The organism is Chitinophaga jiangningensis (assembly GCF_900142605.1).
Taxonomy (GTDB): domain Bacteria; phylum Bacteroidota; class Bacteroidia; order Chitinophagales; family Chitinophagaceae; genus Chitinophaga; species Chitinophaga jiangningensis.
Genome location: NZ_FRBL01000005.1, coordinates 1 through 57,671, shown reverse-complemented (window position 1 = coordinate 57,671; position 57,671 = coordinate 1). Strand labels below are relative to the sequence as shown.

The 57,671-nt window shown below is 47.1% G+C and carries 50 protein-coding genes and 1 tRNA gene (1 of these 51 running past the window's edge); 19 read left to right on the top strand and 32 right to left on the bottom strand.

The genetic code is table 11. From position 1 onward, the window contains the following. Positions 1-364 carry the 5' portion of a cytochrome d ubiquinol oxidase subunit II gene (gene cydB, locus BUB18_RS13205; RefSeq protein WP_073081555.1) on the bottom strand. 671 nt of this gene lie to the left of the window's left edge, so the window shows 364 of its 1,035 coding nt (coding positions 1-364); its start codon is at positions 362-364; its stop codon lies off the left edge, out of view. A gap of 10 nt (positions 365-374) precedes the next feature. Next, the gene (locus BUB18_RS13200) at positions 375-1,760 is read right to left on the bottom strand and encodes a cytochrome ubiquinol oxidase subunit I (RefSeq protein WP_073081552.1); all 1,386 of its coding nucleotides are present in this window, start codon (positions 1,758-1,760) and stop codon (positions 375-377) included. 551 nt (positions 1,761-2,311) lie between these two features. On the opposite strand from BUB18_RS13200, the gene BUB18_RS13195 reads away from it, so the two are divergent. After that, entirely contained in the window at positions 2,312-2,656 is a 345-nt protein-coding gene (locus tag BUB18_RS13195) for a winged helix-turn-helix transcriptional regulator (protein WP_073081549.1), read from the top strand. A 165-nt stretch (positions 2,657-2,821) separates the two neighbouring features. Here BUB18_RS13195 and BUB18_RS13190 read toward each other — a convergent pair whose 3' ends face one another. The 6 genes from BUB18_RS13190 to BUB18_RS13165 are packed head-to-tail and all read right to left on the bottom strand — an operon-like array spanning position 2,822 to position 10,910. Then, positions 2,822-6,208, bottom strand: coding sequence for an ATP-binding protein (locus BUB18_RS13190; protein ID WP_073081546.1), 3,387 nt, complete (start codon positions 6,206-6,208; stop codon positions 2,822-2,824). Further along, on the bottom strand, positions 6,189-6,779 hold the full coding sequence (locus BUB18_RS13185; protein ID WP_073081543.1) for a DUF4194 domain-containing protein: 591 nt from the start codon (positions 6,777-6,779) through the stop codon (positions 6,189-6,191). The genes BUB18_RS13190 and BUB18_RS13185 overlap by 20 nt, the downstream gene beginning before the upstream one ends. A 5-nt stretch (positions 6,780-6,784) precedes the next feature. Next, positions 6,785-8,248, bottom strand: coding sequence for a DUF3375 domain-containing protein (locus tag BUB18_RS13180; protein WP_073081540.1), 1,464 nt, complete (start codon positions 8,246-8,248; stop codon positions 6,785-6,787). 30 nt (positions 8,249-8,278) lie between these two features. After that, positions 8,279-9,187 (bottom strand): bestrophin family protein, encoded by a 909-nt coding sequence (locus BUB18_RS13175; protein WP_073081537.1) that lies wholly within the window; start codon positions 9,185-9,187, stop codon positions 8,279-8,281. An 8-nt stretch (positions 9,188-9,195) separates the two neighbouring features. Then, positions 9,196-9,897 carry a LytR/AlgR family response regulator transcription factor gene (locus BUB18_RS13170; protein WP_073081524.1) on the bottom strand — a complete coding sequence of 234 codons (702 nt, stop codon included), beginning with the start codon at positions 9,895-9,897 and terminating at the stop codon, positions 9,196-9,198. After that, complete coding sequence (locus BUB18_RS13165; RefSeq protein WP_083549928.1) at positions 9,894-10,910, bottom strand: sensor histidine kinase; 1,017 nt, start codon at positions 10,908-10,910, stop codon at positions 9,894-9,896. Before BUB18_RS13165 ends, BUB18_RS13170 begins: the two co-directional genes overlap by 4 nt. 269 nt (positions 10,911-11,179) lie before the next feature. On the opposite strand from BUB18_RS13165, the gene BUB18_RS13160 reads away from it, so the two are divergent. Next, positions 11,180-11,788, top strand: coding sequence for a redoxin domain-containing protein (locus tag BUB18_RS13160; RefSeq protein ID WP_073081522.1), 609 nt, complete (start codon positions 11,180-11,182; stop codon positions 11,786-11,788). Here the strand turns inward: BUB18_RS13160 and BUB18_RS13155 are convergent. Continuing rightward, the gene (locus BUB18_RS13155; protein WP_073081519.1) at positions 11,785-13,071 is read right to left on the bottom strand and encodes a serine hydrolase domain-containing protein; all 1,287 of its coding nucleotides are present in this window, start codon (positions 13,069-13,071) and stop codon (positions 11,785-11,787) included. The two genes, BUB18_RS13160 and BUB18_RS13155, sit on opposite strands and share 4 nt — an antisense overlap. Before the next feature lie 461 nt (positions 13,072-13,532). Here BUB18_RS13155 and BUB18_RS13150 point away from each other — a divergent pair, with 461 nt between their 5' ends. The 5 genes from BUB18_RS13150 (at position 13,533) to BUB18_RS13130 (ending at position 20,085) form a co-directional block, all read left to right on the top strand. Beyond that, positions 13,533-14,201, top strand: a complete 669-nt coding sequence (locus BUB18_RS13150; RefSeq protein WP_073081517.1) for a LuxR C-terminal-related transcriptional regulator — start codon at positions 13,533-13,535, stop codon at positions 14,199-14,201. Positions 14,202-14,331: 130 nt separating this feature from the next. After that, positions 14,332-14,721 carry a type VI secretion system tube protein TssD gene (gene tssD, locus BUB18_RS13145; RefSeq protein ID WP_073081515.1) on the top strand — a complete coding sequence of 130 codons (390 nt, stop codon included), beginning with the start codon at positions 14,332-14,334 and terminating at the stop codon, positions 14,719-14,721. 9 nt (positions 14,722-14,730) lie between these two features. Then, positions 14,731-16,452 carry a type VI secretion system Vgr family protein gene (locus BUB18_RS13140; RefSeq protein WP_073081512.1) on the top strand — a complete coding sequence of 574 codons (1,722 nt, stop codon included), beginning with the start codon at positions 14,731-14,733 and terminating at the stop codon, positions 16,450-16,452. 29 nt (positions 16,453-16,481) lie between these two features. Next, positions 16,482-19,103, top strand: a complete 2,622-nt coding sequence (locus BUB18_RS13135) for a PAAR-like protein (RefSeq protein ID WP_073081510.1) — start codon at positions 16,482-16,484, stop codon at positions 19,101-19,103. A gap of 202 nt (positions 19,104-19,305) precedes the next feature. Beyond that, positions 19,306-20,085: a hypothetical protein gene (locus tag BUB18_RS13130; protein WP_143159938.1), complete on the top strand. Its 780-nt coding sequence runs from the start codon at positions 19,306-19,308 to the stop codon at positions 20,083-20,085. A gap of 206 nt (positions 20,086-20,291) precedes the next feature. Here the strand turns inward: BUB18_RS13130 and BUB18_RS13125 are convergent, their stop codons facing one another. From BUB18_RS13125 to BUB18_RS13115, 3 genes are all read right to left on the bottom strand, one after another. Next, complete coding sequence (locus BUB18_RS13125; RefSeq protein WP_143159937.1) at positions 20,292-20,834, bottom strand: hypothetical protein; 543 nt, start codon at positions 20,832-20,834, stop codon at positions 20,292-20,294. 163 nt (positions 20,835-20,997) lie between these two features. Then, entirely contained in the window at positions 20,998-21,237 is a 240-nt protein-coding gene (locus BUB18_RS13120; protein ID WP_073081501.1) for a hypothetical protein, read from the bottom strand. Between the two features lie 32 nt (positions 21,238-21,269). Beyond that, positions 21,270-21,791, bottom strand: a complete 522-nt coding sequence (locus tag BUB18_RS13115; RefSeq protein ID WP_073081498.1) for a DUF4142 domain-containing protein — start codon at positions 21,789-21,791, stop codon at positions 21,270-21,272. Positions 21,792-21,932: 141 nt separating this feature from the next. Here BUB18_RS13115 and BUB18_RS13110 point away from each other — a divergent pair, with 141 nt between their 5' ends. Then, on the top strand, positions 21,933-22,352 hold the full coding sequence (locus BUB18_RS13110; protein ID WP_073081496.1) for an SPW repeat domain-containing protein: 420 nt from the start codon (positions 21,933-21,935) through the stop codon (positions 22,350-22,352). 127 nt (positions 22,353-22,479) lie between these two features. Here the strand turns inward: BUB18_RS13110 and BUB18_RS13105 are convergent, their stop codons facing one another. The 6 genes from BUB18_RS13105 to BUB18_RS13080 all read right to left on the bottom strand — a co-directional run bounded on the left by BUB18_RS13105 (position 22,480) and on the right by BUB18_RS13080 (position 27,501). Further along, entirely contained in the window at positions 22,480-23,577 is a 1,098-nt protein-coding gene (locus BUB18_RS13105) for a serine hydrolase domain-containing protein (protein ID WP_073081494.1), read from the bottom strand. 6 nt (positions 23,578-23,583) lie between these two features. Further along, positions 23,584-24,351 (bottom strand): hypothetical protein, encoded by a 768-nt coding sequence (locus BUB18_RS13100; protein WP_073081492.1) that lies wholly within the window; start codon positions 24,349-24,351, stop codon positions 23,584-23,586. 119 nt (positions 24,352-24,470) lie between these two features. After that, positions 24,471-24,983, bottom strand: a complete 513-nt coding sequence (locus BUB18_RS13095) for a serine hydrolase domain-containing protein (protein WP_073081490.1) — start codon at positions 24,981-24,983, stop codon at positions 24,471-24,473. 176 nt (positions 24,984-25,159) lie between these two features. Continuing rightward, positions 25,160-25,603, bottom strand: coding sequence for an NmrA family NAD(P)-binding protein (locus BUB18_RS13090; RefSeq protein WP_262487686.1), 444 nt, complete (start codon positions 25,601-25,603; stop codon positions 25,160-25,162). 168 nt (positions 25,604-25,771) lie between these two features. After that, positions 25,772-26,491, bottom strand: a complete 720-nt coding sequence (locus tag BUB18_RS13085; protein WP_073081487.1) for a LytR/AlgR family response regulator transcription factor — start codon at positions 26,489-26,491, stop codon at positions 25,772-25,774. Continuing rightward, entirely contained in the window at positions 26,485-27,501 is a 1,017-nt protein-coding gene (locus tag BUB18_RS13080; RefSeq protein ID WP_083549925.1) for a sensor histidine kinase, read from the bottom strand. The genes BUB18_RS13085 and BUB18_RS13080 overlap by 7 nt, the downstream gene beginning before the upstream one ends. 171 nt (positions 27,502-27,672) lie before the next feature. Here BUB18_RS13080 and BUB18_RS13075 point away from each other — a divergent pair, with 171 nt between their 5' ends. Then, entirely contained in the window at positions 27,673-28,968 is a 1,296-nt protein-coding gene (locus BUB18_RS13075; RefSeq protein WP_073081481.1) for a hypothetical protein, read from the top strand. Between the two features lie 42 nt (positions 28,969-29,010). Here the strand turns inward: BUB18_RS13075 and BUB18_RS13070 are convergent. From BUB18_RS13070 to BUB18_RS13055, 4 genes are all read right to left on the bottom strand, one after another. Further along, positions 29,011-29,097 (bottom strand) — tRNA-Ser (locus BUB18_RS13070). An 87-nt stretch (positions 29,098-29,184) separates the two neighbouring features. Beyond that, the gene (aqpZ, locus tag BUB18_RS13065; protein WP_073081478.1) at positions 29,185-29,877 is read right to left on the bottom strand and encodes an aquaporin Z; all 693 of its coding nucleotides are present in this window, start codon (positions 29,875-29,877) and stop codon (positions 29,185-29,187) included. A gap of 150 nt (positions 29,878-30,027) precedes the next feature. Then, positions 30,028-31,065, bottom strand: a complete 1,038-nt coding sequence (locus tag BUB18_RS13060) for an asparaginase (protein WP_073081475.1) — start codon at positions 31,063-31,065, stop codon at positions 30,028-30,030. A 44-nt stretch (positions 31,066-31,109) separates the two neighbouring features. Continuing rightward, complete coding sequence (locus tag BUB18_RS13055; RefSeq protein WP_073081472.1) at positions 31,110-31,880, bottom strand: TatD family hydrolase; 771 nt, start codon at positions 31,878-31,880, stop codon at positions 31,110-31,112. Positions 31,881-31,962: 82 nt separating this feature from the next. Here BUB18_RS13055 and BUB18_RS13050 point away from each other — a divergent pair, with 82 nt between their 5' ends. Continuing rightward, a complete protein-coding gene (locus BUB18_RS13050; protein WP_073081470.1) occupies positions 31,963-32,874 on the top strand; it encodes a hypothetical protein in 912 nt (303 codons plus the stop codon). A gap of 62 nt (positions 32,875-32,936) precedes the next feature. Here BUB18_RS13050 and BUB18_RS13045 read toward each other — a convergent pair whose 3' ends face one another. Next, positions 32,937-33,557 (bottom strand): polysaccharide deacetylase family protein, encoded by a 621-nt coding sequence (locus tag BUB18_RS13045; RefSeq protein ID WP_073081467.1) that lies wholly within the window; start codon positions 33,555-33,557, stop codon positions 32,937-32,939. Between the two features lie 134 nt (positions 33,558-33,691). Here BUB18_RS13045 and gltX point away from each other — a divergent pair, with 134 nt between their 5' ends. Next, entirely contained in the window at positions 33,692-35,251 is a 1,560-nt protein-coding gene (gene gltX / locus BUB18_RS13040) for a glutamate--tRNA ligase (RefSeq protein WP_073081465.1), read from the top strand. A gap of 71 nt (positions 35,252-35,322) precedes the next feature. Here gltX and BUB18_RS13035 read toward each other — a convergent pair whose 3' ends face one another. After that, positions 35,323-36,996, bottom strand: coding sequence for a glutamine--tRNA ligase/YqeY domain fusion protein (locus tag BUB18_RS13035; protein WP_073081463.1), 1,674 nt, complete (start codon positions 36,994-36,996; stop codon positions 35,323-35,325). Positions 36,997-37,076: 80 nt separating this feature from the next. Here BUB18_RS13035 and BUB18_RS13030 point away from each other — a divergent pair, with 80 nt between their 5' ends. The 5 genes from BUB18_RS13030 to BUB18_RS13010 all read left to right on the top strand — a co-directional run bounded on the left by BUB18_RS13030 (position 37,077) and on the right by BUB18_RS13010 (position 41,949). Beyond that, positions 37,077-37,496, top strand: a complete 420-nt coding sequence (locus BUB18_RS13030; protein WP_073081460.1) for a cobalamin B12-binding domain-containing protein — start codon at positions 37,077-37,079, stop codon at positions 37,494-37,496. 90 nt (positions 37,497-37,586) lie between these two features. Continuing rightward, positions 37,587-38,426 carry a porin family protein gene (locus BUB18_RS13025; protein ID WP_073081457.1) on the top strand — a complete coding sequence of 280 codons (840 nt, stop codon included), beginning with the start codon at positions 37,587-37,589 and terminating at the stop codon, positions 38,424-38,426. Positions 38,427-38,603: 177 nt separating this feature from the next. After that, a complete protein-coding gene (locus BUB18_RS13020) occupies positions 38,604-39,380 on the top strand; it encodes an enoyl-CoA hydratase/isomerase family protein (protein WP_073081455.1) in 777 nt (258 codons plus the stop codon). A 40-nt stretch (positions 39,381-39,420) separates the two neighbouring features. Then, positions 39,421-40,821: a class II fumarate hydratase gene (fumC, locus tag BUB18_RS13015; protein WP_073081452.1), complete on the top strand. Its 1,401-nt coding sequence runs from the start codon at positions 39,421-39,423 to the stop codon at positions 40,819-40,821. A gap of 132 nt (positions 40,822-40,953) precedes the next feature. After that, the gene (locus BUB18_RS13010) at positions 40,954-41,949 is read left to right on the top strand and encodes a 2-hydroxyacid dehydrogenase (RefSeq protein ID WP_073081450.1); all 996 of its coding nucleotides are present in this window, start codon (positions 40,954-40,956) and stop codon (positions 41,947-41,949) included. A gap of 110 nt (positions 41,950-42,059) precedes the next feature. Here BUB18_RS13010 and BUB18_RS13005 read toward each other — a convergent pair whose 3' ends face one another. The 8 genes from BUB18_RS13005 to BUB18_RS12970 all read right to left on the bottom strand — a co-directional run bounded on the left by BUB18_RS13005 (position 42,060) and on the right by BUB18_RS12970 (position 53,654). Beyond that, on the bottom strand, positions 42,060-44,924 hold the full coding sequence (locus BUB18_RS13005) for a TonB-dependent receptor (protein WP_073081447.1): 2,865 nt from the start codon (positions 44,922-44,924) through the stop codon (positions 42,060-42,062). Positions 44,925-45,128: 204 nt separating this feature from the next. Continuing rightward, on the bottom strand, positions 45,129-45,584 hold the full coding sequence (locus BUB18_RS13000; protein ID WP_073081444.1) for a TlpA family protein disulfide reductase: 456 nt from the start codon (positions 45,582-45,584) through the stop codon (positions 45,129-45,131). Between the two features lie 87 nt (positions 45,585-45,671). Next, positions 45,672-46,334: a lipoprotein signal peptidase gene (locus tag BUB18_RS12995; RefSeq protein WP_073081442.1), complete on the bottom strand. Its 663-nt coding sequence runs from the start codon at positions 46,332-46,334 to the stop codon at positions 45,672-45,674. Between the two features lie 69 nt (positions 46,335-46,403). Further along, positions 46,404-48,890 carry a bifunctional UDP-N-acetylmuramoyl-tripeptide:D-alanyl-D-alanine ligase/alanine racemase gene (locus BUB18_RS12990; protein WP_073082719.1) on the bottom strand — a complete coding sequence of 829 codons (2,487 nt, stop codon included), beginning with the start codon at positions 48,888-48,890 and terminating at the stop codon, positions 46,404-46,406. A gap of 60 nt (positions 48,891-48,950) precedes the next feature. Beyond that, positions 48,951-49,889 (bottom strand): TerC/Alx family metal homeostasis membrane protein, encoded by a 939-nt coding sequence (locus tag BUB18_RS12985; RefSeq protein WP_073081439.1) that lies wholly within the window; start codon positions 49,887-49,889, stop codon positions 48,951-48,953. Between the two features lie 54 nt (positions 49,890-49,943). Beyond that, positions 49,944-51,653 (bottom strand): gliding motility-associated ABC transporter substrate-binding protein GldG, encoded by a 1,710-nt coding sequence (gldG, locus tag BUB18_RS12980; protein WP_073081436.1) that lies wholly within the window; start codon positions 51,651-51,653, stop codon positions 49,944-49,946. A gap of 6 nt (positions 51,654-51,659) precedes the next feature. After that, complete coding sequence (gene gldF, locus BUB18_RS12975; protein ID WP_073081433.1) at positions 51,660-52,400, bottom strand: gliding motility-associated ABC transporter permease subunit GldF; 741 nt, start codon at positions 52,398-52,400, stop codon at positions 51,660-51,662. Positions 52,401-52,460: 60 nt separating this feature from the next. Next, positions 52,461-53,654 carry an IscS subfamily cysteine desulfurase gene (locus BUB18_RS12970; protein ID WP_073081430.1) on the bottom strand — a complete coding sequence of 398 codons (1,194 nt, stop codon included), beginning with the start codon at positions 53,652-53,654 and terminating at the stop codon, positions 52,461-52,463. A gap of 41 nt (positions 53,655-53,695) precedes the next feature. Here BUB18_RS12970 and mce point away from each other — a divergent pair, with 41 nt between their 5' ends. From mce to BUB18_RS12955, 3 genes are all read left to right on the top strand, one after another. Further along, on the top strand, positions 53,696-54,097 hold the full coding sequence (mce, locus tag BUB18_RS12965; protein ID WP_073081427.1) for a methylmalonyl-CoA epimerase: 402 nt from the start codon (positions 53,696-53,698) through the stop codon (positions 54,095-54,097). Positions 54,098-54,696: 599 nt separating this feature from the next. Continuing rightward, positions 54,697-55,497 carry a helix-turn-helix domain-containing protein gene (locus BUB18_RS12960; RefSeq protein WP_073081424.1) on the top strand — a complete coding sequence of 267 codons (801 nt, stop codon included), beginning with the start codon at positions 54,697-54,699 and terminating at the stop codon, positions 55,495-55,497. An 83-nt stretch (positions 55,498-55,580) separates the two neighbouring features. Then, entirely contained in the window at positions 55,581-57,362 is a 1,782-nt protein-coding gene (locus tag BUB18_RS12955) for a DUF885 domain-containing protein (protein WP_073081421.1), read from the top strand. The last annotated feature ends 309 nt before the right edge of the window (positions 57,363-57,671 follow it).

The window sequence follows — 57,671 nt, the reverse complement described above, 5'->3', positions numbered from 1 at the left end:
TATCCCACATCCTGCGCCACCAGGCCCAGGGTTCCTTACTTCTGAACTCTATGGAAATAGCTCTGAATATCAGGGATACCAGGAACAGCATGAAAGGGATGTAAAAGGTAGAGAATAAAACCCCATATACGAGCGGGAACCCCGCAAATAGCGCACCACCGGCAATTACAAGCCATACTTCATTACCGTCCCACACGGGGCCAATGGCGTTTAGTACCAGCCGCCTCGATTCTTCTTTATTAAAAAATAAATGCAGGGCGCCTGCGCCCAGGTCAAAGCCATCCAATACACCATAACCGGTGATGAGGCCACCAATCACCAAAAACCACCATGTAGGAAGATCTAATCCGAGAATTGTTTCCATGCGCTGTTATTTAAGATGGTATGTTAGCAATATTACGTTTGGAGAAATGTTCGCTATCGGTTTCCTCTTCTTCTGTAACGTCCGGGCCATGGCTGATCTTACGGTTAAGTAAAAACAGGAACAGGGCAAACAGTAACACATATACGAACGTAAACAGGATCAATGAAAATAGTACCTGGTCAGCAGTCACTTTTTTGGAGAGAGCATCCGAGGTGCGGAGCAAGCCGTATACCACCCAGGGTTGCCGCCCTACTTCGGCCGCGTACCAGCCGAGCTGATTGGCCATTTGGGGTAACAGTACCGCCAGTACGAAAATCCACATCAGCCAGCGGTGATTAAATAACTGTTTTTTCCAAAGGAGAATCAATGCCAGCAGGGTAAGCCCTATCAGAGTGATGCCGATGGCTACCATGGCATGGTAGGTTTGGAACACAAAGTTTACCGCCCCTGGCCTGTCGGCCGGAGGAGTGGCCCGCAAGCCCTGCACAGGGGCACTAAAGCTGCCGTGCGTGAGGAAGGATAGTCCACCGGGTATTTTAATCCCTGTTGTTTGTTCCTTCTTATTATCCACCCAGCCAACGATGTACATATCGGCAACGGCTAAACTATCATAGTGCCCTTCCATGGCTGCCAGCTTGGCCGGCTGGTATTTGCTGACGTAATCGGCGGACCGGTGACCGGTAAACAACTGCATCAGCGCCGCTACCACGGCCACGCTCAGGCCTACCTTAAACATGGCCTGCGCATGTTTGAGGTAGCGGCCCTTTAATATATACCAGGCCCCCACACTCATCACCAGGAACGACCCGGCGAGGAAAGCACCAATGATCACATGTGAAAACCGATCCACGGAGGAAGGGTTAAACACCATCTCCCAGAAGTCGGTGACCACCGCCCTGGCGCCCAGGTCGTGCCCTTCAATCTTAAAGCCGGCGGGCGTTTGCTGCCAGGAGTTGGCAATCACAATCCACAGCGCGGAAAAAATGGAACCCAGCGCTACCATGATGGTGGAAAAGAAGTGAACGCCTTTGCTCACGCGGTTCCAGCCAAACAGCAATATCCCCAGGAAGCCCGATTCCAGCGCAAAGGCAAAAATACCTTCCGCCGCCAGGGCGCTCCCAAATATATCGCCCACGTAATGTGAATAAGTAGCCCAGTTGGTACCAAACTCAAATTCCATCACGATGCCGGTGGCTACACCAATACCAAATATGAGTGCAAATATCTTAATCCAGAATCGCGTGATATCGCGATATACCAATAAACCTGTTTTCAGGTAAATCCCTTCCATAATAACCAAACACAGGCCCAGCCCAATGCTCAGCGGGGGATAGATGTAGTGAAAAGCCACCGTAAAGGCGAACTGAATGCGGGAGAGTATCTCAACTGACGGCATAATTTCTACAGATATAGCACAAAGTTATTGACATCGATCATCCACGAAACTGATGTTTATCAGGTTCTTTAAATTTAACCTAATAAAGCCTGTTTTTTACTGTTTGTTTTCCCACACTAAAAAAAATCAAAATATTTTTCGGATAAAATGCCCGCGGATGCTGTGTTTGCTGAGGTTTGTTAAAATAGTATTATGGCGTTAACATCGGCTAAAGGAATGGACATGATCACAGGGGTACCTTTATGCTGCATTTTGATTGGCAAATGACAATACAATATCTTATAAATGGTATTACGCGCGGGCCCCGATTTCCATCCGGGCCCTTTCAATGAGTTTTTACTTTCCTCTGAATACACCTGTATTGTTGTGTGTTACCTTAATATATAGCATCACAGCATTTCAAATTATAGGTTGTTTTGGTGATAACCTGTAAGAAGAGTCCTGACTAACCGCAGGACTCTTTAATTTTATCCAGCAAAGTGGAGGACTTAATATAAATTTGCTCTGTACATGCCATTTAGGTAGTATTGCTGATAATCAATGAAATAGCCATGTCTAAACTCAAAAATAGTTCGCACCCCGAAACGATATGCGCCGTGGACTATGCCTTCCAGCGCATCGGTGGCAAACATAAAGGCCGCGTATTATATCAACTATCACGTAAAACTTTGCGATACGGGGAACTGGGCCGACGCATCACCGGCATCACCCCAAAAATGCTTACACAGGTGCTCCGTGAACTGGAAGAAGATGGATTGGTAGAGAGAAAGGTATTCCAGGAAGTACCACCCAAAGTGGAATATTCTTTAACCGATACCGGCAGAGAACTGGTACCGGTGATTATGCTGCTGGCAGATTGGGGAAGGAGTAAAATGGCACAGGTGGCGGCAACGTAATTCACGCAGTAGGGCCGCCAGGCCTGGCGGCCCCTCGCGAAAATCTCCTATACAATAGCTGAAATGTACGAAGATATCAGCGACGACCTTAGCGGGGAGCCGCCAGGCATGGCGGCTCTACATTCGTTAAAAAAATGCCACAAATTGGAAGTGTGACACTCCCACCTATGCCATCGCCATATTCTCTATTTCCTTTTTGCGTTCGCGGTATTCTTCCATTGTGAAGTTATACACCACGGAATCACGCTTGTTCTTGTTCGCCACAAAGTGGCAGGCATGTATATAAGGTTCTGCAATATTCAGTTTATCCAATGGCGTTACTACCAGTAGCTGTAAGTTCAGCTGACCGCAATACTCCATCAGGTAGTGACTCTTCTCCGGGTCCAGCTTACTGAAAGCCTCATCCACAGTAATAAAGCGCAAGCTCCTGTGCTGCCTGTTGGCTTCGTTGATGCCGAACTGGTAGGCAATGGCGGCTCCTAAAATCGTATAGGTAAACTGCGCCTTTTCACCACCGGACAAGCTGCTTGTATCTTCATAGTACTTAAATGCCTTGTTGTCAGAGATATAGAACTCCTTCGCACCGAAGTCGAGCCAGTTACGTACATCCGTCACCTTCCTGCGCCAGGCTTCGTTTTGCTGCAATTCGGTAATCAGCGTTTTAATATTCTGGAACAGCTGTTCGCCGTATGCGTCGTCTTTCTCTGTTTGGTATTTTACGGTATCGGGAACGGCTAAACTGAGTTTATCCTTGAAGTTCCTGATTTCCACATCGCGTACATGGCGGCATTCCAGCTGTAAATACGTATCCGGATTTTTGTTGAAGGTGATGTTACGCAGCGGCTCGTTGAGGTCCTCCATCACTTCACGGATGGCATCCTCCTGTCCGTATATCCATGCACGGTAGTTGGTGATGGCATTGAGCATACTGGTGTCCATATATTTACGGAAACGCTCTTTATGCTCGATCAGGCGCTGGTATTTGATTTGCTCATATAGGGCCGTGAACTCATCCAGGTATTCCACATGGGCGCGCAGGTCGGTAACATCGCCGATCCAGTCAGGGAAGGTGTCGTGCACCGACTTCGGCGGGTTCACAAACGCAGCCAGCAGCCGCGTGATCTCCGTTTGCTTCTCGGCGCTGTTGCGCTGCGCTTCTTTCAGCGATACGTTCAGGCTTTCTTCCGCGCGCTTGCGGTAGCTGTATAGTTGCGACGCATTTGCGGCTGGCGCAGTGATGGCCAGCTCCTCCAGGAAGGCCAGCGCACGCTGCATGGCGATTTCGTCGGTATTGCTCACTTTTAACTGCCCGTAATAGTGCTGTTTTTCCGACAGCTTATTATCCAGGTGGCCTTTTTGCTGCAGGGTATCCGCCTTGCTTTCTTCCAGCTCACGAATGCCGGCAGTGGCCTCATCCAGCTGCTCGCAGATCACTTTATATTTATCACTGGCTTGCAGCAGGTTGTCTTTTTCGCGGGCATGTTGCTCAATAACGGCGGCGTGTTGCTGCCAGCTGATGTCGTCAAAGCTGCGCTGGGTAAGGAAGGCGCTCAGTACCGTTTGCATGGCGCTTACGCCTTTACGGGAGGCCTCCAGTTCATTCAGGCCTGCCTGCAGTTCGTCAATAGCGGAGCTGCATTCTTCCAGGTCTTCTTTCAGCAGGCGTAATTTATTTTTGTTGTTCCAGCCCAGCACAAAATTATTTTGCTGGGAGCGGCCGGGACGGTCATCTTTCTCATGTTTGGAAGCCACGCGGGTTAAGCCTTTGGAGGTAACCGCCTTACGTGCACGCCCAAAAAGATTCATATCGTCTGTACAGATATAGTCAAACTGATCCAGCAGCTGGTTTTGCAGCCACTCCCTGAACTCCGTGCCCGGCTTGATTTCTATCTTCTGTAACAAACTATCTTCTTCCTTAGGCATACGCAGCATCGTATAAGATTCTTCTTCGATCTTATGATATACCAGCCTTGTTTGCAGGTTGTTTTCGTTGATATACCTGTTGATGCGGCTGATATATCCTTCCGGTACCAGCAGGCGCAGGGCAAAGTTATGCAGCACTTTTTCAATGGCGTACTCCCAGTGGGATTCGTCGTCTTTTACGCGCAGCAGTTCCCCGGCAAATGGCAGGTCTTCCTCCGGAACGTCCAGCATGTCAGCCAGTTGCTGACGGATGCGGATCAATTCATAAGGAATATTATTTTTTCTGTTAAGGAGAGATTCAATTTCCTCGTTGATAGTGGCCGCGTGATTTTTTTCGGCAGTGAGATTGCTTTTGTGCAGGAAAATATCTTCCTGAAGTGCGTCCAGCTGCTTTTCCAGGCCTTTGAGTTTTTTCTCGGCGCCTTTGATGTTTTCGTGAAACTGTGCTTCGTCCGGGGAGGCAATCAGTTCCAGTCGCTCTGCCAGCTTGTTGTAGTCATCCATTTTGTTGCGTTTCGCTTCCAGCGATTTCTGCTCGTAATGGATGGTTTTTTCGATGGAGCGCAGTTGCTCATCCACACTGTTGTTGGCCTTTTGCGCAATCAGCTCGTCTTTGCGGAGGTTTAGCTGCTCCAGCTTTGAGTTGATGGAGATGAGGGTGCTGGCGGTTACGCTCAGCTCCTGTTCCAGTTGCTGTATTTCCTGCTGTACGATCTCCCGCTCCTGGCGATTGAAGTAGCCCGGCAGGGTGTCCTGTAATGATAACAGCTCGCGGCCTTTGTTCTGCAGGGTTTCCCATTCGGTGCGTTGCTGGATAATAGGTTCCAGCAGCTGTAATTGCATCTCATCTTTTTGGATGGCGCGGTGGCTGCTTAGTAAGCTGTCATAGTTTTCCCGCAGTTTGAGAAACTCTGCCTCGCTGTCTGTTTCCTCCAGCATGTGTTGTCTGATGAAGGTATTTAAGTCTCCCAATACTTTAATACCCACCGTTTGGTTAAAGAGTGCCAGCGCTTTTTCACTACGCAGCCCGAAAATGTTGCTGAATAATGTGGAATACTCTTTAAAGCTGTCGGTCACCTCTGTTTTGGGGAATTCCAGCTTCAGGCGTTTTTTCCAGTCGCCCTTGGCATCAAACTTTCCATTACCGAAATGGTCGTTGATATTGAGTTTATGTGGAGATACAATGTATTGCCTTTTCATTTCGCCCGCGTACCAGCGCACTTGTGCCAGGGTAATGGTATGCATGGTAGCAGCGTTATAGAAATAGGCCAGCAGCACGGAATAAGGGTTTTGTTCCTTATGGCGCAGTTGTTCTGTTTTAGATTGGAGGGACTCTTCGGAAAAAGTTTTCCCGTAGTAGCCCCAGAAGTACGATTCCTCCCCACGGTCGCGGCGTTGTTCCGTACCGGACGACTGGTTGTAGAAACGTTTCCCGGAGGGCACCAGCAGCGTCAGCAGCGCATCGATGAGCGTGGTTTTACCACTACCATTGGCGCCGGTGAGCAGGGAGGTTTGCCCGTTGGTATTTACCCGGTATATTTTATTGTGAAAGGTCCCCCAGTTATATACTTCAAAATATTGCAGGCGGAAACCGCTTTCTTTGGAATCACTATTGAACAGGGTTGACATGCAGATTTAATTTTGTTTTGATTTCTTCCAGTTTCTCGTTGTTCACGATCGCTTTGATTACGCGTTTTACTTCATATTGCTGCATTTCCTTGTTGGTAGCATCTTCGCGGCTAACGCGGAGGATGCCCACCCCAAGCAGGCTGTTAATAGGCTTGTTCAGGTCTTTGAGCAGTTTGGAGCGGTTGTGGCGCTCCTTAAAGAAGAGGGTGAGTCTTTCCTTAATTTCTTTTTGTGTCATAAACAGTTTGGTGCCGGTGCCTTTGAGGTCAAACTCTTCCAGGGCTTCCCGCAGCACGATGCAGAGCAGGGTAGCCTCGTAGGTGAGCTTGGATTTGCGCATGAGGCGTGGCAGCGGGCGATCGGCATTTTCATCATTGTCGGGCTGCACAATGCGTGCAAAGCCATCGGCTTCATTGATCACCAGTTGCAGGCCTACCTGTTGCAGGTATTTGTGCAGTTCTGTTTGCCAGCCCAGCAGGTCTTTCCAGTAGGCGCGCTCATCTTCGTAAATGGTGCCTTGCATCAGTTTCAGGAAAACATGTGCAAAGGGTGCTGTATTTCGTTCAGACATAAAGGTTAGTTTTTTGAATTGGTAAACAGTACCATCGGCAGGTTGATGATACGATTACCGAGTTTCACAGGATCGGATGTTTCCAGGATGATGTGGCTGGAGGACTGGCTGGCAATGGCAAAGTAGGTGATCAGCTCCGTGAGCCCCTTTTCAGAGCCATAAATCTCTACCAGTTCTTTCAGGCTGATCTGCTTTTTGTTTTGCAGCTGTACCTGTATGCGTTCTTCCAGCTGGGCGCGGTCAATATGGAAATGATTGAACAGCGCCTGCATATCTTCCAGGGAGTACTCTTCCCCTCCTACTCCTTCCGGTAACTGGAAGGCCGGGCTGGCCGCTTTTTCATCGGCCAGTTCCCAACGGTCCGGAAGATCCATCTCCGGATCGGTTTCTATCTCTATAAAATCCTCTGCTGATGGATGGTTACCCAGTGTTTGGAAGGCCAGCACGCGGATATCATTGATCAGCTCCATGGTTTTGCGGCGCTCCGTCATATTGCGCTCGTTGAGTACGCGACTGAGTTTATCGCTCAACTTTTTATTGGCGTCGATCACCTTTTTGCCGGAGGCATGAAGGGACTGCTTGAGCTTCCGGAGGAACCGGTCATTTTTATATTCGATGTCACGGTCTTCAAGGAGTGTGTATAACTTATCGATCAGCTCCCGCATTTCCGACTGCTTGGTTTCATCCATGAGAAACTGCCAGAAGGAGTAAAAGCTTTTACCCTGGTCCTTTTGGCGCAGGGCCTCAAAAGCATCCAGCGTGTAGGCGAGCAGGGTACCTTTGGCTACGTCACGTTCACTTTGTTTGCGGTAGATGTCCTGGGTGATTTGTTCGAAGTTGGATTCCACTTCTTTAAAATCTCCCAGCAGCTCGCGGGCCATACGGTTTACATCGTATACCCTTTCTTTGATCTGGGTATCGTCAAACACCTGTACCTTACCGGTGATGGTGATGGCCTGTATTTCCTGTTCTATCTCAAATTTCTTTCTTTCCAGCTCCTGGATGCGTTGTTCCGGATCTTTATTACTCTGGTCCACCAGCTCCTTGAGTTTGGAGAAAATATCCTTAAAGCGGCTTTCGGTGCCTATAAATTCGCGTTTCTGCAAGGTAGTGACCCAATGGAGCACTTTTTCCGTATCGCTGCTCAGCTCATGGATATCAATACCTTCGTCGTTGGGGTATTTGCGAAGAAACCCCTGGTTACTCCACTGGTCAATGTATTTTTTAGCTTTAGTATCATCGTCTTCCAGCAGGGAAACCGCATCGATCTCATCGTCTGTGGCGCGGTAGCCGGTATGCGTAAGATAATCTGACAAGCGGGTTACCAGTTCGGCATTGGTAATGATTGTCTGGTTTTTTTCTTTGAATACGGTGTGAAAAAATGACAACATCATTGGAGCACTGCGGGCCCGTAGTATCTTCAGCGTTACTGACTGGGCAAACAGCAAACATAATTGTTCATACGTCATTCGGTAAAAATAAGGAAAAAAGGTATTCGGTTACATGATATAAAGTCCGTTTGCACGGGGTTCTACAGGAGCCGGGATGTCGGTTTCGCCGAGGGTTTCCAACAGGTTGATTTCTATGGTCCTGGCGATACTGTCCAGCGGCATGGCCAGCGGGTTGTAGGTGAATGGATTCATGAGATTAATGCCGTTGAGGTGCGTGGTATGGAATACAAACCCGAACGCCCATCCGAAAAGGATGGACCAGGCGCCGATGGATTCTGTCATCATCAGCGTGTTCATGATCACATAAAACCAGATGAACATTTTCGTGAAATACACGTAGCTGGTGGGGAAAACGGTGTTTTTGATCCGTTCGCATTTGCCCATGCTGTCGGTGTTTTTCACCAGCAGGTCGTTGAGTTCGAGGAACTGGAAACCGTCTACCGTGCCGGTTTGTTTGAGCCGTTGCAGGTCCTGCGCCTGCAGGTTTAGGATCGCATTGGGAACGTTGGTTTGTCGCCTAACTATCTCTACTTCTTCCGGTGAAAGGTAACGGTGGTAGTATTCATCGGGGCGGTTGCGCAGGGCCGATTTAAGGGCGTAGAGGAAAGCCAGGTGGCGGTAGATCATGTTGCGGGCGGTAGTGGTGCGTTGGGATTCATTGTCGGAATGATAAAAATAGAGCAGGCAGCGGGTCCAGGAGCGGGAATCGTTTACCAGCGCTCCCCAGATGATCCTGGCCTCCCACCAGCGGTCGTATGCCTGGTTGTTATTAAAGCCGATGAAAAACGCGATGGCCGTACCTAATACCGTAGAAATAGCGCCGGGTATATTGATATGATCGCTGAGCCAATAAACATCCATATAGTAAACACCGGTACAACAGAGGAGCAGCAGCAGGTCCACCTTCCAGGTGAAGGAAAATACCTGCATGAGCGACAGCTTGGACTTTATCAGCATAAACGGAGCTATTTTTTTAGTAACCTGTTACGGAGTATCTTTTCCATGGCTGCCTCTTTCATCCCGCGGGAAAAGGGCACAGTGGCCTTTCCCATCTCCACTAAATTCCCATCAATACCGGTAATTTTTTTAGCGTTTACCACATATGATTTGTGTGTTTGCACAAAGTCCGTGCTGTTAATGCTTTCAATCACCGATTTCAGGGTGGCGTGAATAATATGCCGGGCATTGTCGGTATATATATTCACATAATTTTCCATGGCTTCGAGGTATAAGATATCCTCCCAGAAAATTTTAACGAGTTTTTCGTTTGATTTTATAAATATATACGCGGAATCGGGTGGGATTGTTTGCCGGAAAATTTCCAGGGCGCGGTTGGCCGCTTTCAAAAAGCGGTCAAAAGAAACCGGTTTCAGCAGGTAATCCAGCACCTGTAGCTCAAATCCCCTGATGGCGTATTGTTCATAAGCTGTAATAAAAATAACTTTTGGCGGATTGGGAAGGCTGCTTAGCAATTCCAGTCCGGTCATGTAGGGCATTTCAATATCGAGCAGCAGCAGGTCCACCGGTTGTTGCTGTAACAGGTTGTTGAGTGAAATAGCATCCTCACAAACGCCCACCAGCTCCAGGAAATCCACTTTTTCCACATAGCTGGCAATGCCTTTGCGGGCTACAGGTTCGTCGTCGGTGATTACACAGCGGATTTTCATATGCTTAATTTTAGGGTGGCCGTATAGTTGTTGCCGTTATGAGTGGTAGTTAATTCATGCTGCCCGGGATAGAGTAATTCCAGCCGTCGCCGGAGGTTTTCGAGCCCTATGCCACCGGATTTGATGCGCTGGGCGTCCGGCACGGCGTTGCTCACATGGAAAAACAGGTCCTGTTCCCGCAGGGTGGCGGCAATACTGATCCAGTAGTCGCCCCCGGTATATTTAAACGCATTCTCCACCAGCGGCAGTAACAATAACGGATATACGGTTTGCTGCTGCAGCTGCGGGTCAAAGTTTACGGTCAGTTGCAGGTGACTGTTCATCCGTTGTTGTTGTAGGTCGATATAAGACTGCAGGTATTGTAATTCTTTTCCTACCGGCACCAGTTGCTGTTGGTCGTAAAGCTGGTAGCGCAATAGTTCCGACAATTTTTCAACGGTGTGCTTGGCTTCCTGCACGCTTTCGTCCATCTGGAAATAGATCATATTGAGTGCGTTGAAGAGGAAATGCGGGTGGAACTGGGCTTTCAGGAACTGGAGTTCCGTCTGGAGCCTGTCGTTACAGATCTTTTCCAGGAGCAGCTGTTGTTCGTAATTCTTACGCAGGGAGGCCGAGGCCCGCAAAATGGCATATGCCAGCAGGCCGTATAGTAGCGGGATGAGGGTGATGTTGACCACATCGTACCATTCGCAGCCATCATCCGTAAGTGCGGCCATGGGTATAATGGTTATATAGGAGATGAGGGTGATGGCGAGGGCCACCATCCCGTACTCCTTCCAAACCGGTAACGGGATTACCCGTTGTTGTTGCCGGGCTAATATCTTCCTAAGCACATAAAAAGTAATATAAGCCGCAATAAGGGATACCGTTACCTCAATAAGGTTGGTATGCAGGGGCCGGAGCCAGAACCTGGTTTCGCTGATGATATCGTTTACCAGCCGCAGACTGGTGTATACCAGGAGGGCATAAACGGCAGGCAGCCAGTGGATGGTCCGGATGTTTTTCATCTTCATCAAGATAAGAATTTTACTGGTAGTATTTTCCTGCAAACTACCCCGTTCCGGGTGCTTTTACCAGGGGAAATTGACCATATGCCGCTGGCCTTTGACGAAATGCAGAATTTTTTTCTCTACCTATATATTAGAAACTCAATGTGTTGTAAAATTATTTAGCCTATTAGTCTATAGGGTTAGTGGGAAATTAAAATAATCCCCGTATATTTGTTTCACGATAGCAATCAACCGCTGTCCCATCATTTACCAACCGATAAAATTTTCAGGAAATGTCCACACTTTACCGTTACGCCGATTACCTGCAGCAGCCTGTGCCAGAGAATTTTCCAAAAACAGGATACCATAGGGAGAAGATAGCGCCACTGGGTGCGGGACAACAGTTTCCTGAATTTTTTCTCGAGGCAGACCAGGTAATTAAAGATGCTGGTTTGTTAACACAGGGGGCGAGTATTCACACATTAACGGCGCAGCCGCTGGTAGTAGTATTCTATTCCATCCACTGGAACGGGTACGCAGATGATCTACTGGACCAGGTAATAGCGTTGCATCCTGCTATAGAAGCGGCTGGTGCAAAGCTGTTACTGATATCCAGTGAGGGGCGCAAACAATTTGAAGCGGTAAACAAACAGGAAATTCCTTTTGATGTAGTGTACGACAGGGATTTCGATATCGCTAAAAAAGCGGGGATTTATAAGAAGTCCGATCCAATCTGGGGCTTTGTGGCTGGTGTAAATGAAGATGTGCCTGTGCCTGCCGTATATATTATCACCCCGGCGCTGCAAATACGTTACGCGTTTGCCGATAAGTACCTGGAGCATCAACTGCAACCAGCTGAGTTGCTGGCTGCAATTGAAAACCGTACTGCAATTACTGCTTAATCATTGATGGCCTGGTATACCAGGTTTTTGAAAGTCTCGTTCATCATACCATGTGTGGTTGGCCATACGTTGGTATAGATCAGCGCCACTATCTTTTCTTTGGGGTCAGCCCAGTAGGTAGTGGCAAACATTCCTCCCCACTGGAAAGCGCCGGCTGGCATCAGCGATGCTGCGCTTCCTTCTTCACTGGTTATTTTAAATCCAAGTCCGAAATTATTGTATTTGTCCGACCCGAGTTTCAGGTTGCCGGTCTGGTTCATGGTCATGATCCTTACGCTGTTGCGGCTCAGGATACGTACGCCGTTATAGGTACCGCCGTTGAGCATCATTTGGAGGAATATGGCGTAATCGTAGGTGGTAGACGATAATCCGCCGCCGCCGGAAAAGTAAGTGCCTTTGAATTTGGGGTAGTCCGCATACAGCTCTGTGCCGTGTAGCATAATACTGTTGCTGGTTCTGTAGAGTTTATGTGCCTGTTTGTCTTCCGAGTAGAGCGGCACCAGCCTGGCTTGTTTATCAGCCGGTAGATAGAACCAAGTATCTTTCATGCCCAGCGGCTCAAAAATACGTTCCCGCATAAACTGGTCGAGGCTTTTACCGGAGAGCACTTCCACGAGGTAGCCGAGTACATCCACCCCCATGCCGTAGGTCCATTTTTCGCCGGGGTTATGAAGGAGGGGAAGTTTGCCCAGCGCTTTCATCTTATCTGCCAGCACCAGGTTTTTTACGCCGATGCCTGCGATTACGCCGGCTTTGGCGTACATCGCCGTTTCCATGCTGCCACCTATCTGGGCGTAGCCGATGCCGCTGGTGTGGGTGAAGAGGTCGCGCACGGTGATTTCGCGTGTAGCCGGCACCGTTGTAAACGAGGTGTCTGCGGCATTATATGCCTTGATTACCTGTGGGTTAGCGAACTCAGGAATGTATTTCGACAGCGGCTCATCCAGCTGGAATTTACCTTCTTCGTACAGGATCATGGCCGCTACGCTGGTAATGGCTTTAGTTTGGGATGCGATCCGGAAGATGTTATCCGTTTTTTCCGGGATCTTTTTTTCCATATCACTGTAGCCGAAGGCTTTGTTATAGATAATTTTTCCATTACGTATAACCATGGCCGTAGCGCCGTTCACATAGCCTTTGCCGATATAGCTGTTGATGAGGGAGTCGATACGGGTAAGCCGGCTGGCGGACATATTAGCCGCTTCCGGCTGGGCGGTTGCCAGTTGCTGGGCATGAGCATGCAATGCCGGCAGCAGCAGGAGTGTAAATAAAACTTGTTTCATAGTGGACGTTTATCAAAGGGGAAGATAGAAAATGCCGGGGAGAATATTTTCGAAAATAGCTATTGCAAATACGACATAACAAGGAAAGAATACGCTTTTAAAGCCATGTAATACATAGAAAAATACCTACATGTAGGTATTTTATGTAATGCTGCGTTGGTCTACTTTTGCAGAGATCAATTACAACTATTCGAACTAATTATAAGAGTCATTATCCTTAATAGTTAATATGACCCATGAGGTCAGTTACCCCCAAATTTGGGTCTCCTTCTTTCGGAAGAGACCCAAAACTGTTTTTATAAAATTCCATTACATTTGCAGCAAGTTTATAAAATCAACCACCGCGAAAAGCCTTCATGCCATCTGTCCCGAAATGTGAGTGTTGCTAAAGATGGGCTTCACTATTGTTTTTTTCCCGTTTTGTCTTATTTGTAAATGAACGTATAGAACACGTGTCCAACATGTCAGGAGTAACGCTGGAGGAGAAATTAAAAGCCTTACAAACTATCGAAGATGAATTGCCTGCTGTATTGATTGTGCACAGCTTTCCGGATGGAGGCGTGGTGCATATGTCGGCCAGAGGCTGCCGGGAACTCGGTTATACTTTGGAGGAGATTAAGGGGATGGGTCAGGAGTATTATAACCGTTGTTTTAATCCGCAGGATGTGGAAGATTATCTTCCGCGGATCATGGAGCTGATCAGTGCCCCGGAGTCGGAGGCAAAAGAAATCTCATTTTTCCAACAGGTGCGCCTGGCCGGAAAGGATGACTGGGACTGGCATCTGAGCACTACCAGGGTGTTGTGCCGCGCGGCAGATGGGACACCTACCCACCTGATCACCTGTGCTATTCCGATAGATCCGTTGCATCATGTTACCAGTAAATTGAAAAGACTGCTTAAGGAAAATCAGTTCCTGAGGCAGCACCAGCACATATTTGCGGAGCTTACCAAGAGAGAAAAAGAGATTCTTCGGTTAACGGCCCTGGGGCATAGTGCCGGGGAAATGGCCAGGGAACTGCATATTTCTGAAAAAACGGTAGTTACACACCGTCGAAATATCAAATCAAAAATCAATGCCGAGTCTTCCTACGATCTCACGAAATTCGCGCAGGCATTCGATCTTATCTGATTTTAAAAAATATTTTTTGAATTGATTTTTGTTTAAAACAAAAGCTGTAATTTCATTTTAGTTTGTGATCCTTTTTATTTGGATGACGAATGTTTGTTAACCAGATCCATGTTTGTAAAACCTGTATACCATGTCTTTTAAAGCCCGTTGTAAAATCGAAGGCTACGAACTGAATGTGCTCGAATGCCGATTTTCTTTTTCCCAACCCACAGATGCCTGCGGTAAGCCAGTTTCACGTCCTAACGGTGGAACGATTGAGCTGCTGGTGGAATCCACTGCCGATACCAATTTGTTCGACTGGATGATTACCGATACGGCTACCCGCAACGGAAGTATAATTTTTTACCGGAGAGATGCAATTTCGCGGCTAAAGGAGCTGCAGTTTTCGGACACTTACTGCACCGGATATACGGAGTACTTCAGTGCCGCCGGCGAGCAGCCTATGCAGATAAGGCTCCAGTTGTCGGCCCGCAAGATGTCCCTTAACAGTAGTGAATACGAGCATTTCTGGACTAAATAATTTTCACATATGCCGGAACCAACCAGGATTACCATTTCCATAAATGGTAAAAAGTACAGGCATTGGTATGCCCTCCGCTTAACGCAATCTATCTATGCGCCTCATGATTTTGAAGTGCAGCTGGGGGATGATTTTCTTCGTTCCGCAGGCAGCAGCCTGCAGCAGGTTGTACAGCAGTTCCTCGGGAAGGACCTGCAGATACAGCTGGGCAATACTACCTTCAACGGCTATATCAGTGCGGTGGAAACCGGCTGCTGTGAAGGGCGTGAGTTTGGTTATTGCCTGCTGCGGGGAATGAGCCCTGATGCTAAAATGGATATAGCGCCACAGCTCCGCTCCTTCGAAAACAAAACGCTGACGCAGCTGGTGGAAAGCATGGCTACCCGCTTATCAAATATGCTCATTCAGCCTGAGCAGCAGGCTACGCTCCCCTATCATGTGCAGTACGAAGAAACGGACTATGCTTTCTTGCGAAGGCTGGCGGCTACCTATGGGGAATGGTTCTTTTACAATGGGGCCCGCCTGGTATTCGGAAAGTATTCGCCGGCGAAGGTGACGCTGTACTACCGCCGGGAGTTGCAGCGCTACAGTATTAAGGCAGCGGTACCGACGGTGGCGCCGGGATGGTCCTGGTATGACGCGGAGCAGGGAATTGTGAAGACCTTGCCTTCAAAGGCGGAGCGCTGTTATGACCCGATCATTGATGCCTGCATCAACCAGTTGCCGGCGATGAAAGGGAACAGGTATGCCTTGTACGATGGCGCATTGCGCAGCGCCGCTGCCGCGGTGCAGCAGCGGCAGTCCGCCTTACAGTGGGTGGCCGAAAGTACGGAGCCAGGCATACGTCCGGGTGATTTGGTAACCGTCAGGGAGGAGCAGCCGGTAAAGCGTGGCCACGGTACGTTTCTCGTGAGTCAGATTATCCATACCTGTGATGCCGTGGGGAACTATAAAAATCAGCTGACCGGGCTGCCTGATTGCCCGCCATTAAAATTTTATGATGAGCCGCGTATTCCATTTTGCCCCTCGCAATCTGCAGTAGTGGTGGAAAATGATGATCCGGATAACATGGGACGGGTGAAGGTAAAGTTCCACTGGCAACAAGGTACTACACCATGGATACGCCTGTTGCAACCACATGCCGGTAGCCGGAAGGGATTTTATTTTCTGCCGGAGAAAGGGGAAGAAGTGCAGGTAGCCTTTTCAGCACAACATCCGGAATATCCCTATGTGGTGGGCGCCTGTTACCATGGAAAAGCAAAAGTGGACTATGGTACCTCCGGAAATAACCTCAAGGTGGTGGCTACACGCTCCGGGCATACCATTAGTTTAGATGATACTGCCGGGAAAGAAGTGATTACCATCAGGGATAAAACCGGTAATATCATCACGCTGGATACTGCCTCCAGGAGTATGCTGATTGAGGCACCGGAGCAGCTCAGCATCAAAGCCAATAACCTGCAGCTCTATGCCAGAGAAAGCATTGCCATGCACGCCGGCAGGGATATTTCTTTGGCCGCAGCGGGTAATGTGTACCAGCACGCAAACGAAAGCGCTTTACAGTCGGCCAAAAATATTGAGGTAATAGCTGATAAAGCGTTGTCGCTCCTGGCAGGCACCTGGAAAGGAAAAGCGGATGAAATACAGGTTCACAGCCTGAAGGGCGACCTGGAGCTACATGCCGCGCAAACACTGGATATTAAAAGCGAAGAAAAAATAAGAATGTTCTGATGATTTGCTAACCCATTAATTGCGATATCATGAATATTGTTAACCAACCATTACACCTCGTATGCGAAGGTGCGCTATGCACTTGCTCGCAATCGCTGAATCCTGCACCTGTGGCTCTACAAGTACCAGGTAAAACTAAGCTGTACCTGCAAAGCAGCAGCGGTAAGCCGGTGGCGACTACCGCAGGCATCAACATCGCCGCGCTTAATTTTAACCTTTGCAAAATTCCGGATCCGAAAAATCCTACGCCATGTACGCCAGTGCTGCAATGGAAGGACCATTATGAAAATATCTCCCTCCCCGGTAATGTACATCCACTTACGGAAAAGAGTAGCGCTACCTGCAGCAGAGGCGGGAAGATCAGCATTATACAACATGGGCAGCAGCCGGTAGGAGGACAGGTAACCAAGGAAGAATCCCCGACACCGGTTACAGCCTCCATGGAACCCTCCCCGGAGCCGGAAGTCGTGGCCCCCTCCCCAGCCATGCGAAGTGCCCGCTGGGAAGATGACAGCCAGCAACTGAAAGTAGTTACCGGCTGGCAGGAGCTGTCATATCTGCATCTTGCGCTGGAAGATGCAGAAGGCCTGGTATTGGAAATAGAAATTATAGCCACGGATAATTACCGGAGGGAACTGCATTCACTGGTGCCGAAGGCAGCTTACACAGTGACGGATGGAACGATTCTCATTCCGTTTCGCGCTATTCGCAAAGAGGCATTGCTGAAAGACGGGGACCTGATCTACGCACGGATTCACAGCGAAAGCCCTGTTAAAAAATTGCGTTCCCTGCATCCTACCCGTCCGCTGCTTTTCCGCGATGCACCTAAAATCAGGGAAGTGAGATTTTCCCGAAACAATAATCCCGTGATTACGGCGAGGTACGGAGATACGCTCTCCTGCCGCATTGTAGCGCAGAATATGTGCAGGCAGAAAGTAGCTGTACAGATAAAACGATTGGAAAAAAAGAATGGCCACGATTTGGAACAATTGGATTCGGTGATGTACAGTAATACTTTTCAGGTGAACGATCATGGGTATATACAATTCGATTTTACCATTGAAAAGGCGTGGGAACAGGATTATGAGGAGCGGGTGCAGCGGTTTTACGCCGCCATTAAAACCGAAAGCTGGTACAGCTGGTGGCAAACGGTAAGCGCGTTTCCCGTGATAGCGCCGCTGGCGAAGAAACGAGTGAGTCCTGCCCTGATAGGCAGTGAAGCGAAGTCCGATAAAAAAACGATCTGCCCCGCCTGTGCTGAACCTGTGACCATGGAGCAGATACGGCAGATGTCCGTGGATGCACGTGGTACACCGTTTTTAAAGGACGATCGAATCATCAGCGCAGCACTGCCTTTTCTGAATCAATATCGCCATGAGTTCCGGCTGGATACTTGTTGCCGCAAAGCGCACTTCCTGGCGCAGCTGGCCACAGAAACGCGGTTCGGAACACTGGAAGAAAATTTTAATTACAAAGCTTCCGTACTGGTGAAGAAATTCCGGCGATTTCGCCAGGGACAGGGCCGCATCAATGCGGGCAACTGGGGGCGCTCCGAAACCAGTGATGTACCTGTATCTGCCGAGAACCAGCAACACATTGCCAACTGGGCCTATGCAAAAATCAATGGCAACGGCGACTACGACAGCAAGGACGGGTACCGTTTCAAAGGTCGCGGCTTTATTCAGCTCACCGGCAGGGGGAATTATAAAGAAGCCACCCGCCTGTTTAACAAATGGATTCCTGACCGAAAGGTGGACTGGGAGGCACACCCCGGCGATATCTCCGAGAAACCGCTGGACGCGATGGCCGCCGCAATGATCTACTGGCGCTCACACAGCCTTTTCCTTCGCGCTGAATTTGCAGATGAATATGCAGTGGAAAGCGTGAGCAGGCCTATCAATGCCGCCTTGGATAATATAGTGGAAAGGAAACGGTTTTTCCGTGAGGCAGTGGATGCGTTTGGGGTAAAGGCATGCAAGCATTATAACCAGCGTAAATGGCAGGAGCCGGTGATGGATACGGTGGTAGTAGTGAGCGGGAAGGCGGAGCGGGTGGGAGGAAGTTGTTATGTGAAGAAGGGAAAAGGGGAACCAGGAGGGAAAGCCTGGCCAGTATACAAATCGAGTGTGTTCCGACGAATGTCAATTCCTGTGTACAAAAATCTGCTAGCCCAAAATGCCCTGCCTCCACCGGATTACGTTACTTACCTTACACGCGATGGTCATGGTGAAGATTATGGCATGCATTCATCGGAACGCTATGGTTCTATGAATGAATGCCCTCCCGGAGAATATTATTTAAACAGGGGCATAGATGGACAGAAATATAACATGTACATCTCAGATAGTCCAGGATCGGGTAGTGCAACTATTAACGGCCCAGATGGAGAACGCAGCGGTATTGCTATTCATGGAGGTTGGCCGATCGGGAGTATCGGATGTTTGACTACCCATACCAATGGATACAAGCCCGCACAGAATGCGCTGGTTCAGGAGTTGCATGCTAATATTCCGGAATTAGATAAGGCGGTACAGGAGGAGGGTGTAAGGCATGTCCGGATTATTCTTGAGCCAAGGGAGGTGGTGAGTGAAAAGTGGTATAAAAAAAGTTTAGGTGATACTAAATGGACAGGTCTGCTGCCTGTGAAATAACAATTCAATAAAGTAATAAACTATTTGTTTGTATCGGTGTTTTTACCGAGCGACATTTCATGTCTCATACAAACCTCAATTAACCAATTAATCATATCTAACTCCAATTAAAATGACCAAAGTCTTCAGTATTTATTTGCTGTTACTAATCTCCACTATGAATAATAGTTATTCGCAATCAGATACGATAAATATTCCTGATTTGCAAAAAGTAAAAAAAGGAATGAGCCTCCGCGGCTACGCATTCCCTGACACTATTACCTTCTTCAATAAGGTCAAAGATATATTCGGTATTGACCTTCGCAAGAACACTGCGCCATTAGTTAAACTGGATTCCTCACCGGAACCTTCTCCAACATTATGGGCAGTCAGGAACAGCTGTTTGCTTATTCATCAGGAGGAGCTGCCACTTATCTATCCTAGCTATAATGAAAAGAATCAGTTAGAGGATTTGCCCTTCGAGAAATGGGATACCTCCAATTTCCAGCACCTCGTCGCCCTCAACAAACTCCTCATCTCCGCCGACGCTTCCCAGCTCAAACCCGTCGATCATTATTATCCCGAGCTCCTGACTTCTCTCCTGCAGGACTTCGGTTACACCGGCAATCCCGCCATAACCAAAATGAAGATCGAAGCGATCAGCGATATGGAAGATGGCAGGCAGACTTTTTTGCAATATTGCTATGGCTGGCTGGCAGGACAAAATGTGCTAGGCGTGCGCACCAATGTACTGGAAGCTATGTTGAAATACAATCCGGATGTATTTATTCATACCGGTTGGGCTATCCGAGAACTTAAGCTGACGAATACACCCGCCAGGCCAATCGCGCAACTCCTGGATGCCGCTATAAGGGCTGGTATTACAGGGTTTACGGAAGAACTCTGCACCACCGATAAAAAGCTAATGAACGAAATCAGGAAAAATAATGCTTATGGGATGGAGGCATTACAGGCCTATATGAAGAATTCCTGCCCGAGGTAAAACTAACAGCATCGTAAAAAAAATGAGTCCGCCGAAAGCGGACTCAATACTCCTATGACTAAAAAAACAAAATATGGGCCTTCGCATTTTAAACATATTCACAACTAAAAAAATACAGGTCTTTGCTGCTTACCTGCTTTGCTGCTTTGCGAGCAAAAAAGACAAAACACAATCCCCTTAGCGCAAAAAAATCCCTGCAAGGAAACCTAAAACACAATACCGCCGCTGATCACACTCACATTGGGCTTGTCGTCCGGGAACGACACCTCCGCCCCGTTTGCGGTGAACTTCGGAAACTTATACACATATCCGCGGTAGGTATACGACACAAATACACCTACCTTACCTACCAGCAGTGAGGCACCTGCGCCTACGCCCCAGAAATATTTTCCCGTTTTCTGGTAGCTGGTCACCTGGGGGTTATTATTGCCGTCAGTGTAGGGATATTGGTACGTTACGCGGTAGTTATTGTAGCCAAATTGCCCGTTTATGAAGGGCTCCACCATACCCGTGGGATACTTCACCTTAAGGTCGGCAAAGGTGGGGATCATGAGGTTACCATTGTAGCCTGTCAGCTCTGCTCCCAGGCCTGCAGCCAGGTACCGGTTAAAGCCGTAATCGTACATGATACCACCGCCAAAGTTGTTGCTGTGGCGCATCAGGTAGGCATAGCCGCGACTGTTGGTTTTCCATTGCGACACCGCCATCAGCGGCAGCAGCATATAAATCAGTAAGAATAATTTTTTCATCATCATCAGCCTTTTTGTAAGAGGTTGTTACCTTAAAAACAAACAGATACCAAAAGAGTTGTATGTAACCGAAATTCAATAAAAATGCAGCAGTGTACTATATTCCACTGCTGCATCGCCTTCCCATGTAACCAGCATTTAGCCAGTAGTAAATTTGCAGACTTTAGTCATGCCCGGAGGTCTTTACAATCTTATTATAGATGCCAAATAACAGGAACGGCGCCGCCCACTGACCAATAAACAAGCTTGCATGCTTTTTACCGAGACATTGCAGGGTCAATGAAACCCCCATAGCGCCTACTGCAGCCCATAGGTAGCAGTCGCTTGGGATTTTGGCCGTTTTATCCTCAATAGCCTTGGCCATTGGCCCTTCCTGGTGTTCGTTTTTTAAGATGTTTTCCATGTAAGTAAGTTTTAAATGAATTAATAAGCAGTTTACGGCCTCAGCAACGCAGCAATACTATCCGCAGTGGCAAGGTGCATCTTGACCTTAGGAAGTATTTGCACCGCATAAGCCTTTACAGAAGCGTGGCTGCCGGAGTCTATTTCATGTTGATATAATGTGACTGCTTCATTATGATCTTTTACCTGAGATTGAATATAGGCAGTATCAAAGCTATAGCCGCTGAGCGATTGCAGCCTGAGCTTTAAGGCATTGTGTGCTGAATCTGCTTCCATCGGAAGGATGGTGCTCACACCGGAGGCGACTTTTGACAATTCATCATAAGCAGCGTTATGGTCCATCACCATCATGCTGCCAAACCAGCGGATAGCGGTATCGCGCCCTGATTGTGGCGCCAGCGCACCTATCAGCACTTCATTTTTATTGCCGGTGGCGGCCTTGGCCATGAAATCGATATCAACGATGCTCAGGCCGTTTCCTGGAACCACATCATCGTCGTTGCTGCAGGATGCAAATGGCAGCGCAATAGTAAGGATGCGTAACATGATTTTCATAAGCTGATTTTTTGCGTGATGTTATTTACACGAGTCGGTAAAACCATGCCGGATTATAATGCAGAGTCCTTTACCATAGGCTGAATCCGGCAGAGGGGTGGCATAATTCGTGGATGCGTAACGGTGATAAAAATTGGGATTATGAAAAGGAATATCAATAGTATCACACACGCTACGGCCGACTACCTCATGGGAGTCATGGTGGCGGCTGCCCCCTGGATTGTATTGTATTACAACGATTACACCGCTACACGTATCAGCGTAGTTTACGCCGCCTTAATTTTAGTAATGACATTCTTTACCAGGTTCGAAGGAGGGTTTGTCAGAATTATTCCATATAAAGTACATCTGGCCATAGATATGATCGCGGGTATTGCCTTTATCCTGCTGCCATGGCTGCTGGGTTTAAGCAGTGCTGCCACCTGGACCATGAGCATCCTGGGATTAATAGCGGTGATGACCACTATGGCTTCGGAAAAGAGAGCTTATAAAGGTTTTGAGGAACCTTATTACAAGCCACAAACACCTGAAGGCGATACCCTGATTACTAAACACAACTAAATAACAATTTATGCTGGTACCTTTTATTGCACTCGTGGTGGTATTAATCGGGGTGGTTGTTTACCTCGTTATGCAGAGCAACCGTAAAACAAAAGATCGTGGAAATGGCTGATTTGCAGAGTATCCTTTACAAGGATAAAAATAAATCCGCTGTAGGCCACACTGTTTTCTTATTATTCACCGCTTTCCAGATGAGGCCGTCCAGGTCGTTGAAGAAGGCTTTGTCCGTACGGGTGTTACACAGTATCACCCAGTTAAAGCCTTTAGCTGTACGTACAATTTCGCTGGCGGTACCTGGCAGGGAGCCGGCATGCCACCAGTTACGGTACATATTTACGGCCCAGCCGCTGGCATAACCGGCGTTGGCTGTAGAGCCGGTAGTCATTTCCGTTAGGAAAGGTTTGCTCAGGATATCGGCAGTATCTTCAAAACCATCAATTACCACTAACAGGCGGGCCAGGTCAGTTACGTTCGCAATCCAGCCACCATGGGAATCCATGCGGGAAATATTGTGTATATATGGATTTTCACCGTTTTGCCCGTAATAGGTTACCTCATTGTTTTTTTTCTGGGAGATGGTATTGCCGCCTGTCTGCATGTCCTTGATACCTGCTGGCTGGAGCACATGTGTACGCACATACTCTTCATAGGGAACGCCGCTGATTTTTTCAATCACCCGCCCCAGTATGCAGTAGCCAAAGTTAGAATACATGTACATTTCGCCAGGGGTGTAGCGTAAGGTATCTTCCTGCAGAATACGTTTTAGGAGGGTGTTAGCATCCAGCTGTAAGTAGCGGAACATGGGGTCGCGGGTATCATTGGGCCACCCGCCGGAAGTGTGTTGCAGGAGTTGTTTTACAGTGATCTTAAAAAGGTTCGGATTTGCGTTGGCCGGTGTGTATTCATTACCCAGTATGCCTGTGGCACCAAATACCTTTTGGTCCATGGTCAATTTATGCTCCTCCGCCAATTTAAAAATAGCCGTTGCCGTTATTGTTTTTGAAACGCTTGCAATCCGGAACAGGTGCTGTGTAGTTACGGTTTCTTTAGTAGTTGTGTCTGCATAACCATACCCTTTCGCATATACGAGTTTGCCGTGATAGGTTATGGCTACGGCCATTCCCGGTACATGGTATTGTTGCATGAATTGCTGTACGGGCTTATCTACCTGCGGGATAGATTGTAAAAATGGAAGGATGTAAAGCAACAGACTACTTATGTGCATAAACGCTTATTTATACCTGCTATTAATTATTTTAGATAATTGTCGTTTGTCAATTCTGCTTGCGAGCATGCTTGGGCCTTGTCCTAATGCGTAATCAGAAAAACTGAAAATTATTGCGTCAGGTTGTACCACAAAGTCAATACTGTCTAAGTGATAGAATTTTGCCGGTGTTGTATCAGTCATTTGAAGTCGAAGCGCTTTATAATCTTTATCCAGTAAGGATATTAAGGTGTTTGCATTTTCATGTTTACCTAAATCGAAGTACTCCCTGGCATACAGGCGTTTGCCTGATTGCTTATCAAAAGTAAAGGATTGAAGTGAGTTGATGGCATGAATACCATAAGCAGCCATAAAGGAAACGCCAAATCGACAGCTAATAATATTTTTGTCCTGGAAACAGTTAGATGGATGTACATCAAAAAAGTTATGATTTAATTCTTCATAGGGTAAGTCAGGTTCGTCATTTACATCCGGCATGTCCACATGTTTTGCAAACCTTTGAAGCTGCGGCTCTACTGCATCTGTGATTAATTTTCTGAATGCTGCTTTATATGGACCTGATGAAGGATAGGCATATACCAATGATACTTCCAGCCTCCGTGTGCTATCCTGGTATAAAACGCTGTCCTGGCAGAAGTCACTGGGTATATTTTCGTCTTCATAAATCGTCCATTCTTGTGTGGCAGTATCGGTAGGCGTGTGGGCAGTTACTACTGCTGTTTTCTGTTTACAGGATAATAACAGGATAAAAATAGCAATTGGCAAATATTTCATCGATAGGGTATTTATGCCTTCAATTTACACCTACTGACTCACATAGCCAAGCATTCATTTTATAACAAAACAGCTGACACGATCAGTGCCAGCTGTATCTTAACATGGTGAGGGGTTAACTATTTTTGTTTCCTCAATGTTTGCAGCGCCAGCGCAGCAATATCCGTCGTGACTTTCGTGGGAGAGTTGCAGTCACAGTTACTGAATCCCAGTACATAAATATCTTCACTGGGGATGTATACCCCCATTGTTTTAAACCCAAAGGATGAACCGGTTGATTTTGTGGGATAATTTGGTATATAGGTAGATATCGGATCACTCGTTTTTAATTTTCCTTCCTGCTCCAGCAGGAGTACTGCAACTGCGGTGAATTGTTTGGTCATGGACCCCAGTTGAAAAACATGGTCGGTGCTCATATCCACATTCAGTTCCAGGTTAGCTTTGCCGGTACTTTTCTGATAGATGATTTTGCCATCGTGAGCAATCATGAACACTCCTCCGGGACCATTCTTATCTGTAAAAACAGTAGCTATAATGCTGTCCGCCTTTTGAGAAAGGCTTTGGCTATATACGAGTTGACAAACAAGGATGCAGGTTAACAAAAAGGCTAAAGCAGAGAGTTTTCGCGTCATTGCGGATGATTTTATAGCTTGTTACGCTATAAAGAAACAGGAAGGAGGAAATAGTTGCATGGGGGAAGAGCTATATCGGAAGTTTTGCTGGCCGAAGGGCCGGACAAACTCCCGGCTATAACTGAGTTTACTATAGCTAGAAATAATTACCCCGCATTCGGCGTGTTCATTGGAGGTTACACCGGGATTACCTGCGTTGTTTCCAGCCATTCACTGAAGCTAAGTAATCCTGGATGTATGGTCTTTAATGCAGCAATATCCACCTGTGGATAACCCTGTGCATTTAGGTGGCTGAATAACTCTCCCAGGAGCGGGGATTGCTCCGTTAGCACCGTAATGGGAACCTGCACGTGTGTGATGCTTTTTTGCAGTTTATTACCGATTTTGGCAGCTATTTCAGAGGCGGTGAGTTGATCCCCTGCGAGATCTAATGTCTTCCCGATAAAAGCCGCTGGATCCTCAAACGCTTTGACAGCGAAGGTACCAATATCCCAGGTGGCGATATAAGGCACTTTCAGATGCGCCGGTGTGGGATCGTATAGCTTCCCACCGGCAATACCGGAGGTAGGGAGTAATACATTTTCCATGAATCCGGGAGGCCGTAAAATAGTAGCTGGGATGCTATGGACTGTCGGTACTACCTGTTGCGGATGTACTTATTGCCTGGGGAATGAGTCACCGGAAAGAGATCCTTGGGAGAAGCAATTAATACTTCTCTGCGAGAAAATAAGCGGCTAACAAAGCCCCAGGATATTGCTAATCGAGGGCTTAATGCTACTTAAATATGGTTATTTATTTATGTTCCGCTGGTGAATTTCATTAAAGCGTTGCTTTAGCAGCTGCTGGCTCCTTCTGCTTGTTGGCAGTATATATTCTGCTACCCGTACCTGAGAAGGTTCTAATGTAGTAATCTGGTTTAAGGCTACAATAAAGGATTTGTGTATCCTGAGGAAATCGATTGCTGGTAGACTTTCTTCTATGGATTTTAAAGTAGCATAAACAATATATTTTTTGTTTCGCGTAACGATCTGCACATAGTTGAGCATAGCTTCAATAAACAGGATGTCGGCGAGTAATATTTTTTCCAGTCGGTGATTGGAGCGTACGAATAGAGAGTCTGGTTGTTCCCTGTTCATTTTTACAGAAGCTACGCCGGTTATTTTGGCGTTGGCTTTTTCGCAGGCTTTCAGGAAACGCTCGAAGGTTACAGGTTTCATCAGGTAGTCTGTGACATCCAGCTCATAACCTTGTAGTGCGTATTCGGGATAGGCAGTTATGAAGATGACCTGCTGATAGATATCTTGTGTTTGCAAAAACTCGATGCCACTCATCTGCGGCATTTTAATATCCAGGAAAATCAGGTCTACCACCTCTGTTGATAGTATCGCCTGTGCAACCACCGGATTACGTGTTGTGCCCACTAAATGCAGGAAGGGTATCTGTTCAACATAGCTTTCAATTTGTTTGCGGACCAGTGGCTCATCATCCACAATAAGACAATTTAGCATCGCTGTAATCTTAGGTTTAAATAAACAGAATATTCACTTTTATTTTCAATAATTTCCAGCTTATGCTGATGAGGATATATTAAATCCAGTCGTTGCCTTACATTCTGTAGCCCAACGCCATGACTGCTGTAAGCCGCAGAATTTTTAACCGCGATCGTGTTCATACAATAAAAATGTAGTTGGTCATCTACCAGCTGGATATTTATCTGGATAATATTTTCCCGGAAATCATCATCAGAAATATATTTAAATGCATTTTCAATAAAAGGCATCAGCAACAAAGGAGCGATGTGGAGTTCCTGGTTGCCGGCAATGATATGGAGGCTGGATGTAGCATCTGTGCGTATACGTTGCAGATTAAAATAGTTTTCCAGATAGGTGATTTCTTTGGATAAAGGAATGAAATCCGTATTGCATTCATATAGCTGATAACGCAGCAGATCGGCGATAGAAATCAACGTATTTTTTGCCTGTGGTACATCAAAGTCAAGCTGTGTATAAAGGCTATTAAGCGAATTAAACAGAAAGTGAGGATTGAGTTGCGCTTTGAGGTAGGTTAACTCCGCCCGGGAATTGGCTCTTTCCATTGCATCCAGTTTGCGCTGCGCATTAATGCGATCCAATGCCAGCTTCAGAAATGCACCACCGAATATACCTACTAAGGCAATAAAAAAACGGTTGTACTGCAGTTCATTATAGTTCCAGGAAAAATCGAAATGGATAGGCACCAGCATGTGACGGAGAAACAGCTTCATGAGATATGCATATCCTGTCGCTAATAAAGCCAGCCAGATAGTTGCCTGTATAAGTAATCTGATAAGTTGTTTGTGCTTAAAGTATGCCGGCATCAGCCAGCTATACACGCCATAGAAGGCACAGATTATCATCGTGACATCCAATGCAGAAAAATACAAACGATTACCGGTATCACTAATGTAGAAATATATTATCTGGTTCCACAGAAAGTAGAAGCCAAGCCAGAAGAAGAAATGCATGAAGAAACGTCGCATGCCCCAAATTAAGCAAAACAGAGCAGTGTCGCTTCCTCATTATAGCAACAGACAAAAAAGCAGGATGTATGGTAGATAGTAAGTAAAAAGGCAGATGATGTAATATATCCTGCAATTGCTATAAAAGACTCGCCGATTTAGCGGATCGCTGGTAAATTTTCAGAAAAAAGTATGAGAACTATTATTTCCTTCACGCTGCTATTCGTGATGTCCGGTAAAATTTTAGCACAAAGCGCTGATACAGCAGCGTTCCAGGCAGCTGGGTATTTCAGGGAGGCTGCTGCTGCCAGCAATAATCAGTCTGTCTGGCCATTGCCGCTGTATGGCCCTATGATACTGGTAGATCCTAAATCCAGAGTAGCCTATGCGAATGTACCCGATAGCGCAGGCATCTTTATAAAGACAGGAGAAGGGGTATATAAAGGAAAGCTTCCACAGGAGATCATAATTGCCAATACGGCTATAACCTGGCAAAATCGTTTGTGGACCCTTGTGTTATCGCCCTTGCCTACCGATAAAGATGATCGCCTTGATCTGATGTTGCATGAGTGTTTCCATCGGATACAGCGCCAGTTGAATTTACGGGATAATAGTCCAACAGTAGATCACCTCGCAACCATGAACGGCCGCATCTACTTTTTGTTGGAATTACAAGCCTTAAAAGCAGCCCTTAATAAACCTGTTGATGCTCGTAACAAGGACCTGGTAAATGCATTGCTTTTTCGCAGGAAAAGGCAGGAACTATTTAAAGCAACGTTTCCGACCGAAAGCATGCTTGAAATGAATGAAGGATTAGCCGCTTATACAGGATTGATATTGGGTAGGCCTCTGGAAAGTATCCATCAGCATCTCCGCAAGGAAATAGACAGTGTGGCATATAGACCCTCACTGATCAGGGCTACTGCTTATATAACGGGGCCCGTTTATGGGTATTTGCTGTATGAGCGTTTTCCTGCCTGGACACATCACCTGGATTCCAGTGCTTCGTTCCCAGATCTTGTAGAAAAATATTACAACGTGAACATGCCGGAAATAGTCACGGATGCTGATTTGAATAAGATGGCAACACAATATAATGGCGATGCTATTCTGCTTGCAGAAAAAGAAAAAGAGGAGAAGCGCCTGGTACAGGCGGCGCATTATGTGCATATGTTCACGGAACAACGGGTGTTAGTCATCAACCTCGATCACATGAGTTTAGGCTTTAACCCTGGTACCCTCTTTGATTTAGGGCCACTGGGAACCGTGTATCCAATCGCGGAGCTCAAAGATGTCTGGGGAAAATTAATTGTAACAAATGGTGGTATGCTGATGAAGAACTGGAAGGTGGTAACGTTATCAACGCCCGGTCATGTATCTCTGGAAGGTAATATTATAAATGGAGATGGCTGGCAGCTACAATTAAACAGTGGCTGGAGAATAGAACAAAAAGACAGTCTGCATGCAGTATTGGTAAAGCAGCCATAACAAAAAGCCCCCAGATCTTGCGACCTGAGGGCTTAAAGCTTGCGGAAGAGAAGGGATTCGAACCCTTGATAGGCTTTCACCTATACACACTTTCCAGGCGTGCCAGTTCAACCACTCCTGCACTCTTCCGTGATTAACTTTGAACTAAATCGGAATGGTTGTTTTTCCGATCAGGGTTGCAAAGATAATCCTTTCATTTATATTTCCAAGATTTTTTTATTTATTGTCGTACAGCTTCCAGATGGCTCCGCCAATAAGCCCGCCCACTATAGGTCCTACGATAAATACCCATAGGTTGGCCAGTGCGGCACCGCCCACAAAAATAGCCGGTCCTATACTTCTTGCAGGGTTCACTGATACCCCTGTAACGGGAATACCAACAATGTGGATCATGGTCAGCGCCAAACCGATTGCAACACCGGCAAAGGCACCGTTAGGCGTGTTTTTGCTGGTGCTTCCATGTACTACAATCAGGAAAATGGTAGTGAGCACAATCTCTGCCATCAACCCTGCTCCCTGGGCAAACTTGTCGGGGGAAGTATCACCAACGCCGTTTTGCCCCAGGCCATTGGCCGCCAGCGAATAATCAGCCTTGCCCTGTGCAATCATCAGCAATATGCCGGAAGCCAGTATCGCTCCCAGGATCTGCGCAATGATGTAAGCCACCGCATCTTTTCCTGATATCTTGCCAAAGGCCAGCATGGAAATCGTAATCGCCGGATTAATATGGCAGCCGGAAATGTATCCGATGGCATATACCATCGCCAACACCGAAATACCAAAGGCAAAGGCGATCCCCAGGAAACCTACGTGACTACCGGCCAGTACTGCACTGCCAGTGCCTATAAAAACTAAAACAAAAGTGCCAAAAAACTCGGCAATAGCTTTCTGTGAAAGAGTAGCATTCATAGAGCAATCGTTTAGAGGTTAGTAAAATCTTTGGGGGTATAAGGGTTGTAAAAAGCTACTATAAATATATCGCAAATTGCTGAGATCATAAAAAAACGGGAAGCCGTTTTACAGCTTCCCGTTTTGCAGCAGTTAACTGCTACTCATACACTAATATACTTCTGTTAACGTCAGCTCTCCGCGGAGTGGCGTCTCCATCATCTCTTTACTTTCTTCCAGCGTAAGCCCCTGGCCCAGTACAAACATCAGTTTGGTTACAGCAGCTTCAAAGGTGAGGTCATGGCCACTTACCACGCCTAAGTCTTTCAGGTGCTGACTGGTTTCATACTTTCCTAACTCTACACTACCACCATCACACTGCGTAATATCCAGGATCAGTGCACCGTTGTCGGCTACACGCTTCAGGCAATCCGTAAACCAGGTTTGCGTGGTCGTATTACCACTACCAAATGTTTCCAGGATTACCCCCTTCAAGCCAGGGATATTCAGCGTTGCTTCCACCGCCCGGCGCGTAATACCAGGGAACAGTTTCAGTACTGTGATGTTTGTTTCCAGTTCCTTGTGCACTTTCAACGGTGCTGTAGGACTGGGCAGTATAGCCTGTGTTTTGTATTTAATATCAATCCCTGCTTCCGCCAGAATCGGATAATTCATGGTGTAGAAAGCTTCGAATTTCTCCGCGTTATACTTCTTGGATCGGTTACCTCTGAACAATGAAAAATCGAAGTAAATACATACCTCGGGTACCATCGCAATGTTGCTGCCATTGTGTTTGCCACAGGCAATCTCCATCGCTGTAATAATGTTTTCCTTTGCGTCAGTACGGATTTTTCCGATAGGTAGTTGGGAACCGGTGAGGATTACCGGCTTGGATAGGTTCTCCAGCATAAAGCTCAGCGCCGATGCTGTAAAGGCCATGGTGTCAGAGCCATGGAGTATCACAAATCCATCATAACGGTCGTAACGATCTTCGATGATGCTGGCCAGTTCAACCCAGATCTCTGGTTGCATATCGGAGGAGTCAATGGGAGGATTAAAAGCATAGACGTAAAAGTCTATTCCCATCCTGTAGAGTTCAGGTAAATTGTTCCTTATCTCATTGAATCCTATCGGGCGAAGTGCTTTGGTCTTGTCGTCATAGATCATCCCTACTGTTCCACCCGTGTAAATAATCAGAATTTTACTCATTGTGCGTAGTCTGCCAGTTGCATGCAAAGTTATCCTTAAAATGGTTAGAGCATTTTGAATAATTTAAGCGCATTGCTGCTGGTAATGGCGGCTACATCTTCTATTTTTAGATTTTTTACATCTGCCACCTTTTCTCCGACCAGCGGAATGTAGCTGCTCTCATTACGTTTGCCCCTGTATGGCACCGGCGCCAGATATGGGGCATCTGTTTCCAGAACAATATGCTGTAAGTCAAGCTGCTCCACGATTTTGTCCAATCCTGCTTTCTTAAAAGTCACTACACCGCCTATCCCCAGGTAAAACCCCAGGTCAATAATCTCTTTAGCCTCCTCCAGGGTACCGCTGAAACAGTGAAATACGCCCGTCAGATCCCCGTTTTGCAAGGCTTTTACCTCGTCTATACACTCCCGGGTCGATTCGCGGCTATGGATAGCCACGGGCAATTTATGCTCCCGGGCCAGCAACAGCTGCTCCTGGAACACCTGGTACTGCTGGGTGAGATAGGTCTTGTCCCAGTAAAAATCCAGCCCGATCTCGCCAATGGCCTTAAAAGGGCGCTGTTGCAGCCAGGCCTTTATCAGCTCCAGCTGCGGTACCACATCCTCCTTTACATAACAGGGATGGATACCTATCATGGGAAAACAATGCTCCGGATAAGCCTTTTCCAGCTCCAGCATGCCTGCTATGGAATCCTCGTCGATATTCGGTAAAAACAGCTTGTTCACCCCATGGGTCAGGGCGCGACCAATCATCTCCTGCCTGTCAGCGGCAAATTCCTCAGCATACAGGTGCGCATGGGTGTCGATCCAAAACATAATATTTATTTTAATATAAAATCCTATCTTTAGGTGTACAAAGTTACAGCCAGAAAAACCTAATTGCTAAAAATCTATAACTATGAAAAGCTATTTCTGCACAAACCGTGTGCTGGCATGGACATTCACAGGAATTGCCATTACAGCGCTCTTCTTTGCCTGTAAAAAAGATGCTGCCAAAAATACCGATCCGGTGGTAGCTGAACAGAGCGATAAGCAAGTGATGGCCGGAGCGGCCTATCAGGCAGAGGTGGACCTCTATTACAGCGATATTTTTGATGCCGTGTCAGCAGGTGCAGCACAACAGATTCCGGACCCTTCGGCACGACGCTCTGAAGGCAATCCTGCATTATTAACTACGCCGTCGCCTTCCTGCCCTTCTGCATATATCGAAGGAGGATTAACCTGGCCTATTACCGTAAATATTGATTTTGGCACTTCCTGCTCTAACAGCTTAAACAATCGTGTTCGCGGAGGCAAAATTATCGCGGTTTTCAGCGGATATCTTACTACCCCGGGTACTACCGTCAAAGTAACACTGCAAAACTTCACCATCAATGGTAAGCCTGTTTCCGGTAATATCCTTTATACCGTTACGGGCTATAATAAAGAACCTAACGGTGGCATCTCCTTTACACAAAAAATTACAGACGGTACTGTGAAGCTGAATGATAGCATTATCGCCGTTTATAACCATACGAAAACAGTTAAACAAACTAATGGTGGTAGTACTATAGCGAATCCTGGCGACGATGAATACGATACAGAAGGTACCGGCACACTTGTTTATAAGCATACCAACGGTACTAACGTAAGCATTTCCATCTCCACCCCGGTTAAGCTGCATACATCCTGGAATTGCCAGTGGATCAGGTCCGGTCAGCTGAAACTGGTAACAGAAATGGTGGCAGGTACCATTGACTATGGCGCCGGTGATTGTGATAATAAAGCTACTGTAACAGTAGGCGATAAAATGAAAGAGATTACACTGTAATCAGTGTATATATAAATTTAGGGAGAAGGCGCAGCTGCAGTAACAGCGCGCCTTCTGTTATTTTACAGAGCACGCAGCTCGTACTTTTGTTTCTTACAGAATTCAAGGACCCTTGGCAACGCATAACTCATACGGTCCCAGGCCTTGGTGCTGTCGTGAAACACCACTATTGAGCCGGGCTTCAGCTTAAATACTACATTCTGTACACAGGCTTCCCCGTTGATGTCCAGGTCGAAATCGCCGCTCAGAATATCCCACATGATTACTTTAGCGCCAGGGATCTGCCTTTTCAACATCCTGATCTGGAACGGTGTTATCCTTCCATAGGGCGGTCGAAATAAAGTACTCTGAATATATTCCTGTGCAAGCAGCACATTTTCAATATATTTATCAGTACCGGTTTTCCAGCCGTTGAGGTGGTTGTGTGTGTGGTTGCCCACGGAATGGCCTTCTTCGAGGATGCGCTGATAAATAGCAGGTTGCTCAATGACGTTCTTGCCAATGCAGAAGAAGGTAGCCTTTGCATCATATTTTTTGAGCTGGTCGAGCACAAAAGGCGTTGCTTCAGGATGTGGACCATCATCAAAAGTAAGATAGATCGCATTGGTGCTGGCAGGCATATTCCAGATACAACTGCTGTACACAGCTTTTAGTATAGCGGGTGTTTTAGTCAGATAGAACATGAATCCGGCAGCTTTTAACGTGCTACCCAATGCAATATACTTAATGTACTATTCCGGTTCACCTGATTAAAAAATTTTAATCCCCGCCGGATTAATGCTGGAAGCCATATCCTAAACCCTTAACTTTGTCGATTATGAATAACAGGAAAGTAAGAGTGCGTTTTGCGCCCAGTCCCACTGGTGGCTTACACCTCGGCGGTGTGCGCACCGTATTGTTCAACTACTTATTTGCAAAGCATCACAAGGGAGAATTTGTGCTGCGTATCGAAGATACAGACCAGACCCGCTACGTACCTGGTGCGGAGGAATACATCAATGAATGCCTCCGCTGGTGTGGCCTTGAGCCGGACGAAAGCCCTGAAAAAGGCGGCCCGTACGAGCCTTACCGCCAGAGCGAACGTAAAGCCTTATACCGCCAGTATGCTGAAAAACTGGTGGCCTCCGGTCATGCCTACTACGCATTTGATACCCCGGAAGAACTGGAGTCTTTCCGTGAGAAGTATAAATCTCCGGAAAACCCTTCCCCACAGTACGATCACAGAACCCGTGTGAAAATGAGGAACTCCCTCAATATGACGGAAACTGAACTGAAAGCACTGCTGGACCAGCAAACACCGCATGTAATCCGCATCAAAATGCCGGAAAATGAAACCCTCAGCTTCACTGACATGATCAGAGGAGAAGTGAGTTTCCATACCGGCCTGGTGGACGATAAAGTACTGCTGAAAGCAGACGGTATGCCTACCTATCACCTCGCAGTAGTAGTGGATGACTACCTCATGAAAATCACCCATGCCTTCCGCGGAGAAGAATGGCTGCCTTCTGCCCCTGTTCATATCCTCCTCTGGAAATACCTGGGATGGGAATCCGAAATGCCTGAATGGGCACACTTACCACTGATCCTGAAACCGGACGGTAACGGTAAGCTTAGCAAGCGTGACGGAGATCGCCTCGGCTTCCCGGTATATGCCATGAACTGGAAAGATCCTAAGTCCGGCGAGCTCACCAAAGGCTTCCGTGAACTGGGTTTCCTGCCGGAAGCATTTATCAACATGCTGGTAATGCTCGGCTGGAACGATGGTACCGAACAGGAAATCTTCACTATGGAAGAACTGATTGCTAAATTCTCCATGGACCGCGTACACAAGGCCGGCGCCAAATTCGATTTTGAAAAAGCGAAATGGTTTAACCACCAGTATATTCATCATAAAGACAATCAAAGTCTCGCTACCCTCCTTCAGCCTATGCTGGCAGAGAAAGATGTACACGCGGACCTGGGCTTTATCGCCACTGTAGCAGGCCTCGTAAAAGAACGCCTCTATGTGCTGTCAGAATTCTGGGAACACAGCTTCTTCTTTTTCGAGCGCCCTACTGCGCACGATGCAGCTGCTGTAGTACCTAAGTGGAATGCAGACAAGGAAAAATTCTTTACTACATGGCTGCCTAAGCTGGATAAGCTGCCCAAACAGCCTGCTGCCACTGATCTCGAAGCCAGCTTTAAAGAGCTCGCTGCTGAAATGGGTATCAAGGTGGGCGAATTGCAACTGCCTTTCCGTATCATGCTCACCGGTGGTAAGTTCGGCCCTCCGGTATTCGATATCGCTGCTACCCTCGGCGTAACGGAAACCCAGAAACGTATAGCCATTGGCGTGGATGTGTACAAAAAAGCCGCGGAAGCTGCCAGTAAAGCGTAATCATATTGTTATAAAACAAAAAAAGTCCCTGCCATGTGGCAGGGACTTTTTTTGTTTTATAAAGAAGGTATTTATTTCGCTGCTTTAGCGGATTCCTTTGCCCACGCATCTTTCAGGGTAACGGTTCTGTTAAACACCAGTTTTTCGCTGGTAGAATCCGGATCTACACTGAAATAACCCTTACGCATAAACTGGAACCGGTCACCTGGTTTTGCCTGCAATAAGCCCGGCTCTACATAAGCGGTGTTGATTACCTGCAGGGAATCCTTGTTGATAAAGGATTTGAAGTCGCCTTCTTCCATGCCTGGGTTTTCAACAGTAAAGAGGCGGTCGTATAACCGTACTTCAGCCGCTGCTGCGTGTGCAGCGCTCACCCAGTGAATGGTACCTTTTACTGTAAGGCCGGAAGCATCGCCACCACTCTTACTTTCAGGCAGGTAGGTGGCATAAATGGTAGTAATGTTCCCATCTGCATCTTTATCCACACTTTCTCCCTTAATGATATAGGCATTTTTCAGGCGCACCATCATACCCGGGCCGAGGCGGAAGTATTTCTTAGGAGGGTTCTCCATGAAGTCTTCCCGCTCAATATAAAGCGTATTGCTGAAAGGCAGTTTACGGCTGCCGCTGTTTGGATCTTCCGGATTATTTTCAGCTTCCAGTTCTTCCACCTGTCCTTCCGGATAGTTGGTGATCACCAGTTTTACCGGGTCCAGCACGGCCATGGCGCGGTTGGCGGTTTTATTCAGTTCCTCGCGGATACAGAATTCCAGGAGGCTGTATTCGATAACATTATCGCGTTTTTGTACCCCTACGCGCTCGCAGAAGTTGCGGATGCTTGCAGCGGTATACCCACGGCGGCGCAGGCCACTGATAGTAGGCATACGGGGATCGTCCCAGCCGGCTACGTGATGTTCTTCCACCAGTTGTTTGAGCTTACGTTTGCTCATAACCGTATAGTTCAGGTTCAGGCGCGAAAATTCGTACTGGTGACTAGGATAGATATTCAGTTCCTGGATGAACCAGTCGTACAGTGCACGGTGAGGGATGAACTCCAGCGTACAGATGGAATGGGTGATTTGCTCGATGCTGTCGCTCTGGCCGTGTGCGAAATCGTACATAGGATAAATGCACCATTTATCGCCGGTACGGTGGTGATGTGCGTGTTTGATACGGTACATCAGCGGGTCGCGCATGTGCATATTAGGCGAAGCCATATCTATTTTAGCACGGAGGGTTTTTTCGCCATCTTTGAATTCACCTTTGCGCATGCGTTCGAACAGGTCGAGGTTTTCTTCCACGGAACGGCTTCTGGCAGGGCTGTTCACGCCAGGAGTGGTAGGCGTACCTTTCATGGCAGCAATTTCCTCTGCGGTAGCGTCTTCTACGTAGGCGAGGCCTTTTTTGATCAGCGTTACGGCAAATTGGTACAGTTGCTCGAAGTAATCAGAGGCATAGAGTTCCTGTTGCCAGGTAAAGCCCAGCCATTTGATGTCTTCACGAATGGAATCCACGTACTCGGTATCTTCTGTTACCGGGTTGGTGTCATCGAAACGGAGGTTGGTAGCACCATTGTATTTTTGTGCCAGGCCGAAGTTCAATACGATTGACTTGGCATGACCTATATGCAGGTAGCCGTTCGGTTCTGGCGGGAAACGTGTGAGTACGCGTCCTCCTGTTGATCCGTTGGCCAGATCTTCTTCTACGATTTGTTCTATGAAATTGAGTGACCTTTCTTCGCTCATAAAGTATATAAATGTGTCTGCAAATGTAAGGAATAGTGGGAAGGTTTTCCTTACCTTTAGGAACTTAATCGATAATAGGTATGGTCAACCCTTTGAATCGTCCCGTGCGGGTATTGGTAGCTAAAGTGGGCCTTGATGGCCATGACAGGGGCGCGAAAGTTATTGCAGCGGCACTCAGAGACGCCGGTATGGAAGTAATTTACACTGGCCTTCGCCAGACCCCTGAAATGGTGGTAAATGCAGCCTTACAGGAAGATGTGGATGCCATTGGTGTAAGCATCCTCTCAGGGGCGCATATGACCGTTTTTCCACGGCTGGTAGCCTTGATGAAAGAAAATAATATGAACGATGTACTGCTAACAGGCGGCGGCATCATTCCCGAAACTGATATGAAAGAACTCCAGGAAATGGGCGTTGGTGCACTCTTTCCACCCGGTACCAGTACCCAGGACATTGCAGCTTATATTGGCGAATGGGTAGCATCTCACAGAAATTTCTAATATTTTTATCTTGTAGCCGTAACTTTTTGAAAGGTGGGTCGTCTTTTGGGTAGATTTCATCCAATTACCTAATATAACAACCGCCATTTTATGAGCTTAAAATCTATTACTGTCTTAGTTTTGCTGCTGATTGCAGCCATGGGGCCGGCTATTGCCCAGGAGTCTGACTCTACTTCCACATCTACCACTGTCGACTCTACGGCAACCAAAAAAGAGGCGATTTTCAGTATTATCTTCGGCAAATACCCTAAATCCCGTAAAGGTATTTACAGAACTAACGGCGGCGAAGGCGCGCTGCTGTCGTTTGCCCAGGTGAAAGACAATGGCGACCACGTACCCATGGTGCCCCGTTTTACCTTCTTCTTTAACGTAGGAACCAATGTGAATAAGGATTTTGGCCGGAACTTCGGTATCTTCTCCGGTCTTAACATCAAAAATATAGGTATCATCACCAAACCTACAGATGATCTTAAACTGAAACAGCGTGTATACACCCTCGGTATACCCCTGGGCTTTAAAGTAGGAGACGTACACCGTGGTACCTGGTTTTTCTTTGCCGGCGCTGAGTGCGACCTGGCCTTCAACTACAAGGAAAAACGCTTCGAAAACGGGGATAAAGTGGATAAATTCAATGAATGGTTCAGCGATCGTACCCCCCTGCTGATGCCGTCCGTATTTGCGGGGATGCGCTTTGCACCCGGATTTGGTCTGAAAGTACAGTACTACCCTCAGAATTTCTTCAACCAGGATTTCCAGGTGAAAGACAAGCTGACAGGCGTGAGTGTTAAGCCTTACGAACACCTCGATGCCAAGCTGCTTTTCGTGACCCTGAGCTATAGCTTCAATACCCATCTCTATAAAAAAGCACATAAAAAAAGTAACTATGTGCGCTTCAAAAGCGGTAACGCCAAGATGGAAATAGAGTACTAAATGTGCTTATAATAAGGCAGCCGGCGGCTGCCTTATTATAAGCACAAAAGCCCCATCGCCGAAGGCGATGGGGCTTTTGTGCTTTAACGATATAATGCTGTTATTGCCTTCTTTGTCATCAGGCGCGGGAGGATCAAAACAAATTGCTTAATATTGGATACACTAAAACTACGGTTCATGTATCAGACAATTAGCACACAACTGGAGAATAGTTCACTCATTATCACCATCAACCGCCCGGATAAAATGAATGCACTGAACCAGACGGTGATGGCTGAGCTGGCACTGGCTATAGACGAGGTTTATAGCAATGCCGCCATCAAAAGTGCAATCATTACCGGTGCAGGTGAAAAAGCCTTTGTGGCCGGTGCCGATATATCTGAATTTCTCAAATTATCCCCTAAAGAGGGCGAGGAACTGGCAAAAAAAGGCCATGTCATCTTCCATAGGATAGAAAATAGCCCCAAGCCCATTATAGCTGCGGTAAATGGCTTTGCCCTAGGTGGCGGATGCGAGCTGGCTATGGCCTGCCATTTTCGTATTGCGAGCGACAATGCCCGCTTTGGTCAGCCGGAAGTGAACCTGGGCCTGATCCCGGGTTATGGCGGCACCCAACGCCTCACACAGCTGATCGGCAAAGGAAAGGCCATTGAACTCATGATGACCGGCGATATGATCGATGCCGCAGAAGCCCTGAAATGGGGCCTGGTAAACCATGTAACCCCGCTGGCAGAGCTGCTGCCCAAAGCCAAAGGCCTGCTGGAAAAAATTCACACCAAAGCGCCGCTGGCCATCGCCAGGGTGGTAAAATGCGCCAATGCCGCACTGGATAAAGATCAGGACGGATTTGATACCGAAGTGAAAGAATTTGCCGCCTGTTTCGCCACAAAAGACCTGCAAGAAGGCGCCAGCGCCTTTATTGAGAAAAGACGACCGAATTTCAAAGGCGAATAATCATGAATTAGCTACTTTTGTAGCCTTAAAAGTTTACGCTATGGAATTCAGAATAGAGAAAGACACAATGGGCGAGGTGAAAGTGCCTGCAAATGCTTATTATGGCGCTCAGACACAGCGCTCCATTGAAAATTTCAAAATTGCACAGGACATCAACAAGATGCCTAAGGAAATTATCAAGGCTTTTGCGTACCTGAAAAAAGCAGCAGCATTGACCAACTTCCAGGCAGGCGTGCTGCCACAGGAAAAAAGTGACCTCATCGGCCGCGTTTGTGACGAAATCCTGGAAGGCAAACTGGATAACGAATTCCCGCTCGTAGTATGGCAAACCGGTTCCGGTACCCAATCCAACATGAACGTGAACGAAGTGGTAGCTTACCGCGGACACGTACTGAAAGGTGGCCAGCTCACGGATAAAGAAAAATTCCTGCATCCAAATGACGACGTGAATAAATCACAGTCCTCCAACGATACCTTCCCTACTGCCATGCACATCGCCGCTTACAAAATCCTGGTGGAAACTACCATCCCAGGCATTAAAAAGCTCCGCGATACCCTGCACCAGAAGGCTGAAGCATTCAAGCATATCGTAAAAATCGGCCGTACCCACTTCATGGACGCTACCCCACTCACACTGGGTCAGGAAATCAGCGGCTATGTTTCCCAGCTGGATCACGGTCTGAAAGCTATCAACAACACCCTGGCTCACCTCAGCGAGCTCGCCCTGGGCGGTACCGCCGTAGGTACAGGTATCAATACACCTAAAGGCTACTCTGATAATGTAGCAAAGAATATTGCTGACTTAACCGGTCTGCCTTTCATCACTGCTGAAAACAAATTCGAGGCCCTCGCCGCACACGATGCTATCGTGGAAGCACATGGCGCACTGAAAACCGTTGCAGTAAGCCTGATGAAAATCGCTAACGACATCCGTATGCTGAGCTCCGGCCCACGTGCAGGTATCGGCGAAATCCACATTCCTGACAACGAACCAGGTTCTTCTATCATGCCTGGTAAAGTAAACCCTACCCAATGTGAAGCCCTCACTATGATTGCTGCACAGGTACTGGGTAATGATGTGGCTATCAACATCGGCGGCGCTACCGGACACTTCGAACTGAACGTGTTCAAACCGGTAATGATCTACAACTTCCTCCACTCCGCACGCCTCATCGGCGATGGCTGCGTAAGCTTCAACGATAAATGCGCAGAAGGTATCGAGCCTATCGAAGCAAATATCAAAAAGCATGTGGAAAACTCCCTGATGCTCGTTACAGCACTCAACACCAAAATTGGTTACTACAAAGCTGCTGAAATCGCACAGAAAGCCCACAAAGAAGGTACTACACTGAAAGAAATGGCAGTGAAACTGGGTTATGTAACCCCTGCTGAATTCGACGAGTGGGTAGTGCCTGCACACATGGTAGGAGAAATCAAATAAGCTAATTATGTTGTTGTTGGCTAAGTTCCGCGCGTAGCGCGGAACTTAGCCAACAACCTGTTGTAGCTTCAAAATCGCTGTAATAAAAACCCCTTCTTTTTGCTAATTTGCTGTTAACCAACAGCAACGGAAATGAATATACTCTTCTATAGTGCCCAGCCCTACGACATTAAGTATTTCACAACAGCAAACGAAAAATACCAATACCAACTCCGCTTTCTCGAATACCCGCTGAATACCGATAACACCGCCCTCGTAAAGCCCGGTGAAAATGTGGTTTGCGCATTCGTAAACGACCACCTCGACGCACCGGTGCTCCATCAGCTGTATGATAAAGGTATCCGCCTCATTGCGCTGCGCGCCGCCGGTTTCAATAACGTGGACCTGAAAACCGCTGCTGCACTTAACATGCCCGTGGTACGTGTACCGGCCTACTCACCACATGCTGTAGCAGAACATGCAGTCGCACTCCTGCTCGGCCTCAACCGAAAAATATATAAAGCGTATAACCGTATACGTGATAATAACTTTACACTCAACGGCCTCGAAGGATTCGACCTCTACGGCAAAACTGTAGGCGTGATCGGCACCGGCAATATCGGCGCTATCTTTTGCCGCATCATGATGGGCTTTGGTTGTAAGGTGCTCGCCTATGACATGTACAAAAATGAAGCGCTCGAAAATGCAGGTGTGGAATATGTTCCATTAGATACCGTTTTTGAACGATCAGATATTATTTCTCTGCACTGCCCGCTCACGCCGGAAACCAAACACCTTATTAATGCAATTACTATCGCTAAAATGAAGCGTGGGGTATTCCTCCTTAATACCAGCCGTGGTGGCCTCATAGATACAAAAGCAGTAGTAGAAGCATTGAAGAATTGCCATATCGGTGCACTCGCCATCGATGTGTACGAACAGGAGGAAAACCTATTCTTCCACGACCTGTCCGGGGAAATTATTCAGGATGATGTATGGTCAAGATTGATTACGTTTCCTAACGTAGTGATCACTTCCCACCAGGGCTTTTTTACCCATGAAGCACTCACGCAAATTGCAGAAACAACCCTGCATAATATTGCCTGCTTTGAAAAAGGGGAAGCGTTAGTGAACCAGGTAAAAATTTAATTAAAGTGACCAGTACTTAAATAAAAACAGGCCCGGCGCTGCAGGCGTTGGGCCTATAAAAAACGCCAGGACCGAAGGTCCTGGCGTTTTTTATGCAAACAAAAATTTTATCACCACTTCTTCTTAAACACATCATCAAATGTGATGGAGAAGTAATACAATCCTCTGATAGTAGGCCCTCCCACATACTGGAAGTATGAACTGTTAAACAGGTTGGAAGCTCCCAGCTTAAACGCTGTTTTGATTTTCGGTACACGGTAGGTAACCTGTGCATCCACTGTGCTGTAAGCGGGTACATCTCCGTTGCCAAACAGATTCTGCCAGTAGAAAGTATTTTGCCAGTGCCAAACTACGTTAAAGCCCAGGTTAGGTAATACATTCCTGTTTCCGAAGCTCACGTTGGTAAACCAGTCCGGTGTATTGAAGCCCGGAATCAATGCATCATCTTTTGTTTTATCCTGCGCCAGTTTGTTATAGTTGGCGTTGGCACTCACCGTAAATGATTTATAGATATCGTAGGTGACTGCTACGGCAAAACCATAGTTGTTCACCGTGGATTTACTGTTGGTCCATACACGGTAGCGATTCTGTAAACTCTTGTCCAGCATCTGGTTCAGTACAGACGCATCCGGGTTATTCACATTACCGCTGGTGGGTACTACGGCTTCTACCTGGCCTATAAAATGTTTGTAGGTAGAGTAGTAGCCATCTACATCAATAAAGAGTTTGTTATCGAATAATACCGCTTTGTAACCACCTTCAAAGGAATGGATTTCTTCTGGTACAATCGGATCGAGATTCGCTACTTTTAGTACACCGGCGTTTTTAGCTGCTGCGGCATCTTTGCTGATATGTTCAGCGTTGATGGTTTTATTCACTGCTACACCAAATGCATCCACGGAGCTGGTGAGATAGCTGTTTTTAAAGTAGCCGAGTCCTTCTTCAATAAATGCCAGTCCGCCTACACGTCTTACCTGACCGTTGTTTACGAAGCTATAGGCTTCAAACAGGGAAGGGAAGCGGAAACCGTTCTGCCAGCTGAGGCGGAAGTTATGTTTGTCTTTTATACTGTACACCGCCGCAATGCGGGGGTTGATCTTACCTTCAAACTGTTCGTTTTTATCGTAGCGGAGGGAAGCAGTGAGCTTCAGCGCATCGTTGAAGAAGGTTTTTGCTCCCTGTACAAATCCGCCGTATTTACCATACCAGATGTGTTTACCACCAGGTTGACTGCGTTTATCCACAGGCTGTGAAAAATCTACGAAGTTGTTACCATCCGGAATGATCTCGTAGGTTCTGTAATCCGCGCCAACCAATACATCCATGAAGTGCACGTATTTACGCAAGTTCCAGGTACCTTCTGTGTGGTAGAAGCGGCTCATTTGCAGTAATGCAGCACCACCGGTGGTGTTCTGTGGATTTTTGGAGGTAGGGTAAATGTCCCAGTCGTTTACACTTTTGATTTTTGCCACCTGCGCATCAAATGCCGCAGTGCCGGGTGTAAACCTGCCCTGGTCCGCTGCTGCGCGGGCAGCCTGATGTGCCGCCACCAGGTCGGAACCATTGGTGAGTGCGGTATTCAGCGCCGCAGTATAATCTGACTGCCATTTTTTATCAGGCTTAAATGATTTCTCGAGGTTATCCGCCAGCGGGTTCATGTTGTAGGAATCGCCGGTGTTTTCAATGGATACATAAGAGCGTAAAGTGAAGTCGGGATGTATCAGCTCAATCTTATGATTTTGTACACTTACGTTTTTCAGGCCTATGCGATTACCGCGCTGGAAGAAGCCATCCATCAGCCCGTAGCGGTAGGCATAGGATAACTCCAGTTTATGCGGCAGGCGGAAGTTGAGGCTACCGTCTACTTTGGTGTTCCTTACCTTGTAGTCGCCGGCCAGGTCTTTTTCCCAATAGCCCGTGCGGCGTACGTTGTACGCGCGACCATCCTTATCTATGATTTGGATATTGGAGTTGTCGCCGTATTTGTTCCAGCCGTCGTTGGCAATATTATTCGGGCCGCTGAGCTGCGGGAAGTCGGGGTTGGCTTTGGTTTGCGGGTTAAAATCGGAACGATTGTCCGCATACCAGTCGGTCCCTTCCATATAACTGAAATTGATTTTCCACGCAAACCACGGTGCATAGGACTGTGCATAGCGTATAGCCGTTTCAGTGATAGGTTTTGGACTGCTTCCATTGCCGTCGAAATGGTTGAAGGCGATTTTCTGATATACGCTTACACCCTGGTAGGTAAATGGATTTTTGGTGGTGAGGTTGGACATACCGTTGATCGCGTTCATGCCATACAGGGCGGAAGAGGCGCCTGGCGTAACTTCCACGCTGGAAATGTCCAGCTCCGTAGGTCCGATGGCGTTACCGAGCGGTACGCCCAGCGTAGCTGCCTGGTTATCCACACCGTCTACCAGTTGCATAAAGCGGAAGTTGTTGGGAACGTTGAAACCTCGGGTGTTGAATACCTTAAAGGTGAGGCCGGCGGTTGTCATCTGCACCCCTTTGAGGTTGCCGAGGGCATCGTAAAAGGTGGACGACGGTGTTTCTTTGAGTGCGCGGATGTCCAGCTTTTCAATGGTAACCGGGGAGCGCAGCAGCTTTTCCTGCTGGCGACTGGCGGATACCACCACTTCGTTTACCAGCAGCGACTGTGTATACAATTGTATCGCCAGTTTGCTGTTGCTGCTTTTCACTTCAAACTCCTGCGGCTGGTAGCCAATCAGGCGGATCACCAGCTTGTAGGGGAATTTGGTATTGGTGGTGAGACTAAAATGCCCCACCGTATCGGTGGTGGTACCAAAGGAGGTACCTTTTATCTGGATGGAAGCGCCTGGAAGGCCGTTGCCTCTGTCATCCGCGATTTTTCCTTCGATCACGTAGGAGCCATTCAGCTGGGCTTGCGCAAAGAAAGGACTGAATACCAGTATAGCAAACAGGTATTTAACCAGTGGTAAAAACTTATGCATAAAACTGCGTGTGAAAATTAGATTATTGATTGAATAAAGGGGTGCTGTCAATGTTGTAGATCAACATCGAACTATTAAGTGCCGCATTTTATTTTTGAAAGCCATATAGTCTATAGAATTGGTAGACAAATGTAGCGCGGCTTTTCTTTATTTCAAAGCGAAATAGAAAATATTTTCTTAATACATTGAAAGTCAATGTGATTTTTAGAGCTGATCCAGGATTTCCAGCAGTTCTGCCTCCGTTTGGCGGTCGTTATTATACACAATCTTACCCTTAGGGTCAATCAGGTACAGCATGGGAATGTAATTCACGCCGTAAGTGCCGGGAATAATCCTGGGATCATAGATATGTGTCCAGTTCATGGCCTTGGCCTTAATAGTACGTTGTGCGGCGGCCTTGGAGTCGTCCAGGTTGATACCAATCATGACCAGTTTACTTTCCGGGTATTTGCTTCGTATTTTTTTAAGAAAAGGAACTTTCGCCATGCAGGGATGGCACCAGGTGGCCCAGAAGTCGAGCAGCACGTATTTGCCTTTGTAATCGGCCAGCTGTATGGATTTTCCATTCACATCGGCAGCCTGGAAATTAGGGGCTTTCTGGGCATGGGCAGTCAGCAGCAGGCCACAACAGAGCACAAACAGTGCACAGATTTTTCTCATAAAGTCAGATATGATTTTGCACCGAAAATAAAAAACCCGGAGGAATTTAATCCCTCCGGGTCTTTTTATTTTTTAGTGAGATGTTAATTACGCTATGTGATCGTTGGTCACGGTATTATTCGACTCGGTCGGTTGCTTTGGGTGTTGATGTGCTGCAAAAAACTTTTTCTGAAACAGCAGAATAGTTACCACACCTACAGAAATAGCCGCATCGGCCACGTTAAATACCGGGCGGAAAAACACAAAGTAATCGCCCCCTTTGAATGGCACCCAGCTTGGCAGGTAGCCTTCGTACAGCGGGAAGTAGAGCATATCTACCACGCGCCCATGGAGGAAACTACCATAACCACCGCCGGCAGGCATAAACTTGGCCACTTCGTAACCCACGCTGTCGTTAAAGATCAACCCGTAGAACATACTGTCTATCAGATTGCCGGCAGCACCTGCCAGGATCAGCGCACCGCAGATCAGCAGGCCCTTGTGGTATTTTTCCTTTACCAGCTTGTTCAGGTAATAAAATCCGAATACCACGGCTACAAGGCGGAATAATGTCAGGAAGATCTTCCCAAAATCGCCACCGAACTTAAGTCCATACGCCATCCCTTCATTTTCAATGAAATGTATGCGGAACCAGTTAGGGAATATGATGAATTCCTGCTGCATGAACATATTTGTCTTAATCCAGAACTTCAAAGACTGGTCAACAACCAGGATGAGTAAGACGATAATTAGAATGTGACGATACTTCAATTGACATTAAAATTTTATCAAAAATAATGGTTTATTTCAAAGTGGGAAATGAAACCGCTTGCAAGATGGCTATTCCTGGAAATATACCCTTTTTACACGCTGTGAAATTCCTGTTAATATTTCATAGGGAATGGTTTCAGCCCATTTCGCCAGCTCCTGTACCGGCAGGTCCTGCCCGAACACTATTACTTCATCGCCCTCGGCAGCGTCCGGAATGTGGGTAACATCTAACATACACATATCCATGGCTACCACACCAATTACGGGTGCCAGCTTGCCCCTGATCAGCATTTTACCATTGCTGTTACCCATTTTGCGACTATATCCATCTGCATAACCAATTCGTACTGTGGCTGTTACGGAAGGCTTGGTGGCCTCCCAGCGGCGGCCATAACCTACGGTTTCTCCAGGCTCCAGCTCCTTCAGTTGTGCGATGGTTGTTTTCAGGGTACTCACATTTCTCAGCTGATCCTGTATATCCATGGCGCTGTCGATCCCATACATACCAATACCCAGGCGCACCATATCCAGCTGTAATTCAGGATGACGGGTAATTGCCGCGCTATTGGAAATATGACGTATAACAAAGTAACCAAGTGCCTTTTGCAGTTCATGGCTCATTTCGTAAAAAAGGCGGCCCTGCTGCTGCGTAAAGGCATCTTGTGCCGGATCTTCGCTCGCTGCCAGGTGGCTGAACACGGACTGTACTTTAAACGTAGAGGTGGCGGTCAGCACATTGATCAGTTCCGGAATATCCTTCTTCACAAAGCCCAGCCGGTGCATACCCGTGTCCAGCTTAATGTGCACCGGAAACTCCGTTTTACCGGCAGCAATTACTTCTTCCTGGAATTGCATTAAGGTCCCCATGGAATAAATCTCAGGTTCCAGGTTCCAATGCAGAATCGAGTCAAAGCTGGCTGGCTCGGGATTCATCACCATAATCGGCATGGTAATACCCGATCTGCGGAGCTCTACCCCTTCATCAGCATATGCTACCGCGAGGTAATCTATACCGTGGAACTGCAGCAGGTTGGCAATTTCAAAACTGCCACTGCCATAGGAGAACGCTTTCACCATCGCCATCACTTTGGTGTTGGGCTTCAGCAGCGACTGGTAGTACTTCACATTATGGGAAATCGCGCTGAGGTTGATTTCCAGTATGGTTTGATGCGCTTTTTGTTCCAGCAGTTTGCCGATACGCTCAAACTCAAACACACGGGCGCCTTTTACCAGTATGGTTTCATACTGGAAGTCGTCGCCGTTAAATTGTTGTATAAACTCATCGGTAGTGTTGTAGAACCATGATTTCAGGCCCTCTACCTGTTGAAAAATCTTTTTCTCCCTGGAGATGTTTTTACCGATAGCAATCAGCTTGTTGATGCTGTTCTGACGCAGGAGGTCGGCCACTTCTTCGTACAGGGTTGCATCACTTTTGCCGCTCTGCAGGATGTCGCTGAGGATCACCGTGCGGATCTGATGCTGCTGTTGTTGCTGTAAAAAATCGAGCGCAATAGTGAGTGAGCCCAGGTCCAGGTTATAAGCGTCGTTGATAACGGAGCAGTTGTTAATCCCCTGCTTCAGTTCCAGTCGCATCGCGATATTGCTCAGCAGGTCCATACGCTGCTGTATCACTTCCTGTTCCTTGCCCAGGTACAGCATCAGTGCCCAGCAGTGGATGGCGTTTTCCACAGAACCCTCATCCGTAAACGGAATACGGATTTGCAGATGTTCACCTTTGTACAGGGCTTCAATGCTGGTATGATGATCGTGTTTATCGGTACTGGTAATGCGGAGGTCCGCATCGGTTTTTCTGGACCAGGAAAACAGCTCGGGGCCTTCTTCCAGTTGGTTATGGTAAGATAACACGCATTCGTTCAGGGCCAGGTAATCCTTACTGTAAATGAGCACGTCACTCTTCATAAAGAGGACCAGTTTCTCATTTATTTTCTGACGGATGTTCAGGAACCCTTCGCTGTGCGCTTCGCCGATATTGGTGAAAATACCGATAGTGGGGCGAATGATCTTTTCCAGGTTCACCATTTCGCCCGGCTGGGAAATGCCGGCTTCGAATATGGCCAGCTGGTGCTCCGGCTGCATCTGCCATACAGAGAGCGGCACACCAATCTGTGAGTTATAGCTTTTCGGACTGCGTACAATGTTATAGTCCTTTTCGAGCAACTGGAACAGCCATTCTTTTACAATGGTTTTTCCGTTGCTGCCTGTAATACCTATTACCGGAATGTTGAACTGCTGACGATGCCACGCTACCAGCGTATGCAATGCATTGAGCGTATCTTTTACCAGGATAATGTTGGCTTTAGGATATTTCTCCAACGGCACAGGCTCACTGATGATAAAGTTGCTGACTCCTTTTTTATAAAGCTCGTCGATATACTGGTGCGCGTTTCTTCTCGCGCTTACCAGCGGAATAAAGACGGATGTTTCCGGAAATATCAGCTTGCGGCTATCCAGCAATAGATGATCGATCTCTGAAAATCCTGTTTCCTGCAACAACTCTCCTTTCAGGACTTTGTTGATACTCGCTGCGTTATACACGTTTTTATCAGTTTGAATAATCACTTGGCGGCTGCAAAAACGTTTCTTTACAGCTGCCTTTTACTTCACTTGTCCTTTCGGTAATTCTTTCTTATCATGGTAAAGGGAATAAAGAATAGAACCTCCAAGGCATACTACAATCACAATCAGTGATACGTATACGGGTATATGAATAAAATACTCTGCGAGCATTTTAAGGCCAATGAATACTAATACAATCGCAATGCCCTGCGGGAGATAATCAAACTTATCCACTGCACCACGCAGCAGGAAGAATAAGGATCTCAGCCCAAGTACCGCAAATATATTAGAGGTAAATACTACCATCGGGTCTTGTGAGATGGCAAACACCGCAGGGATGGAATCCAGCGCAAATACGATATCTGTAAACGCCAGCATCACCACTACCACTGATAACGTGGTGAGGTAGGTTTTACCACTACGCTTGATCAGAAATTTCCCCTGCGGATCTTCTGTAGTCCAGCGCATGTACTTGCTGATAAATTTCAGGGCAAGATTATCCTGCGGATTAAATTCATCCTCCTCTTTGGCATTGAACATCTTCACACCGGTATACACCAGGAATAGTCCGAAGATATAGAGAATCCACTCAAATTTATGGATCAATACCACGCCCAGGCTGATAAATATAGCACGGAAAACGATAGCCATCAAAATCCCTATCAGCAAAACACGGGCATAGCTTTCCTCTTTTATTTTAAAATATCCAAATATTAAAATGAACACAAATATATTATCAATGGAAAGCGACCATTCCATCAGATAGGCACTCAGGTAGGCTATCGCCGATTCCTGACCATCCTCATACCACATAAATCCAAAAAATAATAGGGACAATCCGACCCAGAAGCAGGTTTGAATCAATGCCTTTTTAATGGTCATCTGTTCATTCTTCTTGCTGAGCAGGCCAAGGTCGAAAATAAGCGCTACAGTAACTACAATGCCGAATATCAGGTACGTCCACTGTGTGGGTGTCATGTGACAGGTATTTTAAAATATGTGAACAGCAAATATAATCAAGTTACGCGTGATCTATTCTGCGAACTTGCGTTGCCTTACAAACAGGAAAACCATAGCGAATAATAATACCATTCCAATAGGTACAATAAAGCAGATAGCTTGCCATTTTGTTTTTTCCTTTTTTACTTTTTCGGCATCAAGGAGGCGTAATGTTATTTCTTTGTTACGACTTTCCATAATGCCGTGCTTGCCAGTGAGGAACTCCAGGCAGTTCAGCATAAACTCCTTGTTGGCAAAAGCATAGCCGGGATTGTATTCGTTAATTCCCATCTGCAGCGGCCCCTCTTTGCGGGATACGGCATTGGCGATCAGGTCGCCATCGCTCACCACAATCATGGCATTGGCAGTGTCGGTATTGGCTTTGTATGGGGTGTGGCTCGCCACTTCCATTTCGGCCGCGAGTTTCGGATCAATGCGGTTGCGGAACAGGGAAGTGAAGTGCCCTTCCAGTAATACCGCCGTAGGCAGGTACTGGTGGCGGTATTCCCGCGGATTGGGCTGCGTTTTCAGCATCTCCCAGCTGATCTCTGCCGGCACGCGGATGGTGCGGGTAGTGCGACTACTGGTAAGCAAAATCGTTTTCTTTAAACCCTCCGTACGAACGGTATCCATCGAGCTTGCGAAATGACTCAGCACCAAATCCAGGTTTTTCACAATCGGGTGCGCGCCGGTAGGCGTGAGCAGTGGAAATAGCGGGAATGGCAGCTGAATAATCTGCGGGCGGTTGCCTACATTACCCACCACCATTGGCACGGCGTCTGATTGCAGGTCCTGGATCAGGTCCTGGTTGATGCGCACGCCATAGCGAAATAGCAGGTCTTCCAGGTTCAACCCTCTGTCAAACGCAAGGAAAGAGGACTTCTGCTGCAAACTGTCGAAGCTGGCATTGGTTTCATCAATAAACCAGATCACCTTGCCTCCGTTCATTACATACTGGTCGATCTTAAATTTATCGGCATCACTGAAGGTCTCTGCCGGCTTGGCAAAGAGAATGACGTCAAAATCTCTGGGTATATAAGCGGTACCCTGTAGGGTGAGGGTATCCAGGCTGTAATTGCTTTGCAGGGTGGTGAGTGCGTCATATACTTCTGCGCCCAGTGACTCCCCGTGGCCTAGCATATAGCCTATGAGGGGCTTTTCTTTTTCCTGCAGCTTACTGATAGCGCTCGCAAACTGGTATTCCAGGAGAGATTCGGAGGCATTCATGCTTTGCATAGGATCCTGCCCGCCCTGGTTTTTCAGGAGGTTCACCCCAATGGTGTCTCCTTTATAATGGACCAGCGCTCCCGGAAATATCAGTTTTTCCTGATAGCTGTCATTGGCATCTCCCTGCACCTTCATATTATAAGGCATGATACCTTTTTCGGTGAGTGCGCCTAAAAACTTCATTCTGGCGGTGTCGTTGAGGCCCTGGCCAGGGTTTACGAAAGTAAACCGGAGGTTTTGTTTGCCATATTCGCGGAATTCCTCCAGGAGTTCCTGGGTGGCCTGAGCCAGCTGTTTAAAGGAAGCGGGGTAATCGCCTTTGAGGTATACTTCAATTTCTACGGGACTATCAAGTCCGCGCAGCAGTTGAACCGTATTTTTAGAGAGTGTATATCTTTTTTCAGCGGTGAGGTCCCAGCGGCCGTGCAGATAGGCGGCGCCTATGTTTACCGCTATCAGCAGGAGGATGACAGCCAGTGCGCGCTGAAAATATTTTTTTCGTATAGTCGTAGCCATGAGTCCTTATCCGTTTTGCCAGATTTTTCGTTGCAGAGATAGTTTGGTCAGATACAGCATCAACCCTGTAATGCTACAGAAGTAGATGACATCGCGGCTGTCGATAACGCCGCGGCTGACGGAGAGGTAGTGGAATTTGATGCCCGCCATTTGCAGGTAGTAGTCGGCGCCGCCTTGCAGGGCGGGAATTTTACTTAGAGCATCGAACCCGTTATAAAAAATGAAGCAGGTAAATACTGCTACCAGGAAGGCCACCATGGCGTTGGAAGTGATACTGGATGCCCATATGCCGATGGCTGTAAAGGCAGCACCCAGCAGTATCAGCCCGATGTAGGCGCCAATGATGCCGCCATTGTCAAGCAGGGAAGGGTTTACACTCAGTTGCCGGATCGCAAAATAATAGATAATCGTAGGCAGCAGTGAAATGATGACGATCAGCAGGCTGCTGAAGAATTTACCCAGCACCACCTCCCAGCCGGAGAGCGGTTTGGTACTGAGCAGTTCCATGGTACCGGTTTTGAACTCATCAGCGAAGCTGCGCATGGTAATGGCAGGAATCAGCAACAGGTATAGCAATGGTGCCAGGTCGAACAGCGGATCCAGGTTGGCATAGCCTGTATCCAGCAGGCTGGTATCCGGAAACACGAACAGGAACAATCCATTGGCCAGTAAAAACAGTATGATGGCCACATAGCCGGTAATACCGCTGAAAAACTGGTTAATCTCTTTCTTAAAGATGGCTTGCATGAATAGTAGTTAGTGAAGATGCAAATATATATTTATTAGATAATGCTATTCAGGGATTTATTATTGTGTGAGGCCGGATTTAAATGCGTCCCACTGAGGGCTGATTTTCCGCATTTCCAGCACGGCATTGGTAATGGTGGTGATGGCAAAATCGATTTCTTCCCGGGTGGTAAACCTGCCGAGACCCATGCGGAGGGCATTCCGGGCCAGGGTATCATCCAGTCCCATGGCTTTAAGCACATAGCTGGGCTCCATGGAGGCGGAGGTACAGGCGGATCCTGAGCTGAGGGCTATCTGTTTACTAAAAGTCATTATCAGGGTTTGGCCTTCCAGGTAGTTTAGGGAGATGTTGGTCGTGTGTGGAAGGCGGTATACGTTACTGCCATTGCGCCTGCTAGCTTCCAGCGCCAGCAGTCCGGTTTCCAGGTGATCCCGTAAGGCAGCGAGCCGCAGGGATTCTGTGACCATTTCTGCTGCACAAATCTCACAGGCTTTGCCAAAGCCGGCGATGCCGGGTACATTGAGGGTGCCGGAGCGCATGCCCCTTTCATGGCCGCCACCGTCTATTTGTGCGGTGAGCCTTACCCGTGGGCCTTTACGCCTTACATATAGTGCGCCTACCCCCTTGGGGCCGTAGAGTTTATGTGCACTGAATGCCATGAGGTCAATATCATCTCCCAAAACATTTACAGGAACCTTACCCACCGCCTGGGTGGCATCACAAAAAAAGATCACATTACGCTCCTTGGCCAGCTGCCCTATTGCCTTAACAGGCTGTATCACCCCGGTTTCATTGTTGGCATACATAATGGCAATGAGTATGGTTTCAGGCGTAATGGCGGCAGCAATAGCTTCTACCGATACCAGGCCTTCTTCATTTACCGGCAGCCAGGTAACACGGTACCCCTTTTTTTCCAGGTGCCTGCAGGTATCAATTACCGCTTTATGTTCTGTTACACAGGTAATAATATGGTTGCCGGTTCCGGAATAAGTTTCCGCCACACCCTTGATAGCCAGGTTAGCGGCCTCTGTAGCACCGGAGGTAAAAACAATTTCCTGTTTTACCGCTCCAATGAGCGCGGCCACCTGCTCCCGTGCATAATCTACCGCCTCCTCCGCCACCCAGCCAAAGGAATGGCTCCTGCTGGCGGCATTGCCATATTGGGTGGTAAAGTAAGGTAACATCGTTTCCAGCACCCGCGGATCACAGGCGGTGGTGGCGTTATTGTCCAGGTAAATAGGTAATGGCTGCATCAAACAAAAATACGACATTCGGCATAGTAAATACAACGCCCATGCTCAAGGTCGAACACATCGGAATTGCTGTAAAGTCGCTGGAAACAAGCATTCCCGTATTTGAAAAACTATTGAACACCCCCTGCTATAAACAGGAGCCCGTAGCCAGCGAAAACGTGATAACGGCCTTTTTCCAAACCGGCGAAAACAAAATAGAACTCCTGGAAGCTACCGCCCCGGAGAGCGCTATCGCTAAATTCCTGGATAAAAAAGGAGAAGGTATCCACCACATCGCTTTCGAAGTGGCCGATATATATGCAGAAATGGACCGGCTACGGTCAGAAGGATTTATTTTGTTGAACGAAACCCCTAAAAAAGGAGCCGATAACAAGCTTATTTGCTTCGTTCATCCAAAGAATACACACGGAGTTTTAATTGAGATTTGCCAGGAAATTCGCTAAAAAACCCATCTTGATTTAGTTAGATATTTCGAATTTTAATAATTAGATTTTTTTTTATTTTTTTTCCATTTTAGCAATCCAAACTTATTTATGGTTCGTAAGTAAATATGTAGCCGCCAGAAAGAGGGCTACTAACAACCAAAAAAAATATTTTAAAATTTCTGAACAAAAGTATTTTCTATCACGTTATCTATATATACACAATTACAAAAAGACAATCATAACTAAAAATATTAGGGCTTTTAACCAGCTCAGCTGCAAAAGCTCTTAACGATTACTCTAAAGTTGGCATAGGTTATGAACACCTGCGGGTTTTTTAGCTTGCAGGTCTTTTTTTTTATATAAGTCCTATGTTCAGAATGTTCTAATGAGGTAAGGATAAACGGGGAGGATATAGATGGGTAGCAACCACTCCCTATAAACGACAACTCCTGCCTTCTAATTGTGACGAACTTCTAAAAATATTTAATAAAACAACAGCAGCCGGTTCCATATGAACCGGCTGTTGTTGTTTATATCCTTTTTTCGTTTGCACCTCAGCGTTATACATATTATTTAAAGGATGCCTCATTATGCTGAAATTTCCTATTTTGTAAGAAATGGAAAGTAACGCTGCCATATTACTAGAAGCGGGCACCTATGTGGGCCACCGGGTACGTCAACAATTATTTGACGGCATCATCGCTTCCGAGAACTTTTATGAAACAGGCACCATCTCCGACTGGCACTTTCACAAAAATCCACATTTCTCCCATATATTAAATGGCGGCAGCAGGGAAATGCGGGCCAATGGCCCGGAACAACAACTCCCAGGCGCTTCCCTGTATTATTACCCGGGCATTGCCCACCAAAACATCGACTACCAGTCCGGTACCCGCATCTTTAACCTGGAGTTTACACCGGCATTTTTCTCCACCTACAATATGGATATTCCGCAGGAATCCTGGATGTTTAACCGCAACAGCCAATGGAATAGCCATCTGCTCGTAAGTATAATGGCAGAATATTACCTCGGTAACAATATCACCGCGGTACATCAGCTCTGCCTCAATTTGCTAAGCAACGCCACCGCTGCTGATGAAATAAACCCCGCCTGGACAAAGCAGATAAAAGAAGCCATGTACGATAACTGGAACCATCCCTTGTCGCTTTCAGACCTCGCGGCACAGGTGGCCCTGCATCCCGTCACCATCTCCCGCTATTTTCCCCGCTATTTTGGTTGCACGCTGGGTGAATACCTCCGCAAAATAAAAATAGAGAAAGCCCTGGCCATGATCCGGTTAAAAAAACAATCCCTCACGGAAATAGCCTATGATTGCGGCTTCGCAGATCAGGCACACTTCATCAAAACCTGTAAACGCCTCACAGGAATTACTCCCAAACAATACCAGAAATTGTAAGTCAGGTTAATTGCGTACAATTTTGCCCTAGGCACCAGGAATAATTTTGCAGCAGGAGCGGAAGAATAGCTCCGGTAATTAGTATGAAAAAGTTAGTCCATGCCATTATTTTACTGCTGACAACTTTCTGGGTCCCTTTCAGCTCATCAGCGCAACAACCCAACCCGGCCCTGCATCGGCTATTCGAAAAATATTATGACCGGGAATCTTACTTCAACCCGCTACAAGCCACTGCCAACGGCCTCCATCAATATGACGACTTACTGCCGAACGATGGTTCCATCAGTTTCATCACTGCACGCAGGGACTTTTATACAGCTACGCTGAAAGCACTGCACCAGTTCAACCGCGCTACCTTATCGCCCGCTGATCAGATTTACTACGACATCCTGGAATACACGCTCCGCATCAGTCTGGAAGGATTAAACCTCCACCTGGAATACATGCCTTTTAACCAGTTCATATCGTCCGTAGCCACTGACCTGCCCCTGTTCGGCTCGGGGGAAGGCCCACAGCCATTTGCTACCGTTAAGGACTATGAAAATTGGGCAAAGCGCATGACAGCATTCAAACACTGGACCGATACCGCCATCGCCAATTTTGAGAAAGGCAGGAAAGCCGGAATAGTATTGCCTAAGGACCTTGTGACACAAATGATTCCGCAAATGGCAGCCCTGGCACAAAGGGATACTGCCAAATGTATTTTCTATGCGCCCCTCCGTAAATTCCCCGCTACCTTTTCTTCACGGGAAAAACAACGTCTAACGGAAATGTATACACGCATAATACCAAGGTATGTACTTGACAGTTATAAGGCCCTCACCACTTACCTGAAAAATGATTACCTGGCATACGCGCAGGAGCAGCCTGGCCTGCATGCGCTGCCAGGTGGCGACAGCCTGTATCAATATTTCATTAAACTTTACACCACTACCACATCCCTTTCAGCGGATTCCATTTATCGCCTCGGTAAAATCGAAGTTGACCGCATTACCCAGGAGATGGAACAGAACAAAAAAGTGACTGGCTTCAAAGGTTCCTTGCAGGAGTACTTCCATTTCCTACGAACTGATCCGCAGTTCAGGCCTTTTAAAACACCGGAACAGGTGCTGAACGCTTATCAGTCCATCTACCATAAAATACAACCTCATCTAAAAAAACTATTTGAATTTGAACCTAAAACAAAATTTGTGATACGCCGGGTAGAGGCTTTTCAGGAAGCAGCCATGGGTGGCCCTTATTACATAAAAGGCAACCTCAAAGAACAGCGGCCGGGAACCTTTTTTGTACCCATACCGGATGCCACAAAAATCAATGTCGTTTTTTACGGGTTGGAGTGTACATTTATTCACGAAGCTATCCCCGGTCACCACTTTCAAATAGCCTTGCAACAGGAACAGGCCGGGCTGCCGGCGTTTCTTCAACAAAACGCACTTTATGCTTTCATGGAAGGATGGGCGCTATACTGTGAATCGCTGGGCGACAGCCTCGGCTGCTATACTGACCCCTACCAGAAAATGGGCGCCCTAAACAATGAAATTCACCGCGCTATCCGCCTGGTAGTGGATGTAGGTATTCATACCGGCCGGCTCTCAAAAGAACAGGCCATACAGTATATGATGAACCATGAGTCCATCAGCAGGGAGATTGCAACCAAAGAAGTAGAACGCTACATGGCCTGGCCAGCGCAGGCACTTTCCTACAAAATCGGTGAGTTGAAAATCAAGGCGCTGAAGGAAAAATATAGACAATCGCAGGGCACGCGATTCAGTGAGCCGGCATTTCATTACGCAATGCTAAAATATGGTTGTATGCCGCTGGATGTGCTGGAACGTTATCTGGATGAATGGAGTGCAAAGTTGTAAAAAATGTACAGGAGATTTTCTAGGATAGACGCCTGCCAGGCGTCTCTACTTCGTGAAACAATGATGTTGTCAATTAGTAATAATTGCACAAGGTTGGTAGTCGCAATGCTTAAATATGGTTGTATGCCGCTGGATGTGCTGGAACGTTATCTGGATGAATGGAATGCAAAGCTGTAAAAAATGTACAGGAGATTTACTAGGATAGACGCCTGCGAGGCGTTTTCTATGGTTTTACCAAATTATTTATATTGTATTGATGGTCTTCGTTGTAAGGAACTCCGTTTCTTACAACGGCGGCTATCGTTAAAA

Coding starts and splice junctions, on each gene's coding strand:
- BUB18_RS13045 (WP_073081467.1), bottom strand. CDS start 33,557: ATGTTCTATCTGACTAAAACACCCGCTATACTAAAAGCTGTGTACAGC.
- BUB18_RS13055 (WP_073081472.1), bottom strand. CDS start 31,880: ATGTTTTGGATCGACACCCATGCGCACCTGTATGCTGAGGAATTTGCC.
- BUB18_RS13180 (WP_073081540.1), bottom strand. CDS start 8,248: ATGACGTATGAACAATTATGTTTGCTGTTTGCCCAGTCAGTAACGCTG.
- aqpZ (WP_073081478.1), bottom strand. CDS start 29,877: ATGAATGCTACTCTTTCACAGAAAGCTATTGCCGAGTTTTTTGGCACT.
- BUB18_RS13020 (WP_073081455.1), top strand. CDS start 38,604: ATGTATCAGACAATTAGCACACAACTGGAGAATAGTTCACTCATTATC.
- BUB18_RS13125 (WP_143159937.1), bottom strand. CDS start 20,834: ATGAAAAAATTATTCTTACTGATTTATATGCTGCTGCCGCTGATGGCG.
- BUB18_RS13030 (WP_073081460.1), top strand. CDS start 37,077: ATGGTCAACCCTTTGAATCGTCCCGTGCGGGTATTGGTAGCTAAAGTG.
- BUB18_RS13115 (WP_073081498.1), bottom strand. CDS start 21,791: ATGAAAATCATGTTACGCATCCTTACTATTGCGCTGCCATTTGCATCC.
- BUB18_RS13085 (WP_073081487.1), bottom strand. CDS start 26,491: ATGCTAAATTGTCTTATTGTGGATGATGAGCCACTGGTCCGCAAACAA.
- BUB18_RS13095 (WP_073081490.1), bottom strand. CDS start 24,983: ATGACGCGAAAACTCTCTGCTTTAGCCTTTTTGTTAACCTGCATCCTT.
- BUB18_RS13120 (WP_073081501.1), bottom strand. CDS start 21,237: ATGGAAAACATCTTAAAAAACGAACACCAGGAAGGGCCAATGGCCAAG.
- BUB18_RS13155 (WP_073081519.1), bottom strand. CDS start 13,071: ATGAAACAAGTTTTATTTACACTCCTGCTGCTGCCGGCATTGCATGCT.
- BUB18_RS12985 (WP_073081439.1), bottom strand. CDS start 49,889: ATGACACCCACACAGTGGACGTACCTGATATTCGGCATTGTAGTTACT.
- BUB18_RS13170 (WP_073081524.1), bottom strand. CDS start 9,897: ATGAAAATCCGCTGTGTAATCACCGACGACGAACCTGTAGCCCGCAAA.
- BUB18_RS12955 (WP_073081421.1), top strand. CDS start 55,581: ATGAAAAAGTTAGTCCATGCCATTATTTTACTGCTGACAACTTTCTGG.
- BUB18_RS13175 (WP_073081537.1), bottom strand. CDS start 9,187: ATGCTGATAAAGTCCAAGCTGTCGCTCATGCAGGTATTTTCCTTCACC.
- gldF (WP_073081433.1), bottom strand. CDS start 52,400: ATGCAAGCCATCTTTAAGAAAGAGATTAACCAGTTTTTCAGCGGTATT.
- BUB18_RS13150 (WP_073081517.1), top strand. CDS start 13,533: ATGTCAGGAGTAACGCTGGAGGAGAAATTAAAAGCCTTACAAACTATC.
- BUB18_RS13135 (WP_073081510.1), top strand. CDS start 16,482: ATGAATATTGTTAACCAACCATTACACCTCGTATGCGAAGGTGCGCTA.
- BUB18_RS13185 (WP_073081543.1), bottom strand. CDS start 6,779: ATGTCTGAACGAAATACAGCACCCTTTGCACATGTTTTCCTGAAACTG.
- BUB18_RS13100 (WP_073081492.1), bottom strand. CDS start 24,351: ATGAAATATTTGCCAATTGCTATTTTTATCCTGTTATTATCCTGTAAA.
- BUB18_RS13140 (WP_073081512.1), top strand. CDS start 14,731: ATGCCGGAACCAACCAGGATTACCATTTCCATAAATGGTAAAAAGTAC.
- BUB18_RS13000 (WP_073081444.1), bottom strand. CDS start 45,584: ATGAGAAAAATCTGTGCACTGTTTGTGCTCTGTTGTGGCCTGCTGCTG.
- tssD (WP_073081515.1), top strand. CDS start 14,332: ATGTCTTTTAAAGCCCGTTGTAAAATCGAAGGCTACGAACTGAATGTG.
- BUB18_RS12970 (WP_073081430.1), bottom strand. CDS start 53,654: ATGCAGCCATTACCTATTTACCTGGACAATAACGCCACCACCGCCTGT.
- BUB18_RS13005 (WP_073081447.1), bottom strand. CDS start 44,924: ATGCATAAGTTTTTACCACTGGTTAAATACCTGTTTGCTATACTGGTA.
- gltX (WP_073081465.1), top strand. CDS start 33,692: ATGAATAACAGGAAAGTAAGAGTGCGTTTTGCGCCCAGTCCCACTGGT.
- BUB18_RS13010 (WP_073081450.1), top strand. CDS start 40,954: ATGAATATACTCTTCTATAGTGCCCAGCCCTACGACATTAAGTATTTC.
- BUB18_RS13195 (WP_073081549.1), top strand. CDS start 2,312: ATGTCTAAACTCAAAAATAGTTCGCACCCCGAAACGATATGCGCCGTG.
- BUB18_RS13050 (WP_073081470.1), top strand. CDS start 31,963: ATGAAAAGCTATTTCTGCACAAACCGTGTGCTGGCATGGACATTCACA.
- BUB18_RS13165 (WP_083549928.1), bottom strand. CDS start 10,910: ATGAAGATGAAAAACATCCGGACCATCCACTGGCTGCCTGCCGTTTAT.
- BUB18_RS13160 (WP_073081522.1), top strand. CDS start 11,180: ATGTCCACACTTTACCGTTACGCCGATTACCTGCAGCAGCCTGTGCCA.
- BUB18_RS13105 (WP_073081494.1), bottom strand. CDS start 23,577: ATGCACATAAGTAGTCTGTTGCTTTACATCCTTCCATTTTTACAATCT.
- mce (WP_073081427.1), top strand. CDS start 53,696: ATGCTCAAGGTCGAACACATCGGAATTGCTGTAAAGTCGCTGGAAACA.
- BUB18_RS12960 (WP_073081424.1), top strand. CDS start 54,697: ATGGAAAGTAACGCTGCCATATTACTAGAAGCGGGCACCTATGTGGGC.
- BUB18_RS13110 (WP_073081496.1), top strand. CDS start 21,933: ATGAAAAGGAATATCAATAGTATCACACACGCTACGGCCGACTACCTC.
- BUB18_RS13080 (WP_083549925.1), bottom strand. CDS start 27,501: ATGCGACGTTTCTTCATGCATTTCTTCTTCTGGCTTGGCTTCTACTTT.
- BUB18_RS13190 (WP_073081546.1), bottom strand. CDS start 6,208: ATGTCAACCCTGTTCAATAGTGATTCCAAAGAAAGCGGTTTCCGCCTG.
- gldG (WP_073081436.1), bottom strand. CDS start 51,653: ATGGCTACGACTATACGAAAAAAATATTTTCAGCGCGCACTGGCTGTC.
- BUB18_RS13025 (WP_073081457.1), top strand. CDS start 37,587: ATGAGCTTAAAATCTATTACTGTCTTAGTTTTGCTGCTGATTGCAGCC.
- BUB18_RS13200 (WP_073081552.1), bottom strand. CDS start 1,760: ATGCCGTCAGTTGAGATACTCTCCCGCATTCAGTTCGCCTTTACGGTG.
- BUB18_RS13035 (WP_073081463.1), bottom strand. CDS start 36,996: ATGAGCGAAGAAAGGTCACTCAATTTCATAGAACAAATCGTAGAAGAA.
- BUB18_RS13075 (WP_073081481.1), top strand. CDS start 27,673: ATGAGAACTATTATTTCCTTCACGCTGCTATTCGTGATGTCCGGTAAA.
- BUB18_RS13060 (WP_073081475.1), bottom strand. CDS start 31,065: ATGAGTAAAATTCTGATTATTTACACGGGTGGAACAGTAGGGATGATC.
- fumC (WP_073081452.1), top strand. CDS start 39,421: ATGGAATTCAGAATAGAGAAAGACACAATGGGCGAGGTGAAAGTGCCT.